This window comes from Corynebacterium vitaeruminis (genome assembly GCF_001054325.1).
GTDB lineage: Bacteria > Actinomycetota > Actinomycetes > Mycobacteriales > Mycobacteriaceae > Corynebacterium > Corynebacterium vitaeruminis_A.
Map to the genome: position 1 here is coordinate 1 of NZ_JVVM01000015.1, position 56,737 is coordinate 56,737.

Annotated in this window: 49 protein-coding genes, 2 tRNA genes, 1 other RNA gene and 1 riboswitch; of the genes, 41 read left to right on the forward strand and 11 right to left on the reverse strand. The window is 60.4% G+C overall.

The genetic code is table 11. From position 1 onward, the window contains the following. Both ADA16_RS11275 and ADA16_RS03305 read left to right on the forward strand, forming a co-directional pair. The coding region (locus ADA16_RS11275; protein ID WP_048759173.1) for a hypothetical protein at positions 1-186 on the forward strand (186 nt) is incomplete at its 5' end. A gap of 341 nt (positions 187-527) precedes the next feature. After that, positions 528-1,517 carry an LLM class flavin-dependent oxidoreductase gene (locus tag ADA16_RS03305; RefSeq protein WP_048759174.1) on the forward strand — a complete coding sequence of 330 codons (990 nt, stop codon included), beginning with the start codon at positions 528-530 and terminating at the stop codon, positions 1,515-1,517. A 49-nt stretch (positions 1,518-1,566) separates the two neighbouring features. On the opposite strand, the gene ADA16_RS03310 is transcribed toward ADA16_RS03305, so the two are convergent. After that, positions 1,567-2,415, reverse strand: a complete 849-nt coding sequence (locus ADA16_RS03310) for a CoA transferase (protein WP_048759175.1) — start codon at positions 2,413-2,415, stop codon at positions 1,567-1,569. A gap of 9 nt (positions 2,416-2,424) precedes the next feature. Further along, positions 2,425-3,450 (reverse strand): prephenate dehydrogenase, encoded by a 1,026-nt coding sequence (locus tag ADA16_RS03315; protein ID WP_048759176.1) that lies wholly within the window; start codon positions 3,448-3,450, stop codon positions 2,425-2,427. 38 nt (positions 3,451-3,488) lie between these two features. Here ADA16_RS03315 and ADA16_RS03320 point away from each other — a divergent pair, with 38 nt between their 5' ends. The 3 genes from ADA16_RS03320 (at position 3,489) to ADA16_RS03330 (ending at position 4,928) form a co-directional block, all read left to right on the forward strand. After that, positions 3,489-4,046, forward strand: a complete 558-nt coding sequence (locus tag ADA16_RS03320) for a tRNA adenosine deaminase-associated protein (protein WP_048759177.1) — start codon at positions 3,489-3,491, stop codon at positions 4,044-4,046. Further along, positions 3,988-4,602: a tRNA adenosine(34) deaminase TadA gene (tadA, locus tag ADA16_RS03325; protein ID WP_275042179.1), complete on the forward strand. Its 615-nt coding sequence runs from the start codon at positions 3,988-3,990 to the stop codon at positions 4,600-4,602. The genes ADA16_RS03320 and tadA overlap by 59 nt, the downstream gene beginning before the upstream one ends. A 137-nt stretch (positions 4,603-4,739) precedes the next feature. After that, a complete protein-coding gene (locus tag ADA16_RS03330; protein WP_048759178.1) occupies positions 4,740-4,928 on the forward strand; it encodes a CsbD family protein in 189 nt (62 codons plus the stop codon). Positions 4,929-5,036: 108 nt separating this feature from the next. Here ADA16_RS03330 and ADA16_RS03335 read toward each other — a convergent pair whose 3' ends face one another. Next, positions 5,037-6,017 carry a diaminopimelate dehydrogenase gene (locus ADA16_RS03335; protein ID WP_048759179.1) on the reverse strand — a complete coding sequence of 327 codons (981 nt, stop codon included), beginning with the start codon at positions 6,015-6,017 and terminating at the stop codon, positions 5,037-5,039. Between the two features lie 275 nt (positions 6,018-6,292). Here ADA16_RS03335 and ADA16_RS03340 point away from each other — a divergent pair. From ADA16_RS03340 to ADA16_RS03360, 5 genes are all read left to right on the forward strand, one after another. Continuing rightward, a tRNA-Ser gene (locus ADA16_RS03340) sits at positions 6,293-6,383 on the forward strand. Positions 6,384-6,809: 426 nt separating this feature from the next. Then, complete coding sequence (locus ADA16_RS03345; protein ID WP_048759180.1) at positions 6,810-9,818, forward strand: MMPL family transporter; 3,009 nt, start codon at positions 6,810-6,812, stop codon at positions 9,816-9,818. Between the two features lie 61 nt (positions 9,819-9,879). Next, entirely contained in the window at positions 9,880-11,181 is a 1,302-nt protein-coding gene (gene tgt / locus ADA16_RS03350) for a tRNA guanosine(34) transglycosylase Tgt (protein ID WP_048759184.1), read from the forward strand. Between the two features lie 179 nt (positions 11,182-11,360). After that, positions 11,361-12,323 carry an ABC transporter ATP-binding protein gene (locus ADA16_RS03355; protein WP_193387481.1) on the forward strand — a complete coding sequence of 321 codons (963 nt, stop codon included), beginning with the start codon at positions 11,361-11,363 and terminating at the stop codon, positions 12,321-12,323. Between the two features lie 13 nt (positions 12,324-12,336). Further along, positions 12,337-13,116 carry an ABc transport system integral membrane protein gene (locus ADA16_RS03360; RefSeq protein WP_048759185.1) on the forward strand — a complete coding sequence of 260 codons (780 nt, stop codon included), beginning with the start codon at positions 12,337-12,339 and terminating at the stop codon, positions 13,114-13,116. A 61-nt stretch (positions 13,117-13,177) separates the two neighbouring features. On the opposite strand, the gene ADA16_RS03365 is transcribed toward ADA16_RS03360, so the two are convergent. Then, complete coding sequence (locus tag ADA16_RS03365) at positions 13,178-13,954, reverse strand: queuosine precursor transporter (protein WP_048759186.1); 777 nt, start codon at positions 13,952-13,954, stop codon at positions 13,178-13,180. Positions 13,955-13,976: 22 nt separating this feature from the next. Beyond that, the gene (locus ADA16_RS03370) at positions 13,977-14,669 is read right to left on the reverse strand and encodes an ArsR/SmtB family transcription factor (protein WP_048759188.1); all 693 of its coding nucleotides are present in this window, start codon (positions 14,667-14,669) and stop codon (positions 13,977-13,979) included. Between the two features lie 211 nt (positions 14,670-14,880). Between ADA16_RS03370 and ADA16_RS10910 the strand changes: the two genes are divergently transcribed. The 23 genes from ADA16_RS10910 to recR all read left to right on the forward strand — a co-directional run bounded on the left by ADA16_RS10910 (position 14,881) and on the right by recR (position 39,084). Continuing rightward, complete coding sequence (locus tag ADA16_RS10910; protein WP_048759190.1) at positions 14,881-16,173, forward strand: MFS transporter; 1,293 nt, start codon at positions 14,881-14,883, stop codon at positions 16,171-16,173. 31 nt (positions 16,174-16,204) lie between these two features. Beyond that, complete coding sequence (locus ADA16_RS11325; protein ID WP_239659324.1) at positions 16,205-16,324, forward strand: glutamate--tRNA ligase family protein; 120 nt, start codon at positions 16,205-16,207, stop codon at positions 16,322-16,324. 561 nt (positions 16,325-16,885) lie between these two features. After that, on the forward strand, positions 16,886-17,830 hold the full coding sequence (gene gluQRS / locus ADA16_RS03385; protein WP_048759192.1) for a tRNA glutamyl-Q(34) synthetase GluQRS: 945 nt from the start codon (positions 16,886-16,888) through the stop codon (positions 17,828-17,830). A gap of 24 nt (positions 17,831-17,854) precedes the next feature. After that, complete coding sequence (locus tag ADA16_RS03390; RefSeq protein WP_048759193.1) at positions 17,855-18,307, forward strand: flavodoxin family protein; 453 nt, start codon at positions 17,855-17,857, stop codon at positions 18,305-18,307. A gap of 68 nt (positions 18,308-18,375) precedes the next feature. Continuing rightward, positions 18,376-19,614, forward strand: a complete 1,239-nt coding sequence (locus tag ADA16_RS03395) for an Nramp family divalent metal transporter (protein WP_048759196.1) — start codon at positions 18,376-18,378, stop codon at positions 19,612-19,614. Between the two features lie 115 nt (positions 19,615-19,729). Then, a riboswitch (SAM riboswitch) is annotated at positions 19,730-19,850 on the forward strand. 10 nt (positions 19,851-19,860) lie between these two features. After that, positions 19,861-20,214, forward strand: a complete 354-nt coding sequence (locus tag ADA16_RS10830; protein ID WP_065421323.1) for a hypothetical protein — start codon at positions 19,861-19,863, stop codon at positions 20,212-20,214. Between the two features lie 107 nt (positions 20,215-20,321). Continuing rightward, a complete protein-coding gene (locus ADA16_RS03405; protein ID WP_048759199.1) occupies positions 20,322-21,842 on the forward strand; it encodes an AMP nucleosidase in 1,521 nt (506 codons plus the stop codon). Between the two features lie 121 nt (positions 21,843-21,963). Then, on the forward strand, positions 21,964-23,142 hold the full coding sequence (locus tag ADA16_RS03410; RefSeq protein WP_048759202.1) for an HNH endonuclease signature motif containing protein: 1,179 nt from the start codon (positions 21,964-21,966) through the stop codon (positions 23,140-23,142). Positions 23,143-23,179: 37 nt separating this feature from the next. Then, positions 23,180-23,389, forward strand: a complete 210-nt coding sequence (locus tag ADA16_RS03415) for a heavy-metal-associated domain-containing protein (protein ID WP_048759204.1) — start codon at positions 23,180-23,182, stop codon at positions 23,387-23,389. Positions 23,390-23,411: 22 nt separating this feature from the next. Next, positions 23,412-25,610 (forward strand): heavy metal translocating P-type ATPase, encoded by a 2,199-nt coding sequence (locus ADA16_RS03420; protein ID WP_048759206.1) that lies wholly within the window; start codon positions 23,412-23,414, stop codon positions 25,608-25,610. 3 nt (positions 25,611-25,613) lie between these two features. After that, positions 25,614-25,961 (forward strand): metal-sensitive transcriptional regulator, encoded by a 348-nt coding sequence (locus ADA16_RS03425; protein WP_048759208.1) that lies wholly within the window; start codon positions 25,614-25,616, stop codon positions 25,959-25,961. Between the two features lie 205 nt (positions 25,962-26,166). Continuing rightward, positions 26,167-26,252: transfer RNA gene (locus ADA16_RS03430), tRNA-Ser, on the forward strand. Between the two features lie 213 nt (positions 26,253-26,465). After that, complete coding sequence (locus tag ADA16_RS03435; protein WP_239659325.1) at positions 26,466-27,806, forward strand: extracellular solute-binding protein; 1,341 nt, start codon at positions 26,466-26,468, stop codon at positions 27,804-27,806. After that, complete coding sequence (locus tag ADA16_RS03440) at positions 27,807-28,724, forward strand: carbohydrate ABC transporter permease (protein WP_048759210.1); 918 nt, start codon at positions 27,807-27,809, stop codon at positions 28,722-28,724. It abuts the gene before it with no gap. A gap of 12 nt (positions 28,725-28,736) precedes the next feature. Continuing rightward, positions 28,737-29,576, forward strand: a complete 840-nt coding sequence (locus ADA16_RS03445; RefSeq protein WP_193387482.1) for a carbohydrate ABC transporter permease — start codon at positions 28,737-28,739, stop codon at positions 29,574-29,576. An 18-nt stretch (positions 29,577-29,594) separates the two neighbouring features. Continuing rightward, entirely contained in the window at positions 29,595-30,746 is a 1,152-nt protein-coding gene (locus tag ADA16_RS03450; RefSeq protein ID WP_048759214.1) for an ABC transporter ATP-binding protein, read from the forward strand. Between the two features lie 88 nt (positions 30,747-30,834). Beyond that, positions 30,835-30,929: signal recognition particle sRNA small type (gene ffs, locus ADA16_RS10835), an RNA gene on the forward strand. 329 nt (positions 30,930-31,258) lie between these two features. Next, positions 31,259-32,728 (forward strand): SulP family inorganic anion transporter, encoded by a 1,470-nt coding sequence (locus ADA16_RS03455; protein ID WP_048759217.1) that lies wholly within the window; start codon positions 31,259-31,261, stop codon positions 32,726-32,728. Positions 32,729-32,852: 124 nt separating this feature from the next. Further along, positions 32,853-34,124, forward strand: a complete 1,272-nt coding sequence (locus tag ADA16_RS03460) for an aminotransferase class I/II-fold pyridoxal phosphate-dependent enzyme (RefSeq protein WP_193387483.1) — start codon at positions 32,853-32,855, stop codon at positions 34,122-34,124. Positions 34,125-34,158: 34 nt separating this feature from the next. After that, complete coding sequence (locus ADA16_RS03465) at positions 34,159-34,884, forward strand: suppressor of fused domain protein (protein ID WP_048759220.1); 726 nt, start codon at positions 34,159-34,161, stop codon at positions 34,882-34,884. 30 nt (positions 34,885-34,914) lie between these two features. Further along, positions 34,915-37,983 carry a DNA polymerase III subunit gamma and tau gene (locus tag ADA16_RS03470; RefSeq protein ID WP_048759221.1) on the forward strand — a complete coding sequence of 1,023 codons (3,069 nt, stop codon included), beginning with the start codon at positions 34,915-34,917 and terminating at the stop codon, positions 37,981-37,983. Positions 37,984-38,096: 113 nt separating this feature from the next. Continuing rightward, positions 38,097-38,420, forward strand: coding sequence for a YbaB/EbfC family nucleoid-associated protein (locus tag ADA16_RS03475; RefSeq protein ID WP_048759222.1), 324 nt, complete (start codon positions 38,097-38,099; stop codon positions 38,418-38,420). Positions 38,421-38,457: 37 nt separating this feature from the next. After that, the gene (gene recR, locus ADA16_RS03480) at positions 38,458-39,084 is read left to right on the forward strand and encodes a recombination mediator RecR (RefSeq protein ID WP_048759224.1); all 627 of its coding nucleotides are present in this window, start codon (positions 38,458-38,460) and stop codon (positions 39,082-39,084) included. Between the two features lie 56 nt (positions 39,085-39,140). Here the strand turns inward: recR and ADA16_RS03485 are convergent, their stop codons facing one another. Both ADA16_RS03485 and ADA16_RS03490 read right to left on the reverse strand, forming a co-directional pair. Further along, complete coding sequence (locus ADA16_RS03485) at positions 39,141-39,953, reverse strand: type 1 glutamine amidotransferase (protein WP_048759226.1); 813 nt, start codon at positions 39,951-39,953, stop codon at positions 39,141-39,143. Then, on the reverse strand, positions 39,954-41,363 hold the full coding sequence (locus tag ADA16_RS03490) for a MurT ligase domain-containing protein (protein ID WP_239659326.1): 1,410 nt from the start codon (positions 41,361-41,363) through the stop codon (positions 39,954-39,956). It abuts the gene before it with no gap. 298 nt (positions 41,364-41,661) lie between these two features. On the opposite strand from ADA16_RS03490, the gene ADA16_RS03495 reads away from it, so the two are divergent. The 4 genes from ADA16_RS03495 to ADA16_RS03510 are packed head-to-tail and all read left to right on the forward strand — an operon-like array spanning position 41,662 to position 43,949. After that, positions 41,662-42,000 (forward strand): helix-turn-helix domain-containing protein, encoded by a 339-nt coding sequence (locus ADA16_RS03495; protein WP_048759228.1) that lies wholly within the window; start codon positions 41,662-41,664, stop codon positions 41,998-42,000. Positions 42,001-42,012: 12 nt separating this feature from the next. Beyond that, on the forward strand, positions 42,013-42,912 hold the full coding sequence (locus ADA16_RS03500; RefSeq protein ID WP_048759229.1) for an ImmA/IrrE family metallo-endopeptidase: 900 nt from the start codon (positions 42,013-42,015) through the stop codon (positions 42,910-42,912). 51 nt (positions 42,913-42,963) lie between these two features. Next, positions 42,964-43,515, forward strand: coding sequence for a hypothetical protein (locus tag ADA16_RS03505; protein ID WP_161797582.1), 552 nt, complete (start codon positions 42,964-42,966; stop codon positions 43,513-43,515). Then, positions 43,512-43,949 carry a DCC1-like thiol-disulfide oxidoreductase family protein gene (locus tag ADA16_RS03510; RefSeq protein ID WP_048759234.1) on the forward strand — a complete coding sequence of 146 codons (438 nt, stop codon included), beginning with the start codon at positions 43,512-43,514 and terminating at the stop codon, positions 43,947-43,949. The genes ADA16_RS03505 and ADA16_RS03510 overlap by 4 nt, the downstream gene beginning before the upstream one ends. Positions 43,950-44,008: 59 nt before the next feature. On the opposite strand, the gene ADA16_RS03515 is transcribed toward ADA16_RS03510, so the two are convergent. Continuing rightward, a complete protein-coding gene (locus ADA16_RS03515; RefSeq protein WP_053084290.1) occupies positions 44,009-45,181 on the reverse strand; it encodes an exonuclease domain-containing protein in 1,173 nt (390 codons plus the stop codon). On the opposite strand from ADA16_RS03515, the gene ADA16_RS03520 reads away from it, so the two are divergent. Together ADA16_RS03520 and ADA16_RS03525 are read left to right on the forward strand one after the other, a co-directional pair. Then, positions 45,180-45,371, forward strand: coding sequence for a hypothetical protein (locus tag ADA16_RS03520; RefSeq protein ID WP_048759235.1), 192 nt, complete (start codon positions 45,180-45,182; stop codon positions 45,369-45,371). The genes ADA16_RS03515 and ADA16_RS03520 overlap by 2 nt on opposite strands. A 432-nt stretch (positions 45,372-45,803) precedes the next feature. Then, on the forward strand, positions 45,804-46,844 hold the full coding sequence (locus ADA16_RS03525; RefSeq protein WP_048759237.1) for a hypothetical protein: 1,041 nt from the start codon (positions 45,804-45,806) through the stop codon (positions 46,842-46,844). A 134-nt stretch (positions 46,845-46,978) separates the two neighbouring features. Here the strand turns inward: ADA16_RS03525 and leuA are convergent, their stop codons facing one another. Further along, a complete protein-coding gene (gene leuA, locus ADA16_RS03530) occupies positions 46,979-48,796 on the reverse strand; it encodes a 2-isopropylmalate synthase (protein ID WP_048759239.1) in 1,818 nt (605 codons plus the stop codon). 400 nt (positions 48,797-49,196) lie between these two features. Between leuA and ADA16_RS03535 the strand changes: the two genes are divergently transcribed. Then, positions 49,197-51,830, forward strand: a complete 2,634-nt coding sequence (locus ADA16_RS03535) for a YhgE/Pip domain-containing protein (RefSeq protein ID WP_048759240.1) — start codon at positions 49,197-49,199, stop codon at positions 51,828-51,830. Then, positions 51,830-54,172 (forward strand): YhgE/Pip family protein, encoded by a 2,343-nt coding sequence (locus tag ADA16_RS03540; RefSeq protein ID WP_048759242.1) that lies wholly within the window; start codon positions 51,830-51,832, stop codon positions 54,170-54,172. Before ADA16_RS03535 ends, ADA16_RS03540 begins: the two co-directional genes overlap by 1 nt. 5 nt (positions 54,173-54,177) lie before the next feature. Here the strand turns inward: ADA16_RS03540 and ADA16_RS03545 are convergent, their stop codons facing one another. Continuing rightward, entirely contained in the window at positions 54,178-55,209 is a 1,032-nt protein-coding gene (locus ADA16_RS03545; RefSeq protein ID WP_048759245.1) for a class C sortase, read from the reverse strand. A 202-nt stretch (positions 55,210-55,411) separates the two neighbouring features. Then, positions 55,412-56,461: a DMT family transporter gene (locus ADA16_RS03550; protein ID WP_239659327.1), complete on the reverse strand. Its 1,050-nt coding sequence runs from the start codon at positions 56,459-56,461 to the stop codon at positions 55,412-55,414. Between the last annotated feature and the right edge of the window lie 276 nt (positions 56,462-56,737).

Below are 56,737 nucleotides of genomic sequence, written 5' to 3' on the forward strand. Positions count from 1 at the left end.
CATCTGACTACGGATCAGAAGGTTAGGGGTTCGAATCCCTTCGGGCGCACAAAGCAGACCCGCACCGATAAGGTGCGGGTCTTTTTGTCTGCCCGACTTGTCGATGGTTCTCCGGCACTTATGCGCGCGGTATTGGCTCTGCCTGCGCTCATATCGATGAGCTATTCACTTGTGGCCAGGCTATAGCTCATCGATGTGTGAATACCTCATCGACAGGTGAGGGTCGGAGCGGAGAATCAAGCAGGGAACTAGATTATTCGTGCCTTTTCGTACGCGAAGCCGACGCGAAGTCCGCCTTTCCGCCTACCCGCACCCGCAAACCGCACCCGCACCCGCAAACCGCATCCGCAAACCGCCACCGCCACCGGCATCGGCATCGGCACCGGCATTCGCACCCATGAGCCCGTCCACCCGCGAGCCACCCACGAGCCACCCACGAGCCACCCCAAAACCCCAAACCCCAGCGCCTCAGTATTCGAAACATCTCAAACTCGCAATATCCGCATAACGGTCTACACTGTGGAACCATGATTCGTACTGAGTCCATTCTTGACCTAGCGACCGTAGCCTCGGGGCAGTCCCATGCCGATGCCCTGCAAGGCTCCATCGATTTGGCGCAGACTGCGGAAAAGGTTGGTTATCAGCGTATTTGGTACGCAGAGCACCACAACATGAACGCCATCGCCTCCTCGGCGCCGGCCGTTCTTATCGCAGCCGTGGCTGCAAAAACTGAGAGCATCACCCTCGGCTCTGGTGGCGTCATGCTGCCAAATCACGCACCGCTGACGGTCGCGGAGCAGTTCGGCACTCTCGCGAACCTGTACTCGGGCCGCATTGAGCTTGGGCTCGGTCGCGCGCCGGGCACTGACCAGGCCACTATGCGTGCGCTGCGCCGTGACCCGCGCTCTTCCGATTCCTTCCCACAGGACGTGCAGGAGCTGCGCGGTTACCTCTCCGACGAGTCGCTAATCAAGGGCATCAACGCGATCCCAGGCCGCGGCACCCATGTGCCGCTGTACATTCTCGGCTCCTCGCTCTTTGGTGCTCAGCTCGCAGCGGCGCTCGGCTTGCCGTACGCATTTGCTTCACACTTCGCGCCGGACGCGCTTCTCGACGCCATCGCGGTCTACCGCGAGCAGTTCCAGCCCTCAGAACAGCTGGATAAGCCATACGCATTTGCGGCTATGAACGTGATTGCGTCGGAAAGCGAAGAGGACGCGCAGCAGCAGTACTTCGCTACCCGCAGGAACATGGTCAGGCGGTTCCTCAGCCGCGGTGGGCATCACCTCACCGACGATGAGGCGGAGATTCTGATGGATACCCCGCAGGGCCGTCAGGTGCAGAATATGTTCCGTCACACGGCAGTTGGCACGGTGGCACAGGTGCGTGAGCAGATTGCGCAGTTCGGTGAGTACTCGACGGCGGATGAGCTGATTGTGGCTCACCACTCGCTGAAGGTTCCTGACCGCCTGCGTTCGGTGGAGCTTACCGCGGAGGCCGTGGGGCTGAGCGCGTAAGAGGCCAGGCCCATGAGTACGTCGAGGCACGCGGCCTTAAGCCGCCCTCTTACTCCACCGCAGCCAGCGGCAGCGCCTTTTCGCTGGCCAGCTGCATGATTTCGGCGTTGGAGCGCTTGCCGAGGAAGGCTGCAAGTTCCTCGCGGCTACCTGCACCCGTGGCCTCGGTCAGGGCGGTGGCAAAGTGCGGCTCCAGCGCAGCCACGGCCACATAACCGTCGGCGCTGGGGTAGAGGCCATACGTCCACAGTCCGCCACCGAGCAGCCCGCCGGGTGCCGTCATGCCGTACTTCAGCGGCGCAGCACCGGCCTCTCCGGCCTGCTTTAGGCCGATGCGGCAATGTAGGCCAGCCTGCTTTACGACGTCCGCCCCAGCACCCGCTCGCTTAATCAACCCGGCAAGGGCAGCGGTGACCGCGAAGTGGGCGCCCAGGATGTCGCCCAACAGGACTGACGGCATGGCCGGGGGAGTGAGCGTTCCGGCCTCTGCCTGGTAGGTCAGGTCGTGGCCGGGGGTTTCTGGGGCTTCGGTATCACCGACGATGTCGATGTGCACCGGCCCATTTGGGCGTTCGTGGAGACCCGCCAACCCCATGCGCTCCAGCGCGGAGGGGCGAACCGAAGTGATGACCACATCGGCCTCGTCGATCAGTGAGCTCAGCTGTGCGCGGCCTTCATCGCTCTTTAGGTCTGCTTGGATAATCTCGTGACCTGCGGACATAGCTTCGTACCAGGGCCTACCGAAGGCAGCGAGCGGGTCGCCTGTTGGTGGCTCGACCTTAATCACTCGGGCACCTAGCTGCCCCAAGTACTGTGCGGCCAGTGGCCCTGGCACGTTAATAGCGAAGTTGACGACAGTGATGCCTGCGAGGCTGGTGTGCAGCTCGGTGAAAAACATAGTTCTACACTAGAACATATCTACCTGGCCGCCGACGTTTTCGGCCAACTTCAACTGATTAATCCAGTCGCCCTCGCCAACGCGCAGTCGGAAAATGGGGCGATGAGAAGGGCGGGCCTCATAGCGGGCACGGGCAATTTGGCCGACTTTGGCCAGGTCCATTGCGGTTCCCTCGGTGGCCAACTGATTGCGCGCGGCGGTGAGACGCTCGATGACGTCGTCAAGCGCGGCGAGCACGGGTTCGGTGTTGTTCTCACACCAGGACATGACCATGCTGGGAGCGGCGGCGGCGACGCGGGTGCAGTCGCGGAAAGAACCTGCCGCCAGCGAGATGGCCAAGGGGCCTCCGGCTTCACCAGCGGCGGCAATGGCGTAGGCCGCCAGGTGTGGCATGTGGGAGATGCGCGCGACGCTGGCATCGTGGTGGTCACTCAGGGCTGGAATGAGCTGGCTGCCAAGCGCTGCACCCAAGCTGGCGACCTGAGAAAAGACCTCGATCCAGCGCTCCGGGACGGGCTCGCCCGCAGCGTCGGCAGCAGCAGCCAGGTCGTAGGTGATGACCCAGGGGGCGCCGTCGAAAAGCCCTTCGAGCGTGGCGGACCAGCCCGCCTGCGCCGAACCCGCCATGGGGTGCGCGCCGACGAAGCGGTCCTCCATCCCGCGTGCAGCGACCTCGGCGGCGACGGCAGCCTTCACGGAGACCACATCTGTGATGCCACAGCTGGGGGCGTGCTCGTTGATGGCGTCGAGCATCGCGCCGACTGCAGTCATGGGGGTGCCGATCACGATGAGTGCGCGGCTGGCCTCAGCGCGTTCGAGAGTGGCCTGAAGATCTGTGCTGGCGTCGAATCCCTCCTTCGTGGCTTCCTCGACCGTTGCGGACGAGCGATTCCAACCGAAGCATTCGACGTTATGGGCCCGCAGGTCGCGCATCATGGAGCCGCCGATGAGGCCCAAACCGAGGATGCATACCGCAGGTAGTTGTGCAGCTGACAGGGAGGACGAAGCAGGGGAGGGGGACTCGAAATTGCTCACCTGACAAGCATGACATACAGCGACTAGCGTTGTGGGTTATGAGCACGACCTTTTCCGGGGGATACCCCTCCGATGACGACCGTTCCTTCGCGGTTGCCGTAACTATGGGGGAGCGTGGTTGGTGCGTCGTCGACCTTGGGGACGACGCCACCGATACGCTCGCTGACGCTGCACAGGCGCTGCGCAATCTGCGTTCGGAACGCGCCGCTGTCGGAATGCTCAACATCGACGACGACTACTTCATTCTCGTGCGCCAGGGCGTTGGGTCTCTGCGCGTAGTGCTTTCCGACGCCACCGCCGCCGTCACCGACGACATTGCGGCAGATGTGTTCGACGAGCTGGATCTGGACATCCCGGACATTGATGAAGACGAGCTTGACGATGTCGATGCCTGGGCCGAAGGAGACATGGATATCCTCGCTGACCTGGGCTGTTCGGAGGAAGCCCTGGAGTCCATCTGCGACGATCAGTCGCTGTGGGCGTCTGAGCAGATCTTGGCCATCGCCGAGGAACTGGGGTGTGCCGAGGAGCTCGCCGATGTCGCCGACCTGGATTATGACGGCGATGACGACGACTACGACCCCTATGACGACTAACTCTGAGAAAGGTCATCTGACCGAGCGACCAACCGACCTTGCGGCCGACCAACCAGCTGGTCGGCCAAGTGCTCTTCCCCGCCGCGAACAGGACATTCTCGACGAGGTGTGGATGCGCCTGGCTATCGCTGAAGCTGCTCACACGGCACCCGGGGATGTACCTGTGGGAGCAGTGGTCGTGGATGCCGAGGGCAGGGTTGTGGGTCGGGGCTCGAACCGTCGGGAAGCGGATGGTGACCCGCTTGCCCACGCCGAAGTCATCGCACTGCGCGAGGCCACCCGTGCCGTCGGTGACGGCTGGCGTCTGGAGCAGTGCACGTTGGTCGTCACGCTCGAGCCGTGCGTGATGTGTGCCGGCGCGTGCGTCATGGGGCGCGTGGGGCGTGTGGTCTTCGGCGCGTGGTCGCCCAAAACCGGCGCGTGCGGCTCTATCGCCGATGTCATCCGCGATCCCGCCCACGCATTCACGCCACAGGTGCGCGGGGGTGTGCTTGCCGACGAATGCTCCGTTTACCTGCGGGAATTCTTCGAAAGGCAACGGCAGTTGGATGAGTGAACGGAATCACAGTTAGGTCACAATTCCCGCTGTGGCCGTGCCGGACCTTCATTTTCACGTACTGTCGAAACCAGTGGAGCTGCTAGACGGTGGCTCTATAGAAATAGATTAAGTCGTTTACATAGGAGGCTTACATTATGAGCGAGCTGCAGAACAAGGCCGACGAGTTGGGCGGCAAGGTTAAGGAAGCTGCTGGCGACGCCGTTGGCAACGAGGACCTGGAGAACCAGGGCAAGGGCGAGCAGACTGCGTCGAAGGTCAAGCAGGGTGCTGAGGACCTGAAGGACAAGGCTACTGAGGCCCTGGGCAAGCTGACCGACAAGTAAAGCTTTTAGCTCTCGGGAAGAGACAACCCCAACCATTTCCGCTTCTGATATGCGGAGATGGTTGGGGTTCTTTGTGTTTCGATGGTTGGTTGTCAGCGTTGGGGCTGGCTACAGCTTCTGAGCTACCAGGTCATCCAGTGGTTCGGCGGACAGAAGGCACGGAGCAATCTCGAAGACGGTGCGGGCACCAGTCTCGCCAGCTTGCTTCAGGCGGTAGGCAGCGCGACCGTAGGCAACCTGGACGGCTGCGGTGAAGTCGGGGTTGCGCTCCAGTTCGAGACCGAACTCGATGACGTGACCGGAGGTACCGGCCTGGCCGCGGGTAATGACCTGGCCGCCGTGCGGCATGCCCTGGTGGTCGCGGTCGAACTCCTCTTCAGAGATGAAGTCCACGATGGTCTCGTATGGGGCAAAGTAATCCGGCATGGTCACGATAGTTTCGCGAATCTGCTCCTTGAGCTTGGCATCCTCGTCGGCGTCGCCGGTTTCCTCAGCGACGACGAAGCAGTGGCGCAGGTGGCACTCGTTACCCTTCAGGTCTGCGCCCTCGCCCTTCTTTACGGCCTCGATGGCTTCCGGGTTTGGCTTGGTGTACTGGACACCCTTTTTCACTCCCGGCACGCGACGCACGGCGTCGGAGTGGCCCTGTGACAGGCCCGGTCCCCAGAAGGTCATCTGGTCTGCTCCCGGCAGGATGGCAGCGCCCAGGACGCGGTTCAGGGAGAACAGGCCCGGGTCCCAACCAGTCGAAATCATCGCGATGTTGTCACCTTCGCGCGCGGCGGCGTCCATGGCCGCACGGTGCTTCGGAATCTCGTGGTGGTTGTCGTAAGTGTCGACCGTCGTAAAGCTCTTTGCCAGCTCAGGGGCCTGCTCCGGGACATCGGTGGCCGAGCCGAGGCACACGAACAGGACATCTACCTCGTCCTTGTACTTTTCGACATCCGCCGCCGGGAGTACGCGGGCCTCCGTGTCCAGCGAATCGCGGCGGGAGAAGACACCGACGAGCTCCATGTCCGGCTGATCAGCGATAACCTTTTCGACGCTACGGCCCAAGTTGCCGTAGCCGATGATGGCGGAACGAATCATGAGGGAGAACCCTTTCTGTGAGGCTGTACTTGTGTATTCAGTTTCTAGATTTCAAGCTACAGACTATTCCTTCATATCTCAGCCGGCTTTGGCTGCCCCGAATAGCGCGGTGATTTAAGTGGATAGTGCAGTAGATGGAGTGATTTGGGGTGGCGGGGGTTGTGGTTCTGTGTGAACGGCTTGGCGAAGGACCGGCGGTGTCGACTGTGCGGACAGCTGAGCCTTTTGACCTGGGGATTTGGTAGATAAAGGGGCTACCTGTAACGTTTTCTAGCGGTGACGTGTCCGAGCGGCCGAAGGTGAAGCACTCGAAATGCTTTGTGCGGTAACCCCGTACCGAGGGTTCAAATCCCTCCGTCACCGCCAATGAGACCCCCGGTGGTTCCTTTAAGTAGGAGCCCCGGGGGTTTTGCATTTAATCGGCCCAGATTGCCTGGGTGTGGCGGGGGTGCAGGAGGTGTCCGTCGTAAAGCGGTAAATGGCGAGGCGTCTGACCTGGAGCGCCGAAATCACAAAAATAACATCAGTAACACGCACCCCATTGTTCACGTTTATCCGGGAAGTCCGCTACTCTTAGCAAAAGTATTTCCGGTTTTTATGTCGTGCCCGCCCCCAGTGACTACGCCAGCGCCAGAGTTGACGTCGGTCAATCCGGGGTGGTCGCTAGCATCGGAGTAGCGAAGAGGCTTCGAACTGCAGGTGAAGTCCGAGGGAGTGCTTGGTTAGCGCGAACTCGGGGGAAGCGGCAGTTGGGGCGGTCCAGGCGAATATTAGACGTAAGGGAAACTTGACATGGCAAAGGCCTTGTTCAAACTCGGCAGGTTCTCCTACCTGCATAAATGGACTGTGATCATCGCGTGGTTGCTGATTTTGGCGGGGCTGGGCGGTGCAGTTGCCGCATTCCAGAAGGGGTTCATCGACCAGTTCTCGATTCCCGGCATGCCGTCGGCAACGGCTTCTCACGTGATTGAGGAAAAGTTCCCCGATGTTCCGAACCCAATTCGAGAGCAGCGTGTCTATGTCGCCTTCGAGGCTCCCGAGGGGCAGAGGCTCGATGACCCACAAAATAAAGAAGCTGTTGACCAGGTCATTAATGGCATTCGCGACAATGTCGGCCAAATCTCCGATGATTTGCAACTCCACAACCCGGTAGACCTCAATCCGAAGATGCAGGCGATGGTCAAGGAACAGGGCATGGCTGCCGGCCTGCCCAAGGATGTTGCCGAGGCCGACGCCAATGCCCTGCGTACCGTGTCCGAGGACGGTCGCTACGGCATTTCCACCTTCGTTTTCGACGCCAAGATGCCGCAGGACATCGAACCGGGGAATATGCAGGCGCTTCTCGACGCCATGCAGGCCGGTCGTGACGCCGGTATTAAGGTCGAGGCCTCTGGCCCGGGCATGCAGCCCCCGATTGAAGTAGCCCCGACCTCAGAGATCATCGGTGTGACCGTGGCGTTTATCGTGCTGGTTGTCACCTTCGGTTCTTTGGTGGCTTCGTTCCTGCCCATTGTGACGGCGGTAGTGGGCATCATCATCGGTGTCTTCAGCGTGACGCTGATGACCGCATTCACTGACGTCAACTCGATTACCCCGGTGCTGGCCGTGATGTTCGGACTGGCAGTCGGTATTGACTACGCGCTGTTCATCCTCTCTCGCTACAGAGCCGAAAGAGCCCGAGGGATGACCAACGAAGATGCCATCGGCATGGCTACCGGTACGGCGGGCTCCGCCGTGGTTTTCGCTGGCCTCACCGTGATTGTCGCGTTGGCAGCGCTGACGGTTGCCAAGGTGCCGTTCATGTCCCTTATGGGTATCTCGGCGGCAATCACGGTGGCCTTCACAGTGCTGGTCTCTCTGACCCTGCTGCCGGCGGTTATGTCTCTGCTGGGGGACAGGGTCTTCGCTGGTCGCGTGCCCGGTGTTGCTGGCAACCCCTCGCGTAATCCTCGCAAGGAACGCCGCTCTTCCTTCTTCGGTGAGATGACGATGGGGCGACGTTGGGTCACTTTCGTGCACAAGGCCCCAGGGTTGTTCTTGATCGGCTGTATCGTCCTGTTGTTGGCATTGGCCTACCCGGCCATGCACTTGAAGCTGGCGCTGCCGTCCGACTCTACTGCGGCTAAGGACAGCACGAACCGCAAGGCCATCACCATGATTGAAGAGGGCTTCGGTGCGGGACGTAATTCTCAGCTCATCATTATTGCCAAGTCGGACGATGTGAAGCCCGATGCACCGGTGCTCAAACCACTTATCGAGTCCCTGAGGCAGACCAACCCGGAACTCTCTGACATCGAGGCCGCCCGCAAGGCTTCCTATAGCTACGCTGTCGACCAGTTCAAGTCCAACATCGGTGTCGAGCACATCCAGATGATTGGCATGAATCACGACGGCACTGCGGTCAAGATGATTATGACCCCGAAGTCGGGTCCGCTCGATCCCGCGACCAAGCAGCTGATGAACGCGGTGCGCGATCAACAGAAGCAGATTGAGCAAACCACCGGCCTATACACCGGTGTCACTGGCCTGGTTCCTATTGAAATTGACATCACCGACCGACTCCAGGGCGCAATGCCTTTGTACCTGAGTGTTGTCGTCGGCCTCGCCGTGATTCTGCTGCTGATGATTTTCCGTTCCCTGATGGTGCCGGTAACTGCCGGTATGGGCTTCTTGCTCTCTGTCGCTGCAGCATTCGGTGTCACCGTGACATTTTTCCAGGACGGCCTCTGGGGTGTGATTAGCACGCCGGGTCCGCTGGTCAGCTTCGTGCCGATCTTCCTCATCGGCGTGACATTCGGCCTGGCCATGGACTATCAGGTCTTCCTAGTCTCTCGAATGCGCGAGCACTACACCCACAACAAGGGTGAATCCTCACCAGAGTCGAAGTACAACGCGGTCGAAGAATCGGTCGTTGAGGGCTTTACTCTCGGCGCTCGTGTGGTCACTGCCGCTGCGATTATTATGATTTCCGTCTTCGCAGCTTTCGCCGGGCAGCCCCTGGCGATTATTAAGGTATTCGGCTTCGCGCTGGGTGCCGCAGTGCTTTTCGACGCCTTCGTTATTCGCATGACGTTCATCCCGGCATCCATGTTCCTGCTTGGCCGCGCTACTTGGTACATGCCGAAGTGGCTGGACAAGGTGTTGCCTTCTGTGGATGTCGAAGGTTCTGCCCTGGAAGAGATTTCCGAGGAGCTGGTGGAGAAGGGCCGCCGCGAGCGTATGGCTCGAGGTGAGTCCCTGTTGCCCGAAAGCGAAGGCGCCGGGCGTGGCTTTGGCGACACGGACGCGGACGAGGACGAAGCAGACAGTGCCGATGGTGAAGCCGGTGCTGGTACAGAGGGCGCAGCCGCTGCAGCGGGTGCGGCGGCTGCGGCGGGTGCAGCAGGTGGTACCGCTGTGGCGGTTGCGACCAAGAAGCGTAACCGCTGGATTCCGAGGCGGAAGAAGGCAAAGCTGGAAGAGCTCGAATCCGCTGACCAGGCTGAGCAGCCGAGTGACCAGCCCGCTGACCAGGTTGAGCAGGCCGAACAGCCGGAGCCGACACAGCCGGAGCAGGCAGAGCCGACCGCACAGCGCATGCAGGCAGCGCCAGCTGAACCAACCGACGCCCAGCCGAACCCGGAAAACGCCAAGGACATCGAGGTCCGCCCGTACTTCAGCCCGGCTCGCAAGCGGAAGAAGATTACGGTTGCGGAACTGATGAAGCGCGAAGGACTCGAAGAGGAAGCGCCACGTCGTAGCCGCGCCGTGTGGGACCCGGAAAACGCTGCCCAACCCGAGGAAAACGACAGCGCTGAGTAACTCCACCTGCCACCACAGGTAACCTCAATGCATTAGCACTGGAACACAACCAAGGAGCTTCATGTCGCAGTCGAGGACGACGGGCTTTGACGTCGTAAAGCAAATCGAAGGCGCGCGCGGACGTGCTGGCACCATCCACACCCCGCATGGCGATATTGCTACGCCGGCGTTCATTCCGGTCGGCACGAAGGCGACCGTGAAGACGCTCACGCCCGAGCAGGTGCGATCCACCGGCGCGCAGGCGATGCTGTCGAACGCGTACCACCTGTACCTGCAGCCCGGCGAGGAAATCGTCGACCAGGCCGGCGGATTGGCAAAGTTCTCCAACTGGAACGGTCCGACGTTCACCGACTCCGGCGGATTCCAGGTGCTCAGCCTCGGCGCGGGCTTTAAAAAGACCCTCGCGATGGACGTCACCGGCATGCAGAAAGACGACATCGTCGCCGAGGGCAAAGAGCGCAACGCGTTCGTCGATGAGGACGGCGTGACTTTCCGCTCGCACATCGATGGCTCCGAGCATCGCTTCACGCCGGAAGTTTCCATGCGTATTCAGCACGCGCTGGGCGCAGACATCATGATGGCATTTGACGAGCTCACCACGCTCATGAACACCCGCGGCTACCAGGAGGCATCCGTCGAGCGCACGCACCGCTGGGCGCGCCGTTGCCTGGAGGCTCACAACGAGCTGACAGTTTCGCGCGGTCAGGTCGACGGGCACGTCCATTCGCTTGACGACGACCAGTTGCCCATCCAGCAGTTATTCGGCGTCGTGCAGGGTGCGCAGTACGAAGACCTGCGCCGCAAGGCCGCTCGTGGGCTAGTCGAGCTCTCCCGCGAGTTCGAGGACGCGGGCCAGCTCGGTTTCCACGGCTATGGCATTGGTGGGGCGATTGAGAAGCAGAATCTGGGCCTGATCTGTGGTTGGGTCAATGACGAGCTTCCCGACGACCGCGCCCGCCACCTACTGGGAATCTCCGAGCCGGACGATATTTTCGCCGCTGTCGAGGCTGGTGCCGACACCTTTGACTGTGTGGCTCCGACCAGGCTTGCCCGCCGAGGTGGTGTGTACACGCTCGATGGCCGGATGACCTTGACCAATGCCCGCTTCAAGAACGACTTCCGCCCCGTGGACGCGGAGGTGCCCTCCTACACTTCGCTGAATTACTCCCGGGCCTACCTGCATCATTTGTTGAAGGCCAAGGAGTATCTGGCCGGCACGCTGTGCACGATTCACAACCTGTTTTTCATGGTCAAGCTGGTGGAGAACATCCGAGAGGCGATCCTGGAGGACCGGTTCTTCGAGTATCGCGATGAGTTTATGGGCCGCTACTACGCCAACGGTGGTCGTGCGGTGGGGAATTAGCGGCTGAGGACTGGGGTGGGGCTAGGCTTCTACCTTTTCGCACTTCACGACAGCCATGTCACCTCGTGCCAGCTATGGAGGTGGCATGAGGTGACACCCGTGGCGTCAAGTGGAACTTGGGCCCGGGGACCTCAAAACTAGACCTAGCTCTACTGCGCGAGGCAGTCTCAACCGGCATCATGGAGGGCATGATCACGGTTGAGCGACTCAGCAAGAAGTACGGCTCGAAATTAGCCGTCGATGACCTGTCCTTCACCGTTCCCGACGGTGTAGTGACAGGTTTTCTCGGCCCAAACGGCTCCGGCAAGTCCACCACCATGCGCTGCATGCTGGGCCTCGATGCCCCGACCACGGGCCAGGCCTTGTTCACCGGGACGGATTCGCAGGGCAACTCCTACAGCAACCAGCCCTTTTCCACGCTGAAGAATAAGCCCAGCGTCGCGGGCGCGATTCTGGATGCGACGTGGCACAACAAGGCTCGTTCGGGCCGCGCTCATCTGCGGGCCCTCGCCCGCGGCGCCGGCATCCCCGACACCCGTGTGGAGGAGTGCCTCGAGCAGGTCGGCATGACCGAGGCCGCGAAGGACAAGGTCGGTGGCTATTCGCTGGGCATGAAGCAGCGTCTGGGAGTGGCGGCGGCTTTGCTCGGCAAGCCGCAGCATTTAATCCTGGATGAGCCGGTCAACGGCCTCGACCCCGAAGGTGTCTCATGGATGCGCCACACCATCAAGGCGCTGGCCGCACAGGGCTGCGCGGTCCTCGTGTCGTCGCACCTCCTTTCCGAGATGCAGCTCACGGCCGACCGTATCGTCGTCATCGGCCGCGGCCGCATGATCGGCGAGTACAGCATGGATGAATTCCTCGCCGACGGCACGGTCGTCGAAGTTGAGGTCGATGACCCGGCTCGGCTGCTGCAGGCGTTGGGGCCGGTGGCGCGTGGGGTTGACGTCGATAAGCAATTGCGCATTCCGCTTAACGACGGCATCAGCGAGCAGCAACTCCGCCGCGACATTGCGGCCGCTGCCCTGCGCGAGGGGCTGTTGGTGACGCGGTTGAACACGAAGCGCGACAACCTGGAGGAGAAGTTCCTGGCTGCGACCCAGGACTCGCAGGAGTACCGCGCGCAGGCGATTGGGCAGTAGGGGAGTGACTGAGATGAGTTTTGGAAACGCTTTGCGGTCGGAATGGACGAAGCTGGCCAGCCTGCGCGGTACGTGGGTCTATGTGGTGCTGTTGGTCGGTTCGATAGCTGGGCCGATGTTGGCTTTCAGTATGGCGGCGGACGGTGGTGCGACAGCTGATTGGGAATTGCTGCTGTTGGGGACGGTGATCTTCAACATGATCGTGATTGCCTTTGGCGGCTCCACCCTGGCTGGTGAGTACAACGATCAGATGAATGCGCATGCGTTCTTGACACAGGACCGAAGGAGCCTGTGGCTGTCCGCGCGGATGACGCTGACGCTTGTGTTGATTGCTGCCTGCTGGGTCATCGGTGTGGCTCTCGCTTGGTTGTCGGTGACGGTTTCGCCGCGCGTGGAGTTCGAGAGCGGCAACGCGGCCCCAGACATGCTCGCTGGAGTGTTTGGCTTTGTTGTGTTTGGGCTGATCGCGATGTCGCTGGGAGTGTTGACTCGCTCGCGCGTGGCCGCTGTCGCCATCCCGCTGGTGTGGATCCTCGTGGTGGAAAGCATGCTGGAGTTCGCGGCGCTGGCGTATGCGATTTTCCGGCCACTGTGGCTGGTCACGCCGGGGGCGCGCATTCAGCAGGTGTCAACGCAGCTGGGCAATGTGATAGCAAATCCGGAGAATCCACGTACCGGCTTTGAAGCCGGGATGACGCAGCCGATGTGGTTCAACATCGTGGTGCTGGTGGCCTGGATCGTTGTGGCTGTTGGCGTTGCTCATTGGGCCAATGCCAAGCGGGACGTGAAGTAGAAAAACAAAAAGTGCCGCGACTACTCGCATCTCAGGCGAGGTCGCGGCACTTTTTTCGTCGTTAAGCGGGAACGTGCGTGTCGTAGTAGCCTTCGCGGCGCTTGACCCACGCGATGACGGCGTAGGTAATTGGCATGACTACGATCTCGACGGCGGTCTTCCAGATGAAGCCGACGATGACGTAGTTGACGAAGGTGCCCCAGGTGTCGATGCCGATGGCGGTGGCGGCGATGGAGCAGAAGATAAGCGTATCGACGAACTCACCAACCACAGTCGAGCCCATCAGGCGCGCCCAGAGAGCCTTTTCCCCAGTGCGCTTCTTAATTGCGTTGAGCGACCAGGCGTTGAGCAGCTGACCGACGACATAACCGGCCAGACCTGCGAGAACAAGCTGCGGGACGGTGCCCAGTACAGTTGCGAATGCTTCCTGATTTTCGTACCACGGCGCCGCCGGGAGCTTGATGGCGGCAAAGAAGCAGAGCATTGCGCCGGCGAGGATGGCGAACCCGGTCCACACGGTGCGGCGGGTGGCTTTGTAGCCGTAGCACTCGGAAAGCACGTCGCCGATGACGTAGCTCAAGGGGAAGAGGAAGAAGGCACCGTCGGTGGCCAGGCCGAAGATTTCCACGCCCTTGGTGGCGGTGATGTTGGAGACAATCAGCACGCCAATGAAAATGGCCGTGAACATCGGGTACAGCGATTTCGGTACCGGGATGTGGCGTGGCGTAGTTGCTGCGGATTCGGACTTAGTTGCGTTCTCGGGCGCGTGCGAGGTGCTCACAGCGGCAGCCTCGGCGTTGCCCGGCCCAGACTTGGGCAGGTTTTCGTTATTTGTCACGGGAGGGAATGTTACCTGCCGCTTAGGGCTCCAAGCGAGTGCCGATGAAGTCTTCGAGGCCGACTTTGCCTTCTGCCGTGAGTTCGAGTCCGCGGGAATTGGGGATTGGGGTCAACCAACCCTTTGAAATGAGGCCACGCAGGAGCGCGGCGCCGAGCGATCCGGCCAGGTGAGAGTCGGAGTGTGTCCAGTCCTTGCAGAGGAATGCTGTCTTCCTGCTTGCATCGAGGCTGGATAGGCCTGTGCCGAGGTAGGCGAAGCATTTCTCGGCGTTGGAGCCAAAGGTGATTTCACCGGCGTCGGTGATGAGTGCTTCTTTGGTGAACAGAGCCCGCGTGAGTTGTACTCCGAGGGATCCTGCCAGATGGTCGTAGCAAGACCGGGCGAAGGTAATTGCTGGTTGGTGCTCGGGGATGGGCGCGGCAGTGTCGGCGCCGGCAGCCTGGAAAAGATTGGCAATTACCTGGCGTATTGAAGGGTTAGCGATGGAATAGGTCGCGCTTTTCCCCTGTCGTTCGACATCGACGATTTCGGCTTCGCGGAGGCGTCGGAGATTGTTGGACAGCGTCGATTCGGCGATGTTGGTGGACTCGGCGAGGCTGCGCACGCGAGTGGGACCATTTTTGAGAAGGTACTCCAGGATTGCCAGGCGCACGGGAGACGAGCATTCCGCAGCGATTGCGGCTGCCTGCTCGAAGTACGTGGGCTGTTTCATGGTGTTAGCGAATCACTTTGTGATGTTCGAAGCAAGTGGCGGCGCGCGAAATGGTGGGCTGAACTGGTTTTTTAGGGTTTGTTTGGGCGTGTCGACGTAAGGTGCTGCGGGGTTAGTTCTGTCGAAAGTCTAGTCATCCAAACCATTTTGTGAAAACATACTTTCCATAATCAGAAAGTATGAATTGGCTGGAGGGGTGGAGATGGCAGGAATGGCAGGTAAGGCAGGTGGCGCTGACGCGAAGGCTGCAACGGCTGCGAGTACGGCAGATGCTGCTGATACTCGAGCGAACGCTATGAAGGCTGCGGGCGCTACAAAAACCGCCAACGTCCGAGATGGAGCAGCGCTAGCGCTTGGGCTGGTCATCGTAGTGATTGGTAGCACGATGCCTTCCGGACTATATGCCATCTACCAGCGCGACTGGGGGCTGAGCACGGATAAAACAGTGGTGGTTTTCGCCTGTTACGCAGTAGGAGTCATCGTTACGCTGACCTACGGCCACTTGTCGGATTCGCTCGGGCGAAAACCCATTGCGCTTACCAGCATGGGGCTGTCCTTGGCCTCAACGCTGATGTTCTTGGCGGCGGCGCTGGTCGATTCACATGAGGCCGTCTTATATCTCGCGCGAATTGTGTCGGGCTTTTCCGTAGGGTTAGCAACCGGCTCTTTTACTGCCTTGTTGCAGGAGAAATTGCTCACGCATATCGGCGCGCTCACAAGTACGGTGGCGGTCTCCGGGGCATTGGCTTTGGGGCCGTTGGCCTCGGCTGTGGTGGCACAGTTTTCATCGTCGCCACTGCAGATGCCGTACTGGATTTACGCAGCATTGACTGTGGTTTCGATGGTTGGTGTCGCCCGCGTGCGGGAGCGTAGCTTCGAGAGAAATTCGGTGAGCTGGCGGCCGCAGTTTGGTGTGGCTCGGGATGTGATTCGAGTTTTCATTCCGGGAGCGTTAGCGATTGGTTGTGCGTATGGAGTCAACGGTCTCTTCCAGTCCGTAGTCCCGCTGGCTGCGAAGGATATGGGCTTCGATACGCAGCTAAAGATTGCGTCGATTACAGCTTTGATGCTCGGGGTGTCGGCAGTGACTCAGGTGATGCTCGGGCGGAGGGTTCAGCGGGTATCGTATCCGGTGGGCTTGGTGATTCTCGCGCTCGGGTTGGGTGGCGCAACAGTGAGTTTGCTTAGCTCAAATGCTGTTTTGCTGATTATCGCAACCGTTATCTGTGGTGTTGGCCAAGGGATCTCTTTCAAGTATTCGCTACTGCGGGTTTCGGAAGCGGCACGTGGAAAGGACCTTGCTGCGACTGTTTCCAGCTACTACATCGTGGGCTATGTGGGAACGGCAGTTGGCCCGCTCGCGGCGGGGCTGAGTGGCGGAAGTAGCGCGGTGGTTGGAATTGTGTGTATCGCATTCGCAGCGCTATCCGTTGCGGTCGCAGTCGTGGGTAGTCGGCAAGCTGCGAAAGCCACGACAGCTACGGAAACTACGGCAGCAACGTAGAGCGCGCGCAACATTAACTACCGTTGTAACCATGTCGACTAATTCAATCACCGGCCGCTACGCTCCCTCGCCGACCGGTCGGCTGCACCTGGGAAACCTGCGCACCGCATGGCGCGCCACGTCAGTACTCCGTCACGTGCCGTTTGCTTGACGGTGAGCGCCTCTCCGCGAAGACAATCGAATTTGCCTTCCTCTGTGAGCTCGAGTCAGCGGGAGTTAGAGGATGAGCGGATTTTAATTATTTGTTTTCTTGGCTCCACGCTTACTGCGAATCCTGTTAACAATAAATGTAAAACAGCTCACAATCATGCTGGCAAGAGCAATTAGGCAGTAGAGCAGCGCGCGATCTGTCTTAGCTGTAATAGTTGCTGTACTCATAACGGCAGTCTGGTTGGCCAGTTTGCTCAATGTGTACATCCCATTTGCGATGCCCAGCAGACAGAGGAGACTCACGACTAGTCCGATAATGGAAATCGATGCTATCCAATTTACGCGCAAACGTGATGACATTGTTCTCCTCTAAAAGATCCGCTTACAAAAAGTCACGCATACATTAGACCCTTGATTTTATTGAGAGGGTATGAATGCCTTTCGAGTAATAGATGAATTTCCTCCAAGATGATTTGAATTATTCAACCGGAAATCTTTCCCCAAGATTTCAACTATCATCTTGGGGTCTCGCTAACATATCCCTGTGACCTGTTCCCAACGGTTGACTAATTCCATTTTACCCACCGGCCGCTACGCCCCTTCGCCGACCGGTCGGCTGCACCTGGGAAACCTGCGCACCGCAGTGCTGGCCTGGGCGCACGCCCGCGCGCAGGGCGGCCGCTTCATCGTGCGTATCGAGGACATCGACCGCCAGCGCTCCCGCCCCGAGTATGAGGCGCAGCAGCTTGCCGATCTCGAGGCCATCGGTATCGACTGGGATGGCACGCCGGTCCGCCAGTCCGAACGCTCTGAGCTGTATGAATCCGCGCTCGCCGACCTCACGCAACGCGGCCTGACTTATCCCTGCTTCTGCACGCGCCGCGAAATCCTCGCCGCCTCCTCCGCGCCGCACGGCGTGCCAGGTCAGTATCCCGGCACGTGTCGTTCGCTTGACGACGAGCACCTCGCCGCGAAGAAGGCCGAATTTGCGGCGGCGGGGAGAAGGCCGTCGATACGCCTGAAATCTCAGGTGAGTGAGGGGACTGCGACCGATGAGCTGCATGGCGAGATTACCGCCCCGATCGATGACTTTGTCCTCCAGCGTGCCGATGGCATGTGGGCCTACAACCTTGCGGTCGTCGTCGATGATGCCGAGCAGGGTGTCACTGAAGTCGTGCGTGGTGATGACCTGATGTCCTCCGCCCCGCGCCAGGCGTACCTGGCTGGTCTTTTGGGGTATGCGACGCCTTCGTTCGTGCACGTGCCGCTGGTGGTGAACTCTGAAGGACGGCGACTGTCCAAGCGTGATGGAGACGTGACTCTCGGCGAGGTGCCCGCGGATGCAGTGCAGCGGTGGATTCTGGATTCGCTCGGTGGCGGTGTTGGTAGCGATGGTGGCAATGGTAGCGACGGTGGCGATAGTGGCGCAGAACTTGACTCCATTGCCGACCTCCCTGAAGCCCTGCGTGCGGGTCTGGAAATTCCTCGCGGGCAGGTGATTTTCTAGGGTCCGCTTCGTTACCCTCGGGGCATGCCTACTCTTCTTGTCGTCCACCATTCCCCGACCCCGCTTCTGCAGGAAGTCTTAAGCCACGTGCTCGAGGGTGCCAACGACCCCGCGCTAGAGGGCGTGGATGTCAAGGTCGTCGAGGCTCTCGATGCCACCATCGACGACCTGACCAGTGCTGACGCCATTCTGCTCGGCACCTCCGCCAACTTCGGCTATATCTCCGGCGCGCTGAAGCACTTCTTCGACACCACCTTCCGGGAGGCGCAGGAAGCCACCAAGGGGCTGCCATTTTCCTACTGGATCCGTGGCGGCTTCGACACCACCGGCGCGGAAAATGCCATGAAAGCCATCACGACCGGCTACAAGTGGGAGCTTGCGGCCGAACCCGTCGTGTTTGTCGGTTCGCTTGACGACGACATCTCCGACCGCCTGGTAAATCTTGGTGGCACCATGGCTGCCCAAATTTTGGGCTGATTGAAGATTTTGTGTCGAGGCTGTGAAATAATGGCCGGGTGAAAGATTCAGGGGTGCAAGGGGCACAAGTGACGTCGTCAAGCGAGAAAAACCGCAAGCCCATGATGAGTCTGCTGGGGCCTGCGTTTGTGGCGGCGATTGCCTACGTGGACCCCGGAAATGTGGCTGCGAACCTGTCCGCGGGGGCGAGCTATGGGTATCTGCTGCTGTGGGTGCTGGTGGTGTCCAACCTCATGGCGATGGTTGTGCAGTACCTGTCGGCGAAGTATGGCCTGGTGACGGGGCGGTCGCTGACCGCAGGCGTTGCCGACCGCTTTGGTTCGAACCGGCCGGGGCGACTGGCGTACTGGGTGCAGGCCGAGATTGTGGCGGCAGCGACGGATGTGGCGGAAATTATTGGTGGTGCCACGGCGCTGTATCTGCTTTTCGGAACGCCGATGCTGCTTGGCGGCGTCATTGTCGGCGTGGTCTCGCTGGGGCTGTTGCTGCTGCAGGGTGGGCGTTCGCAACGCACTTTTGAAGGCGTGATTGTGGCGTTCCTGCTGGTCATTACGGTGGGGTTCCTGGCCGGGCTGTTTGTCACGGGCTTGAGTCTCGGGGAGATGGCCAGCGGAATTCTGCCACGCTTCCAGGGTGCGCACACCGTGGTACTGGCGGCGTCCATGTTGGGTGCGACCGTGATGCCGCATGCGGTCTACCTGCACTCCGGGCTGGTGCGCGACCGCGAGTACAAGGTGGAAGATGATGCCTCGCTGCGCCAACACCTGCGTGCCACGCGTATCGATGTATTCGGTGCGCTCGTGCTGGCTGGGTCGGTGAATATTGGCATGCTGTGTCTCGCAGCCGAAGCACTTCCGGGAGTGGAGGGGACCGACTCCATCGAAGGTGCCCACGCCGCCGTGACCAGCGCGCTCGGCCCTGTAGTGGGCGTGCTTTTTGCGGTTGGGTTGTTGGCCTCCGGGCTGGCGTCGTCCTCCGTCGGTTGCTACGCCGGCGACCTGATTATGCGCGATCTGCTGAAGGTGCACGTGCCGATGCTGGTGCGCCGCGTAGTCACCATCATTCCGGCGCTGCTCATTATCGCCAGCGGTGTGGAGCCGACGTGGGCGCTGGTGCTCAGCCAGGTGGTGCTGTCGATTGGTATCCCGTTTGCGCTGGTTCCGCTGGTGCGCATGACCTCCTCGCATGCCGAGATGGGTATCTGGGCCAACACCCCGCTACTGCGCCGGGTCGCGTGGGTTATCTGCGGACTCATCATCGCGCTCAACGTGGCGCTGGTGGTTCTGGTGCTGATGGGGAAGGGGTAGTCAGCGGGCGAGGTGGAAGGCGGTAGCTTTCGGGAGTGGAAGGTGGGGGCTTCGTCGTAAAGCGTGCGGGAGATGGTAGACAAAGCTGTCTAGTTGGTGTTAGGGTGGGCGACACGATCACAAGATATCGACGAGAAATGGCCTTTGACAGCGTCGATAGGCAACCGCCCGATTCGCGGACCCGGTGCCCCAAAGGAAGATCAGCCCCACAGACCGCCTGCGGGGAAGAGCGAATAGGAGCGCAAAATGCACACCACAATAAGCGACGTCCACATCATCCACCTCAGCCGTCACACCGCTGACCTCATCGTCGACGGCCGACCCGTCGCCATCCGGCTGCAAGAAGCCGACATCGACCCCCACTCCCGGAATCTCGTCCAACTCCCCGTCGACCCCGCCTTCTACGCCACCCTCCGCGGCCAACAACGCGCCGACTACCTCAGCGCCCACGTCCGCGACGGCGTGCGCTACGGTCGCATCCTCTGGCACGAGCTTGACGACGGCCGACACTTCCTCACCATCCCCACCGTCGGCGGCTACCACGTGCACCAGGTCTTTGAAGTCCGCCGCAGCCGCGAAGGAGTGTGGAGCCGACACTGAGCGTGGTTTCGTGAGCGTGCCCGGCTCTGGCGTGATGAGCGTGGTGCGTCTGGTGGGATGAGCGCGGCGCGGATGCGAGCGGGTAACTCTCCGCCTAGCCTTGGGATATGCAGGTACGAGACTCCGCAACACCCCCGTTCTGGCCCACCGAAGGCGAAGGTGACTTCTACACCGACGCCGCCGCAGCCGTCGACCGGCTCACCGAAATCCACCGGACGGGAATGGCCTACCTAGTCGAGCAGTACACCGCCGCCACCGAAGGAAATTCCGGGAGTGGGCCAGTGCGCGCCTACTACCCCGAACTACGCTTCACCGTCCCGGCCGGCAGCGCCGTCGAGGACGTCGACCCCTCCCTCTCACACGGCTTCGTCGACCGCCCGGGAGTGTACGCCACCACCATCACCCGCCCGGTGATGTTCCGCACCTACCTCATCGAGCAAATCACCGACCTACTCGCCAACCACGGCGGCGAAGTCGAGGTGCGCGTCTCCGACCAGCCCATCCCACTCCGGATGTGCCGCGGCTTCGATGCGGCCGCCGAGGAAGCGGCGGGGAGGGAAGGGGCGTCGGCAAGCACGTTGGCGGCAGTGGAGAAAACGTTCACCCCCATCGACTCCGCCTGCATCGACGACACCATCGCCGACGGCGAAGCTGACTACCTGGGCCTTCCCATCAAACCTTTGAGCCTCTTTACCGCCCAGCGCATCGACCTCGCCCTCCAGCGCCTCGAGCACTACACCGGCTCGCACGCCGCAAACATCCAGCGTTTCGTACTGTTCACCAACTACCAGTTGCACACCGACGTGTTCCTCGAATACGCCGCCACCCTCACTCCCGGAAATCCCCATGGGTACACGGCGCTGGCGTGCCCGGGTGGGAAGCAGTACGACGTCGGCGCCATCCCCACTCCCGGAATTTGCCGTCAGCACGCGCACGCCTCGCAGATGCCGGCGTACCACCTGCTTCGCGACGACCAATGCGGCATCACCATCATCGACATCGGCGTCGGCCCCTCCAACGCCAAGACCATCACCGACTGTCTCGCCGTCACGCGTCCGCACTGCTGGATGATGGTTGGACACTGCGCTGGCCTCGACGGCCGCATGCGCATCGGCGACATGATTCTCGCCAACGGCTACGACCGCGCCGACGGAGTCCTCGATAACTACGTGCCCCTGGAAAAACCCATCCCGCCCATCGCAGAGATTCAGCTCGCCGTCACCAACGCGCTCGCCCGCGTCTCCGGGCTCACCGGCGACGAACTGAAAAAGCGCCTACGCACCGGCACCGTACTGTCGACCTCCGACCGCAACTGGGAGTGGCGTTCCCAGGCCGACCTCTACCGGGAGCTGCAGAAATCCACCGCCATCGGCGTCGAAATGGAATCCGCCACCATCGCCGCCAACGGCTACCGCTTCCGCGTGCCCTACGGCGCGCTGCTCAGTGTCTCCGACATGCCACTGCACGACAAACCCAAACTCCCGAAATCCGCCCGCGAGTTCTACCAATCCTCCAAGGAAGAACACCTCATGGCCGCAGTGCGCGCGTGCGAGGACATGGCCGCCGCTCCCGACACCCTCCACTCCCGGAAGTTGCGCCGGCCGGTGGGAGAGGTCGCGTTCCGATAGGGCACTTTCGGGAGTGCGTCGTCAAGCCCGTTTGTGCAGATTGTGCATGCTTTACGACGGGCTGTGGATAACGCCAAAAAGCGATTGAAGCCACCCACTCCCGGAAACTAGCCTTAGCCCCATGACGACATTGGGACTGCTCAGCGCGCTGGCGACACGGGGTATTGACGTGCTCGCCGACCTGCGCGCCGCACTCCCGGAAAAATCCACCGGGCACCGGGAGTTGGCAGCCAGCATCGGCTTCGACCCCTTCCGGCTCAAGCGCCTGCTGCGCTGCGCCGAGCGGCTGTTCGGCGCCGTCGAGGGTGATGTGGACGTCGAATCCCGCGACAAGGCCGTCGCAATCGCCCGGGAGCTGAAGCTGTCGCTGGACACGGTCATGCAGATTGACAAGCGCTCCGGGCAGCTCAACAACGTCGAAATCCGGGAGTACTACCGCCTGGACTTCACCCGCGCCGCCGCGGCCTATGACTTCGAGGGCCTCGACACCTACATGCGGACCAAAGTCAAGGAGCTCAACCGCACCGACGAGCCGCCGCAGCATCTGCGGGCCCACGTCTCCCGGAATCCTGACATCCGCGGGATGAAGCACCTGCAGGTCACCGGTCCGGCGAACATGATTGACGACCTGGTCGCGCCGCTGACCGTGCGCGCAGCCGAAATCGCCAAAGCGCACGAGGACTACACCCGGGATCGGTGCGTCGGTCAAGCGCTGGCAGAGCGCCTGGCGCACGGGTCGGAGGGGCCGCTTGACGACGTCGATAAGCTCCGATACCAGCCCGCGCTCATCGTAACCGCGCAGGACATCGTGGAGTACAGCCCGAGGTTTGCGGCGACCTCCAACGGGTCCGTCCTCACTCCCGGACAATTCGTCGAGGCGCTGCTCGCGGACACCGGCTGGGTGCTGGTCTACGACGAGCACAACACCCCGACCGACCTACTCCCGATGCACAACCCGCGCCTGGCGACGGAGGAGCAGCGCATTGCGATGATCCTCGACAACCCCATCTGTGCCTGGCCCGGGTGTCCGCGCCCCGCCCACGCCGGACAGGCCCATCACCTGGTCGCCAGGAAAAACGGAGGCGCCACGACCATGGAAAACATGGTCATGACCTGCAAAGAACACAACGCCGCCAACGATGACGACAGGCAAGGCCTCAACGGGCACCTCGAGCGTGACGACGGCTCCGGCGCGGTCTACCGTCACCCGCCGTCTCCGCACGCGCCGCCCGAATTCAACCTTGCCTTCCCGACAGCTCTCGCGGGGCGGGCCTACTCGGGCTACCGTCAGCGCGAATAGCTTTACATATATACCCATAGGGGGTATATGTCGGGGTATGGCTAATCAAACTTTTACTGTTACTGGCATGACATGCGGACACTGCGAGGCATCGGTGCGGGAGGAAGTCTCTGAACTCCCGGGAATCACGGATGTCCAGGTTGACCGCTCCCGGAATTTCCTCTCCGTGACTTCGGAGGCAGACGTCGACACCGCTGCCGTAATCGCAGCAGTGGATGAAGCTGGCTACAAGGCGGTCGCAAACTAACCCCCAAAAAAGAGGAAAGTAGATGTCCGAGCAGCAACTTCTCACTCTTGATATCCCCGTCGGCGGGATGACGTGTGCGTCGTGCGCAAACCGTATTCAACGCAAGCTGAACAAACTTGATGGAGTTAACGCGAGCGTGAACTATGCGACCGAGAAGGCGCATGTGGAGGCGCCGGCGGACATCAACCCGCAGCAACTCATCGACACGATCGTGGCGGCGGGTTACACCGCTGAGCTTCCGAGGGAAGAGACCGCAGAGGAACCGGGAGCTGCTCCCGAAGAAAAAGACCGGGAGCTGCAGGACCTGCGCAATCGCGTCGTCGGCGCTGTCATCCTCACGGTTCCCGTCATCGCGATGTCGATGATTCCTGCCCTCCAATTCACTAATTGGCAGTGGCTGTGCCTCACGCTCTCGGCGCCGGTCTTTGTGTGGGCCGGCTGGCCGTTCCATCGCGCGACGCTGAAGAACCTGCGTCATGGTGAAGTCACCATGGACACGCTGATCACCATGGGTACGACCGCCTCGTTCCTCTGGAGTGTCTGGGCGTTGTTCTTCGGGCGCGCCGGGCTGCCGGGGCTTAAGCACGAGTTCCACTTAACGGTCACTCCCGGCGATGCTGATATGAACATCTACCTCGAGGCGATGGCCGGCATCATCATGTTTGTGCTGCTCGGTCGTTATTTCGAGAAGCGTTCCAAGCGCAATGCCGGTCAGGCGCTCCGGGAGTTGATGAAGCTCGGCGCCAAGGAGGTCTCCGTTCTCGAAAGTTCGGGAGTGGAGAAGAGGCTGCCCGTGGAGCAGCTCCGCCCGGGAGTGGTGTTCGTCGTTAGGCCTGGTGAGAAGATCGCGACGGACGGCGTTGTCGTGGAGGGTGCGTCGGCGGTGGATGCGTCGATGCTGACCGGCGAGCCGATGCCTGTCGAGGTCGGCCCTGGCGATGAGGTGACTGGGGCGACGATCAATACGTCTGGACGGTTGCTCGTGCGGGCGACGCGCGTGGGCTCGGAGACGCAATTGGCGCAGATGGCAGCGATGGTCGAGGCGGCGCAGACAGGCAAGGCACCGGTGCAGCGGCTAGCGGACCGGGTTTCGGGAGTGTTCGTGCCCGCCGTCATCGCAATCGCCGCGGTCACACTCGGTGCGTGGTTGCTCACGGGGCACGGCGCGAGTGAGGCGGTCACGGCCGCGGTCGCCGTGCTCATCATCGCGTGCCCGTGTGCGCTTGGCTTAGCGACGCCCACAGCGCTCCTGGTCGGCACGAGTGAAGGTGCCAAGGCGGGTGTGTTGCTGCGCGGCCCGGAGGTGCTGGAGTCGGCGCGGAAGGTCGACACGGTTGTGCTGGATAAGACCGGCACGGTGACTACCGGTGTGATGGAGGTGACGGAGGTCCTTCCCACTCCCGAAAATCTGCTGCCACTTGCCGCTTCGGTGGAGGCGGCGTCGCACCACCCGATTGCGCAGGCAATTGTGCGTGCGGCAGATCCGGATTCCCTACTCCCGGTTTCTGATTTCCGGGATATTCCGGGAGTGGGGGTTGAGGGCACCGTAGACGGCCACCGCATCGAGGTCGGCCGCTCCGGGGAAAATTCCGGGAGTGGGGGGACGGTGGTTGCGGTGCGCCGCGACGGCGAGCTCCTGGGCACGTTGGAGGTGTCGGATTCGGTGAAGCCGACGTCGGCGGCTGCGGTCGCGAAATTCCGGGAGTGGGGGGTGCGGCCGATTTTGCTGACCGGCGACGCCGCCGGCCCTGCGTTTCGGGTTGCGGATGAGGTCGGTATTGCTCGCGAGGATGTGATTTCGGGAGTGATGCCGGAGGATAAGGTCGCGACGATTGAGAAGTTGCAGGCGAGCGGCGCGTCCGTGGCGATGGTCGGCGATGGCATTAATGATGCTGCGGCTCTGGCGCAGGCGGATTTGGGCATGGCGATGGGCACGGGCACCGATGTGGCGATGGAGGCCGCGGATATCACGCTGGTGCGTGGTGATTTGTTGGCGGCTGCGGATGCGCTGCGGTTGTCTCGCCAGACGCTCCGCACAATCCGTTCGAATCTTTTTTGGGCGTTTTTCTATAACGTTTTGGCAATTCCTGTCGCCGCGCTGGGGTTGTTGAATCCGATGTTGGCTGGCGCTGCGATGGCGTTTTCGTCGGTTTTTGTGGTCGGCAACAGTCTGCGTCTGCGCGGTTTTTCTCCGAGTCAACTAGATAACCAAAAGGAGTAACTCATGAGTGAGTCTTGTTGTTCGTCTCAATCGCATTCGCTTGACGACGATTCTTGCTGCCATAACACCAGTGATCCCGGTTATCTCGCGGAGAAACGGCGCTATGAGTCCCGTATTCGTCGCATTGAGGGGCAGGTTCGTGGCATTGGTCGGATGATTGAGAACGAAGAGTACTGTATCGATGTTTTGACCCAGATTTCGGCGGTGAATTCGGCGTTGAAGTCGTTGGCGTTGACTCTTTTGGATGCTCATCTTCATCACTGTGTGGTACATGCGGCTGAGGGCGGCCAGGAAGAGTTGGATGCCAAGTTGGAGGAGGCATCGGCGGCAATCGCTCGGCTGGCTAAGTAACTCCCGGAAAAATTCCGGGAGTGGGGTGGCCGTCGTGAAGCGAAACGGCGGTCAGCGGTCAGCGGTCAGCAGTCGGGTGCCGGCTTTTGCTTCCGGTTGTTGGTTGCACTGGTGGTGTCGATAGTGCCACTTGAATCCTACGTTTCCCCTGTTCGTCGGCGTGTTTTGGGAAAATCGGATTTGTTGGGTAGTCTTTAACGACGTTGGAGGATTCGACTAGCGGCCTATGTCACACGCCTGGAACGCGTGCGGGAGTCACATCCCTCGTGGGTTCAAATCCCACATCCTCCGCAGATTGAAAACCCCCGGTTATCGCCGGGGGTTTTCTTATGTTTTCAGCCATATACGCCACTCCTGGAGTACAGTTAGTTTTGTACGTCGAAGCACGGAGTGGTCATTATGTTTAATAAGCGCCCGAGAATCCGAAGAGCTGGTCGAGACCGTACCGGTGCTCGTTTCGGCTCTTTAGGTTCTGGCCGGAAATTACGAGCTGTCATCGCGACGGTGTCGGCTGTATCGCTCGCCACGCTGGTGGCGGGTTGTGGTTCGGAGGCTCAGCAGGATTCGGCGCCGGTACTGCGGATTATGGGTCCGGCGGATGGTTCGGATCAGTATACGCAGGCGGCGCAGAAGTGCTCGGATGCGTCGGGCGGAAAGTATCGCCTGGAGTATGACATTTCGGCGAAGCAGACGGATGATCAGCGTCTTCAGTTGGCTCGTCGCATTGTGGGCGGGGATTCCTCGTTCGACATTATGGGCCTTGATGTGACGTGGACTCCGGAGTTCGCGGAGGCGGGCTGGGCGCTCCCACTCCCGGAAGATATGGCCGAGCGCGTTACGGAGGGTACCCTATCGGGTCCGTTGGACACTGCGACGTGGCAGGATCAGCTCTACGGGGCGCCGTTGAATACGAATACGCAGCTCCTGTGGTATCGAAAGTCGCTGGTAGATGGCCCGCCGAAGACGTGGGATGACTTAATCGCGACGGGGGAGAGGCTCGCCGATGAGGGCAAGCCGTCGATGATTGGCGTCCAGGCTGCCCAGTTTGAGGGCTCGGTGGTGTGGCTCAATTCGATGACAGCGTCGGCGGGCGGTCAGCTGGTCGCGCCGGATGGGCAGTCGGTCACAATTGCGGATAACGATGCCGCGGAGCGCGCCTTGAGCACCATGCATCGCGTGGCCACGGCGAAGGGGCATGACCCGTCGATTTCGCAGTCGGATGAGAACCAGGCTCGTCTGGCATTCGACCGCGGCGATGCATTTGCGCAGGTGAATTACCCATTTGTTTATGCCGGTGCGAAGGAGAAGGCGGAGTCGGGAAATCAGGTGGCCAAGGAGGTCTTCGAGGACATGGCCTGGACCACCTACCCTGCGATGGATGAGGGCACACCGGCGCAGGTCACGATTGGTGGCCTTAACCTTGCGGTGCCGTCGACGTCGAAGCACCCGGAGCTCGCTTTCGAGGCCATCGACTGTCTGCGCAATGAGCAAAACCAGCTCAACAACGCGTTGAAGGGTGGTCTGCCGCCGACGTTGACGAAGCTTTACACGCAGGCCACGGATGAATTCAAGGAGGAATACCCGTTCTACCGCGAGATCTACGAGCAGTTGAACACGTTGGAGGAAGCCGATTCGGCTGAGCTGTCGCAGGAGGAGCGGGCGCTGTTGCCGTCGCCACGCACGGCAGGTGTGGTGACGCGCCCGAAGTCCCCTGCGTACCAGTCGTTGTCGATTTTGATGGCGTCGCGCATTAGTCCACCGGAGGATGTTGATGCGAAGTCGCTGGTCGGCACGCTTGATGAGGAACTTCAGGCGGCCGTGAACTCGGAAGGCCTGGTGCCGTAAATGTCTGATAAATCTACGAAAACTAAGTCCACGCTTTCCGACGGGCGTCGCGCCGAGCGTCGCCTCGGTCTGCTGTTGGTGGCTCCTGCGCTGATTTTGATGCTGGCGGTGACGGCGTACCCCATCGGGTACGCGATTTGGCTGTCGCTGCAGCGCTATGACCTGCGTTTCCCCGAGGACCGCGAGTTTATCGGCCTGCAGAACTACGCATCTGTGTTGACCAGTAGTTATTGGTGGGAAGCGCTGGGTGTGACGGCCTTTATCACGCTGGTTTCGGTAGCGGTTGAACTGGTGCTTGGCATGGCTATCGCGATGGTGATGTACCGCGCGATTTTCGGCCGCGGCCTGATCCGCACGGTGGTGTTGATTCCGTACGGCATCGTCACGGTGGCGGCGGCGTACTCGTGGAATTACGCGTGGACGCCGGGGACGGGCTATCTCGCTAATTTGCTTCCCGACGGCACCGCGCCGCTGACGGAGCAATGGCCGTCGATATTTATCATCATCGGCGCTGAAATTTGGAAGACGACTCCATTCATGGCGCTGCTGCTTCTTGCGGGTCTGGCGCTGGTGCCTGACGACGCGCTGAAGGCGGCCGAGTTGGATGGCGCGGGCTTCTGGCAGCGCTTTTTCAAGATCACGTTGCCGCTGATGAAGCCATCGATTGTGGTGGCTCTGCTGTTCCGCACTCTGGATGCTTTCCGAGTATTCGACAACATCTACATTCTGACCAAGGGCAATAATGGCACTGGTTCGGTGTCGATTCTGGGTTACAACAACCTGTTTAAGGCGTTCAACCTGGGTATTGGTTCAGCAATTTCGGTGTTGATCTTCGTGTGCGTGGCGCTGATTGCAATTGTGTTCGTCAAGGGCTTCGGGGCCTCGTCGCCGAGCGCGGCCGCGGGCAAGAATAATTAGGAGGCGATTGCAGTGCACAATACGGATAAGACACCGAAGCAACGCGTCGCATGGACAATCGGCATCGCTTTGGTGGTCATTTACGCGCTGGTGCCGGTGCTGTGGATTGCCAGCTTGTCGTTCAAGCCGACAACCGATCTGCACGATGGCCACTTCATCCCGCGCAATTGGACGTTGGATAACTACCGCGGCATCTTCCAGACCAGTGAATTTACCCGCGCGCTGATCAACTCGATTGGTATTGGGCTGATCACAACGCTGCTGGCAGTAATTGTCGGCACGATGGCGGCCTACGCAATCGCTCGCCTGGAGTTTCCGGGCAAGTCGGTGATTTTGGGAGTCTCGCTGCTAATCGCCATGTTCCCGCAGGTCTCCCTGGTCAGCCCGCTGTTCGACATCGAGCGCAAGCTCGGCCTGTTCGACACCTGGCCAGGCCTGATTCTGCCGTACATCACTTTCGCACTTCCGATGGCGATCTTCATTCTGTCCTCCTTCTTCCGGGAGATTCCCTGGGAGCTGGAGAAGGCAGCGCAAATGGATGGCGCGACCCCGTTCCAGGCATTCCGCCTGGTGGTGGCGCCGCTGGCGATTCCGGGAATCGTCACCGCTGCAATTCTGGTATTCATCTTCGCGTGGAATGACTTCCTGCTGGCGGTGTCGTTGACCTCGACGGAGGCGTCACGTACGGCACCGGCGGCGATGGCGAACTTCACCGGCTCGTCGCAGTTTGATGAGCCGACCGGTTCCATCGCGGCGGCCGCGATTGTCATCACCATTCCGATTGTCATCTTTGTGGTTATTTTCCAACGTCGAATTGTCGCTGGTCTTACCTCCGGCGCAGTCAAGGGCTAAAGAAGGTTAGAGCTAAAAATGGCTGAAATTGAACTAAAGCACGTGTACAAGCGCTTTCCTGATGGTCACATCGGTGTGGAAGACGCGAATCTCAAAATCGACGACGGCGAGTTCATCATCCTCGTCGGCCCCTCCGGCTGCGGTAAGTCGACGATGCTGAACATGATTGCAGGGCTGGAGGACATCTCCGATGGTGACCTGCTCATCGGTGGCGAGCGCATGAATGATGTCGCTCCGAAGGACCGCGATATCGCCATGGTGTTTCAGTCCTACGCGCTGTACCCGCACATGAACGTCCGCGAGAACATCGCTTTCCCGCTCAAGCTGGCAAAACTGCCGAAGAAGGAGATTGAGAAGAAGGTCAACGAGGCCGCCGAAATTCTCGATCTGACGGAGTTCCTCGACCGCAAGCCCGCGCATCTCTCGGGTGGTCAGCGTCAGCGCGTGGCAATGGGCCGCGCCATCGTCCGCCGCCCCAAGGTCTTCCTCATGGACGAGCCTCTTTCCAACCTGGATGCCAAGCTCCGCGTCCAGATGCGCACCGAAATTGCCCAGCTGCAGGAACGTCTCAGCACCACCACTGTCTACGTCACACACGATCAAACTGAGGCCATGACGTTGGGCGACCGCGTCGTTGTGCTGAAAAAGGGCGTTATCCAGCAAATTGGCGCTCCGCAAGAGCTCTACCACCGACCGGTCAACGTCTTCGTCGCCGGCTTCATCGGCTCACCCGCCATGAACTTCCTGCCTGCTACTGTGCTTGACGACGGCCACAGCGTCGACACCGCCCTGGGCCACCTGCCACTCCCGGAAAAATTTGCCCCGGGTCGGAAGGTAATCGTCGGCTTGCGACCAGAGGCTTTCGAAGACGCCGCCCTGACCGACGACAATTGCGATGCACCAACGGTCGAGGTCGAGGTGTCCGTCCTGGAGGCGATGGGCTCCGAGCAGTTCATTCACTTCCCACTCCCGGAAATTGATTTGAAGGGTCATGCCGCAGCTGAGGAGGCTGGCCTGGCGGATAACCCGCATGCCATGTTGGTGGCTCGAGTCGATGCGGAGTCGAATGTGCGTCGAGGTCAGAAGATTACGTTGGCCATCAACACGGACAAGTTGAATGTCTTTGATTCTGAGTCGGGTGAGAACTTGGCGTTGAAGGCTAAGAACTAAGACTAAGAATCAAGGCTAAGAATCAAGGCTAAAACTGTCGGCCAGACAGCGGCGTGACTTTTTGTACGCAGCTGTAGTAGGCTGTCTTCACGGATCCCATGTGGCGTCCATCTCGTGAACTCCCCCAGGGCAGGAATGCAGCAAGGGTCAGCGAGCTCTGACGGGTGCGTGGGGTCCCCTTTTTTTATCCCCAGCGTTCTTCTGGCACTTGTGGCAAGGTTTCGGGCACTTGTCGACGGTTTCCTGTGACCTATCGATGTTTTTCGGCACTTATCCCCGCGATATTGGCCAGGCCATTTCACCTATCGATGAGCTATTCACTTATGGCCACGCTGCAGCTCATCGATAGGTGAATACCTTGGCCACAAGTGGTCGTGTTTCGCGTTCGCTGGTCTGGAAGAATACTGTGCATGAGCGATGCCAACGACATGCGAGTGCCACCACAGGCAACACGAGAACCGCTAGAAACTCCAGAACCACAACAGCCACAGGCCCGAGAAGTCCCAGCCCCGATGGGCGTGTGGGACTCCTTCCGGTTCGCAGTTTCTTCACCGAAGCGCCTGCGCACCGAGCTGCTGGCCGGCGCAGCGGTGTCGTTCGCGCTGATTCCCGAGGTCATTTCGTTTTCCATCTTGGCGGGCGTGGACCCGGCGGTGGGGCTGTTTAGCTCGGTGATTATGGCCATCGTGATCGCCTTCACGGGTGGTCGCCCGGCCATGATTACCGCTGCCGCCGGTTCGGTTGCGCTCGTCGTGGCGCCACTGTCGCGGACGTATGGGATGGATTACCTAATCCCGACGGTGTTGCTCGCGGGCGTGTTGCAGATTGCTTTTGCGGCGTTGGGGATCGCTAAGCTGCAGCGTTTCATTCCGCGCGCGGTCATGATTGGATTTGTCAACGCGCTGGGCATCCTCATTTTCACCGCGCAGCTGGAGCATCTCATCGATGTGCCGTGGCTGGTGTATCCGCTGGTCGCTCTGGGTATTGCAATTATGGTGTTCCTGCCCCGTGTGTTCACCGCGATTCCGGCTCCGCTGGTGACTGTGCTCGTCGTCACGCTTGTTGCGGTGGTGGCGGATTGGCGCGTGCCGAACGTGAGCGATATGGGTGAGCTCCCGGAATCCCTCCCGCAGCTGCTGATCCCGAATGTGCCGCTGACCTGGGAGACTCTGCAGCTGATTGCGCCGTATTCGGTTGGCGTGGCGATCGTCGGCATTATGGAATCGTTGATGACGGCGAAACTCGTCGACGACATCACGGACACACATTCGGACAAGACTCGCGAGACGTGGGGGCTCGGTGTCGCGAACATTGCGGGCGGTTTCTTCGGCGGTATCGCTGGCTGCGCGATGATTGGTCAGACGATGGTGGGTGTGAAGGAATCGTCGGGACGCACTCGCTTGACGACGCTCTTTTCCGGCGTCTTCCTGCTCATTCTGGTCCTTCTGCTCAGTTCTGCAGTCGGTGCGATTCCGATGGCTGCGCTCGTTGCGGTGATGGTCGTGGTGTCGGTGGACACTGTCGATTGGCGCTCGATTTCCCCGCGGACATTGCGCCTGATGCCGCGTTCGGAGACGGCGGTGATGCTGGTGACGGTCATCGCCACGCTGGCGACGGATAACCTTGCCATCGGTGTGATTTCGGGCGTGGTCGTGGCGTCGCTGATGTTCGCGCGCCGTGTCGCTCACCTGGTCAGGATCGAAGTGCTTGACGACGACCCCAGCGCCCACTCCCGGACGTACAAGGTGCGGGGTCAGCTGTTCTTCGCCTCCAGTAACGACCTGGTGTACCAGTTCGACTACACCGACCCTGCGCAGCGGATTGTCATCGATATGTCGGAGGCCGAAATTTGGGATGCTTCCACGGTGGCGGCATTGGATTCGGTGCGGGGTAAGTTTGCTGACCGGGGCAAAGAGGTAGAAATTATCGGTTTGGAGGGGCCGAGTAAGCAGCGTCTGGATGCTCTGTCGGGGAAGTTGTAGAAATCCCAATCCGGGGTATGCCTTACACTTAGTTGCAAAGCCGGATGCGGCGCGGGAAAAGTTTTTCCGTGCCAGGTTTGTCAGGTTTTAACTTATGTCCGATACCTGGGAGGGTGCGTACACCATGGCCGTGGATTCCTTTGATGTTCAGCAGTTGGCGGCACACAAGGATGAGTTTGCGAAGGCATATGAGGAACTGAAGTCCCGTAACCTCGCGTTGAATTTGACTCGTGGTAAGCCGTCGTCGGAGCAGCTTGATTTCGCAAACGCTCTGCTGGGTCTCCCGGCGCCGGATTACATTTCGGCTTCTGGGGAAGACGTCCGCAATTACGGCAACGCCAAGGGTATTACTGATATCCGCGCTATCTGGGCGGAACTGATGGATCTGCCGGTGGAAAACGTCCTGGCACAGGATGCTTCCAGCCTGAACATCCAGTTTGACCTGATTTCCTGGGCCATGCAGTTCGGCAACGTCGACTCGGAGCGCCCGTGGAACGAGGAGCCGGTGCTTAAGTGGCTGTGCCCGGTTCCGGGGTATGACCGCCACTTTGCCATTACGCAGCACTTCGGCATTGAGATGATCCAGGTGCCGTTGAACGAAGACGGTCCGGATATGGATGTCGTGGAGAAGCTGGTTGCCTCCGATCCGCAGATTAAGGGCATGTGGAATGTCCCGATGTTCTCGAACCCGACGGGCGTGATTTACAGCGCTGAGGTCTGCCGTCGTCTGGTTGAAATGGAAACCGCCGCTCCGGATTTCCGTCTGATGTGGGATAACGCCTACATGGTTCACACGCTGACGGATGAGTTCCCGGAGATTCACAACGTCATTAAGTGGGCGGAAGAGGCCGGTAATCCGAACCGCGTGTGGGCTTTCGGCTCGACCTCGAAGATCACCTTCGCTGGCGCTGGCGTTGCTTTCTACGCTTCTTCGGATGCCAACTTGGAGGATTACCTCAAGCACGCTGGTATCCGCGGCATTGGCCCGAACAAGGTCAACCAGCTGGCTCACGCCAAGTTCTTCGGTGACGCGGAGGGTGTGCGTGAGCAGATGCGCCGTCATGCAGGTTCGCTGGCTCCGAAGTTTGAGAAGGTGCTGCAGATTCTGGATGAGCGCCTGACGGAGTACGGTGTGGCAGAGTGGTCGAAGCCAACCGGCGGTTACTTCATCAACCTCGACGTGGTTGATGGCACCGCTCGTCGCGTGGTGGAGTTGGCTAAGGAGGCCGGTATTGCGCTAACCGGTTCTGGTTCTTCCTTCCCGCTGAAGCAGGATCCGAATGACCGCAACATCCGTCTGGCACCGTCGCTGCCTCCGATGGAGGAGCTCGAGGTCGCTATGGACGGCGTCGCTACTTGTGTGCTGCTCGCCGCTGCTGAGAAGGCGACTGCGTAGGCCAGGTAGGTCGAGTGGGTCGGGATAGGACTGTATGAACTTCGAAGAGACGAAGTTTTGGATCTCCGGACTTTTCCCCGGAGAACCCCAGGTCGGTGAGTATGTGACGGAGCTGCCGGCCAGTGGTCGGCACGGGCAGGAACACGATTCGGATCCGCTTCGGGTCGCTGAGTTCTCGCTTTACGACGAGCCGGACGGCCAAGCGAACGAGCGTCGTCCGGAAACGGCAGCCGCCACGGTGGAGTTGGGCCGCAACTACTGTGGCCTGACCGGCGCAGCGGAGACCGATATCCGGGTGGAGCTTTTCGCCGTCGCTTACGCTGATTTTCCCGTGGCCACCATGGTCGCGGCCGCGGGAGCGCTGGTGGAGGAAGAGCCGGAGTTCCTGTCGCCAATTCCGGGCCGTGTCATCCCGAATGCGATTCGGTTAGCGGCCGATCAGGCGGCTGGGGTAGGGGAGTCGTCGTCAAGCACGGCCTTTAGCGTGGCACACGTGCTGTGCACGGTGCCGTACGTGTGGAGCGACGGGGTGCCGAATGTGTCCGAGATGCCGGGCAAGATCAGCCTGCATGAGGGTGATGTGGAGTCCCCGCAGGGACGCATGACCACGATGACGCAGCTGGTGCCGATCACGGATGCGGAGCTGGAGTTTTATGAGCAGCAGGGGCCGCAGGCGCTGATGCAGAAGTTGGCCGAAGTGGATGCTGACCTGCGGGATTGGTGCCGTGAGTCGGTTGTTTCCCAGGAGGGTTCGAACTAGCCGATCCGGGGTGGAAGGTAGGCTGAGCACGTGGCTCTGTATAGGAAGTATCGTCCGGCATCGTTCGCCGAAGTGGTGGGGCAGCGGCACGTAACTGACCCGCTGTCGGCGGCGTTGGAATCTCGGGATGCGCAGGGGCGTCCCAACCGCATTAACCATGCGTATTTGTTCTCCGGGCCGCGTGGTTGTGGCAAGACCTCGTCGGCGCGCATTATGGCGCGCAGTTTGAACTGCGCGGAGGGGCCGACGGCCACACCGTGTGGCCAGTGTGCGTCGTGTCGTGCGTTGGCGCCGGGTGGTCCGGGCAATTTGGACGTTATTGAGCTGGACGCGGCTTCGCACAATGGTGTGGAAGATATGCGTGAGCTGCGGGAAAAGGCTATCTTCCAGCCGGCGGAGTCGCGCTATCGCATCTTCATTATTGACGAGGCGCATATGATTACCGCTTCGGGTTTCAATGCGCTTTTGAAGATTGTGGAGGAGCCGCCGGAGCACCTCATCTTCATTTTTGCGACCACGGAGCCGGAGCGTGTGCTGCCGACTATTCGTTCGCGTACGCATCACTACCCGTTCCGGTTGTTGACTCCGCCGGATATGCGCGGGCTGCTTGAGCGTGTAGTCACGGCCGAGGGCGTGCGGGTAGAGCCGGACGTGTATCCGCTGGTCATCCAGGCCGGTGGCGGTTCGCCACGTGACTCGCTGTCGGTTATGGATCAGCTCATTGCCGGTTCCGGCACGGATGGCGTGGATTATGAAACGTCTGCGGCCATTCTCGGTGTCACTGACAGCGTGATCATCACGGATGCGATTGAGGCGCTGGCAGCGGGCGATCGTGCGGCCATGTTTAGCGTGGTCGGGCGTGTGATTATGTCGGGTCAGGATCCGGCGCGGTTTGCCTCGGATCTGCTTGGCCGGGTGCGTGATTTGCTGGTGCTGTCCGCAGTGCCGAATGCGCTGGAGCAGGGTTTGGTAGAGATTCCGGAGAGCCAAATCGACGGTGTCCTGGAGCAGGCCGGAACAATTCCCCCGGCGACGCTGACGCGTTTCACGCAGGTGCTCTCTGATGGTCTGCGGCACTTCCGCGGCGTGACGTCGCCGCGTTTGCTGCTCGAAGTTCTCTGTGCGCGCATGCTCCTGCCCGCCACCGAAGACTCCGTGGAGTCGCTGCTGCAGCGCGTAGAAGCGTTGGAGCACGGCAGGCCCGCGCTTGCCGACGGCTCGGGGGCCGCAACCCCCGCAGCGGCACCGGTGTCTTCCGATGCGGGTGCGGCTGAAGCGTCGCCGATGCAGTCTGGCCAGTCGGCTCGGGAGGCGTGGCGCCAGCGGAATGCCCAGCGTAAGAAGGGGGCACAGTCGGCTTCGGTCACTCAGCGCGGACGTACTGAGCAGGCAGCGCCAGCGCAGGCACCGTCGCAACCTCAGCCCCAGTCGGAACCGCAGCCTAAGGTTCAGTCGGAACCCGTTAAGCAGCAATCGGCGTCAGCGGCAGCGGTGTCGCAGGAGTCGGCACCTGAGCCGAAGCCTGCACCAGAAGCACCTACTGCGCCCGCTGAGCAGCCTGAACAGCCTGAACAGCCTACGCAGGCTACGCCGGCCGAATCAGTTGAGCAGCCTCAGCAGGCCGAACAACCGCAGCAGCCTGAATCGGCTGAGCAGCCGTTGTCCGAGGAAGAGGCTCAGGCAGAGAAGATTCGTGAGTTCCGTCGGAAGATGGCGGAGCATGCCCGGATTAGCGAGCAGCAGACTCGGGCGCAGCTTGCACAGGAGCGTGAGCAGCAGACTCGTGAGCGTGAGGGTGAAGGCGGCTCGATGTCGATTGTCGAGGAGGAGCCAGTTGTCTCTTCCTCGCCAACACACTCTGAACAGCCAACCCAGCCGACTCAGGCCGCACAGTCTGAACAGCCAACCCAGCCCGAGCAATCAGCCGAGCCGGCACGGCCAACTCAGGTCGCCCAGCCCGAGCAGCCTGAACAGCCAACGCAGACTACTCAGTCACCAGAATCGCAGCCGGAACCGCAGGTTCAGCAAGCACCAAAGCCAGCACCGCAACCGGAACCAGCACCACAGCCGGAGCCCGAACCAGAGTCAACACCAGAACCCGCTGGTATCGAGCAGATTCGCCAGCACTGGCAGGACATCCTTTCAGCCGTTGACGGCCCGCACGCGTTCCCAATTCGCGTGTTGGCCGAGCAAGCGGTACCTCTCGATGTTGATAACGACAAGCTCGTCATCGGGCACAGTACAGGTGCGCTCGCTACCAGGCTCAATACGCCTGATTATGCTCAGGCATTGTCTGCTGCCGTGAAGCAGGTGACGGGTTTCAACGGCCAGGTGCACTGTGTCGTCGGTACGCGCCCGCGCGCACCGCGTTCAACAGCTACTGGTGGTGTTGCTGGGGAGGATGATTCGTCGTCAAGAGGTTCGTCCTCGCCGAACGACACCGCCCCTGCACCGACACCAGTAGCACCAGCACAACCAGAGCCATCTAAGCAGCAGGTACAGCAGGAACAGCAGACGCAGCCAGAGTCAGCACCGCGTCCTCAGCGGTCGTCGGCCTACGCATCTGTTGCTGAGCGCCGCGCAAAAATCGAGGCTGCCAAGCGTGCTGCGATGGGTCAGCAGGCAGGTCACGACCAGCCAGCGCAGCCACATCAGCAAAGCCAGCCAAATCAGCCAGCTCAGCCGGCCCAGCCGACTCAGCCGAACCCGAACCCGGTCCATCAACAGCCGCGACAGCAGCCAAACCAGCCGCAGCCGCAGTCGTTCCTGCGCGCGGCGCAGGCCAACGCCCAGGCAAATGCCCAAGCTCAGGCCAATCAGGACTCGGGCTTCGGCGGCGTCCCGCTGCCCCCAGAGCCCATGGAGGAGTTCGCTCCACCAGAGGGCGCAGATGGCTACGGTTCGCACACCCCGTCCAACTACAACTCCACCTACAACCCGGTTTCCCAAAACCCGCAGGACAACAACTACGAAGAGGACACCTCCGAGTATTTCGAGGCCGCGAACGAGGTCGGGTCGCTCGATCACCGTTCGTTAAAGGACGTGGTCATGGAGATGCTGGAAAAGGAGCTGGGAGCCAAACCGCTCAATGACCGTTAGAGCCGTTAGAATGGGGCGGCGACGCGCGTCGTAAAGCAAGGGCGATGAGCCTTTAAGCGTGCGCGTAACTACAAATCAGCACGTAAAAAGCACAATAGTTAGGAACTTTAGTTATGACTCAGCCAGATATGAACGCAATTCTTCAGCAGGCACAGCAGATGCAGGCGCAGCTGCAGGCAGCGCAGCAGGAAATCGTCGCCTCCACCATCGTCGGTGAGGCTGGCGGTGGCCTGGTCAAGGTGACAATGCAGGGCTCGGGTGAGGTCACGGACATCGCCATTGACCCGAAGGTCGTTGACCCGGAGGACGTGGACGGTCTGCAGGACCTGGTCCTCGGCGCTTTCCAGGATGCCACCGCTAAGGTGCAGTCGCTGGCGGAGCAGAAGATGGGTCCGCTGTCTCAGGGCTTCGACGGTCTCGGCGGCCTCGGTTTCTAAATTAGCTGTTCAGGCCAGTATTTGTAGGTAATTATCATTGTTCGAAGGACCACTCCAAGATCTCATTGATGAGTTCTCGCGCCTGCCGGGCATCGGCCCGAAGTCAGCTCAGCGTATCGCTTTCTACCTGATGAAGGCGGAGCCGGAGGACATTGGTCGGCTCCAATCCGCGCTGGGTCGGGTGCGCGAGGGTGTGCAATTCTGCCGGGTCTGCGGCAACATATCGGAAAACGACGTGTGCCAGTACTGCTCGGACACACGTCGCGACCGAGGGCTGGTGTGCGTCGTCGAAGAGGCGCGCGATATCCAGGCCATCGAGCGCACGGGCGAGTACAACGGTCGCTACCACGTGCTCGGCGGGGCGCTCGATCCGCTCGGCGGCATCGGTCCGAACGAGCTCAACATCCGCACGCTGCTGCAGCGCATCGCAGGCGTGCTTGACGACGTCGACGAGACCCAACCCCCCGAAATCCACGAGGTCATCATCGCGACTGACCCCAACACCGAGGGCGAAGCCACCGCGACCTATTTGGCCCGGCTGCTGCGGGACTTCCCGGATCTCGAGGTCACCCGGTTGGCCTCCGGCATGCCGCTGGGCGGCGACTTGGAGTTCGTCGATGAACTCACCTTGTCCCGCGCGCTGACGGGCCGGCTGAAGGTTTAGGCCCGCCAACCGGCCGCTGACCAGTCCGCCCGGCCGGTCGCGCGAAACCACAAAAACTAGCGCTCGCTCTTCGGGCGCGGCTTGGACAAAATGCGCTCTTCGCGCAGCTTGTCCACAACCTCGATGTCGAGCGGAGCCAGGCTCGACAGGTCCTGACCAGTCGCACGAGCCAGCAGCAGATCAGCAAGCTGCGGATTGCGAGCCAACACAGGTCCGTGCAGGTAGGTGCAGATAATCGAGCCCTGCACCGCGCCCTCGGCGCCCCCGGTCGGCGTAAGTGCAGCAACATCCACTCCCGGAGCAATCCCAGAGTCCGCCTGCTCCACTTCGGGGCCGGAGTTGCCCACGCCACGGACAACACGACCAAGTGGCTTCGCATCGGCCCCCAGGGTCGTGCGACCCATGTGGTTTTCGAAGCCAGTCAGCGGGCTGGCGTCGACGTCGTCAAGCAAACTGTTCGTGGGATCGACGAGAGTGCAGATTTCGCCGATTGCGCGCGTGGGCAGCGAATCGGTGGTGCAGTCGACAAGGCCGAGACCTGCGACGTCGCGTCCGCCCGCGCGGAAGGAATTGCCGAAGATCTGGAAGCCCGCGCAAATCGCGAGAATCTGCTTGCCGGCATCGGCTGCTTTTTTGATGCCGCCGTCGTTAATCAAGTGTTCCACCGCGATGGTCTGCGCGACGTCCTCGCCGCCACCGACGGTGTAAATATCCAGGTTGGTGGGTACGGAATCGCCCAGCTTAATCGGGGCAATCTCGGCGTCAATCCCGCGCATCCGCGCGCGTTGCCGCAGCACCAGCGCATTTCCATCGTCGCCGTAGGTGCCCAGCACGTCCGGGAGGATTAGGCCGATAGACAGCTCGCTCATTTACTTTTCCTCCTGTGCTCGTTCGATGTCGCGCTTCAAATCGCGGAAGGCGGTGTAGTTCGCCAGCACCTCAACTCGGGTGACGCTTGACGACGACCCCCGCGCCTCACACGACCGGATCGCCTGCAGCGGATTTGCGACCAACCTCGCATCGATGCCCGCATACAGCAACCGCACCGCGAGGTCGGTTCCGCGTTCGCCTGCGGACAACACATCCATGCCGTCGAAGTCTTCGAAGCGGACATCCCACAGCCAGGACAGATCCTCGCCGTCGGCGACGTGGCCGTTGACTGCGATGACCACTGCATCCGCAGTGCGGTCGACCATGGACAGCGCTTCCTGCCAGCCGGCCGGGTTCTTGGCCAGCAGCATGCGGACGTGCTTCTCGCCGCCCTTGTCGTCCCGCACAATCATGGTGGAGTAGCGGCCCGCGACGTTGTCGACGGTCTCGGTGGCGCGGAGGGATTTCTCCAGTTCCACGCCCATATCGACCGCGCCTGCGATTGCCATGGTGGCGTTGCCGCGGTTGGCGTTGCCCGGCAGTGTGAGATTCATCGGCAGGGTGTCGCCAGCAGGCGTGATGACGCCCTCGGAAGTGATTCGGTAGTCCGGTTCTGGGCGCTTGAACTCCGAGCCGTCCGGGAGTGGCTTCACGGCATACCAGTTGTGGCCGTCCTGGATGATGGGGCCGCCGGTGCGCGGGGAAGAGGTGGCATCGTTGGTCCAGCCACCGCCCGCGGAGACCCAAATAACCTTCTTGGCATCCCACGCAGCCGACGCGATGAGTGGGTCGTCGCAGTTGGCGATGACCGTCGCCTGCGGGTTCGCATCTACCGCAGCGCGGAGTGTGGCCTCAATCTTGTTGATCTCGCCGACGCGGTCGAGCTGGTCCCGAGAGAGGTTCAGCAGCACCAGGACCTGCGGTTTCAGATCCGCTGCGATGTGCGGGACGTGCAGCTCATCGACTTCCAGGACCAGGCTGTCCGCATCGGGAGTGGCCAGCAGCGCGGAGATAATGCCTGCGTCCATGTTGTCGCCACCCTCGTTGGTGGCCACGTTGTGGCCAGCGGCGCGCATGGCGGCCGCGAACATGCGGGTGGTAGTGGACTTGCCGTTGGTGCCAGTGATGATCGCGGCCGGGCGTCCCTTGCCGAGGGAAGCCAGAATGCGCGGGTCAATCTTTTGCGCAATCAAGCCACCGATCATGCCGCCCGCGCCACGACCGGACTTCCGGGAAGCCCAGGTGGCGGCGTGAGCGACGGATGTGGCGAACCGTGCGCGCAGGCGGGCGCCGGTGCCGCGCAGGCCACGAGAACTATTCGAGTCGCGGGAGCCACTCGACGCAGTACCGTGCGGGCTGGCATCCGCGCTATCAGCGGAATGCGATTGCGGAGAGGTGCCATTTGTCATGTGTGTAAATATTACGCGCACGAAAGGGCTAGGCCTAAGAAGCAGGCCTGCGAGGTCTGATGGGATTTGTGAGCTATCTCCCTGCGAGGTCCGTGAATTCTGAATTGTGAGGTGATTGCGAGCAGGTTGGTTTTCGGGAGGTAGGCGGTCATGCGGCGGAAGAAAGGCAGGAAGGAAAGAGATTATCGAAGTGAGAAAGCGTATTTGCGGAAACACCTGCAAGCCCTGAATCAAAAAGGAGTTGTTCTGATTCAGTCGTTGCCATATACTCTCCACTAGGAGACAAGGGGGAAGAAGAATGGCTAGCACAGAAAGCAACTTCTTCGGTGCGCGCTTGCATCAGATGCGCACAGATCGTGGCATGACCACACGTGATTTGGCTGACGCCACTGATGGTGTGGTGTCGCAATCTGCAGTTAGTCGCCTGGAAAATGGCAAGGCGGCTTACTCGCTTGAGCAGGTTATGGCGCTTTCATGGGCTCTTGGTGTGCCTCTGGATGAACTTGTGGAGGAAAACCCGGTCAGCCAGCGTGTGCAGGCGGTGGCTCGCACTTCACAGGATGACGCGAGTGTTAAGGAAGCGCAGAAGATGCTTTTGCCCTACCTGCAGCTTCGAGTGCTGCTAACTCAAAATTAAGGAGGGCTCCCCATGTGCAGTGCGAGCAAGGAGGGGCTCGACCTTGCTAAAGGGTTCCGCAAGAAGCACGGCCTAGGAAATGATCCAATCGCTGACATCACTGACTTTATGCAGTTGGTTGATGCAGATTTTATGATTCTGGATTTGCCAGCCAATGTTGATGCACTTGCTTTGCGTGACCCTGTGACGAGAGCGACGGTCATTGGAATTGCGCAGTCATCCGTTCCTTATCGTCAGCGGTTTACCGTTGCGCATGAAATTGGGCATTTTATTTCCGATGATTTCGAGTCGTCGAGAATAGTTGCAGATGATGAGCGCCCTGAGCCTGGAATATACGTCTGCGGCAAGCGTGATCATCAGGAAGTTCGTGCTGATACTTTTGCTCGTAATGTGCTCTGCCCAACTGATGGACTGAAAAAGGACCAAAAACTCGGTGAGCTTATCGGTGGCGGTGACGTCCTTGCTGCGTTGTCCCATGTCGTTCGCAAGTATCAAATTTCGCCAGGGGTGGCACTTATTCAGATGAGGCACGCTGACCTCATTAGCGAAACGCAGTCAGACGAACTCAAAGGAGTATCAGCCCCCACTCTGGCTGCCCGGTATGGCTGGAAAGCTGACTACGACCGTGCGGTAAAGGTCTCCGCACTGGCGCAGCCATCGGCGCGGTTGGTGAAAGACGTCTATCGCGCTTACGAACAGGGGATAGTCGACCTTCCGAGCATTGCTTTTGCTGAAATGAGCAGTGTCGACGAGGTGAAAGAACAGATAAGTGCATCGCAGTCACAGTTACAGCCATTGATGCATGATGTGAATGCACAGGGTCAGGACGTGGCTGACACGGAAGCAGATCCCTTCGCGGAACTGGACGCTTTCTTCGGCGATGGTCCCGATAGTTCAGAAAGCCTCCAATAAACGATGGCCGGTCACCTCTTAGTAGCTGATACAAGCGTACTTCTTAATTTCGTGTGTTCGAAGAATCACCAGTATTTGCTCGACTTCGCAGGCAATAAAACCATCAGCATTCCGGGCGCAGTCAAAAATGAAGTCGAACGCAAGTTGGCTAAACAGCTCTTTGCCTGCGGCAAGGGACACTGGGATTGGTTTCTGGGGCAACCGAATGTCGAAGTGCTCGACGATGACTACAAAAAGCTTTATCCATATGTTCGTCTTTATTCCGGTCCTGGCTATAAATCTAAAGGGGGCAAAGCTAAACACCTGGGGGAGTACATCGCTATCGCCCATTGCCTTCATGCGAAAGACCAGGATAAGGGTGTAGTCACTGCGCTTATCATGGATGACGGTGATGCCTGTGAGCTAGCGCGGAAGCAAAAAGCCGGATACGTATTCAATACCGAGCACGTGCTATTGCAATGTGTGAAGTTGGGATCTATCGGTTCGCGTGGGCAAGCCAAGAAAATTTGGAAAAATCTCCAGAAATTTGATGTCCTAGTCAATTTTGAGCACACCAAACTGAATGGTAAGAGCCTGTATAAAAAGGACGCCGAAAAAAGATGAATCCTGACATCACTCTCCACCCTGACATCACCTTCTACTACGACCGCGATTGTGGGTTCTGCGAGGCAAGTGTGACCCTTCTAGCCAAACTCAGTCGTGTCCGCATGATTGGTGCCAGCCCCGATGACCAGTCCTTGCCAGCGGAAGTTCGGCGACACATCTCAGCTGAGGCGGTCGCCATGATCCCAGCCGAAGCGGCAGTCGTCGAACCTGGTGTTAAAAGTGGCCGCAAATTTCGGTATGGCTACGAGGCGATAGGCATCGCCCTGCGTGAGGGTGGCACCAAGACACTATTCCGATGTGCGGGTACACTTCTGCTTTTCCCGCCACTAACAAAACTGTGGAGCTTTATCTATAAGGTTGTCGCTTCCAACCGTCACAAAATCAGTGCGGTCCTGGGGCTTAACGCCTGCAAACTAGACTCCGCGAGGTGACCATCCGGCAGGACCGTTGCCCCAGTGCCACTGCAATTACGCAATGAGTAGTCACCGAGTCAGTCGTTAGTCTCATCCTTCACGGCGTCCGGCGACATCTCTCCAACCAGCCGCAAAAATGCCTCATCGGAAACGATCGGAATGTCCTTCCGGTGGGCATGCATGGCTTTGCCCGTCAGTTGGTCCGGCGTCACATCCGCCGGTCGGTTGCACACCAGCACCGACGACTCCCGAGTGACCTTCTCCGAGTACGCCAGCCCGGCCCGCACACCCGCCGCGATCAGCTCATCCGGGTCCAGCGACACTTCTGGTGCCACGACGAACTCCATGCCCGTCGCGAGCTTCCGCCCCGGCGTATAGCGGCCGGGGTTCTCCACGGGCCGCGGGGCTTCCATCGCGTCGACACGCACTGCTGAGCGCTGCAGGCCCACAATGTCCTCGCGCAGCTGGTCAGGCGTGTACATGTTCAGGATTGTGCCCTCGTCGAGCCCGCCCTGTGCGCGGAACAGCGCAAGCGTGGTGGTGACGTCATCCAATGTCCGCACCCGCTCCGGCACCGAGATGCCGGCAATCGACGCCTCGGGCGAAGGCACATCGAGGCCGTAGGCGCGCGCGACGGCGCGCAGGCGGGCGTCGTCAAGCCGTTTTCCCTGGCGACGCGCTGTTTCCAACGTATCGGCAATCCGTGCGGGCGCCGGAATCCGCGCGACACGAGTGCGCGTGCGACGACGCCCCCGCTTATTCCGCGCGGACCGCTCACGATTCGCTTGACGACGGGCCCTCTTTGCCTCGGCAACTATAAAACCCCAGACCAGCGGCGCATTATGAGCAACCAACGTGCGCCCATCGAGCGCGTGCGCGAGCTTGGCCTGGATAACCCCGAACTTCGGAGCCCCCTCGAAGTCCGCGGGCTCGAGGCCGTGGAGGTGTGTCGGGCCGGGGTCTTCGGTGGGATCGATGACGACATGCCAGGTGTCCACGATGTTGCCGTGCGCGTCGGCTGTGGACACTCCCAGACTGACCAGCCGAGATGTCTTGGGATGGATGCCCGTGGCCTGGATGGACACGATTGCGTAAGGAGCTTCCTCCGCTGACGAGAACTGTTTGTGCTCGTCAGCGGCCTTTGTCGCGGCGGTTTCGGTTGGGGGTGGGGCAGCTGTACTTGCACCGGTTGCAGCCGCGTTGGTCGTAGCCGTGTCGGTGGTGGCTGCGGACGGTGCGGTTGTAGTCATGTCCGTTGTGGCTGCGTCGGTTGGGGCCGTGTCGGTGGTGGTTGCGGACGGTGCGGTTGTAGCCGTGTCCGTTGTGGCTGCGTCGGTTGGGGCCGTGTCGGTGGTGGTTGCGGTCGGCGTGGCTGCGTCCGTTGTAGTGGAAGCCGGTGCAGTTGGTGGCGTTTTCGCGCCCGCTCCCGACGCGCGTTGAGAACGGCGACGATTCCGCCGCCGCCTCTTCGTTTTAGAAGAGGCCCCAGTCGCATTGCACTCCTCGCGCGCCGATTCAGTCATGCCTCAAGACTAGCGGGTGCGCTCACCCGCGGAGAAAGTGACCAGCTTTATAGCACCTTAAGCAAAATTTTTGCGACGAAACTGCTATAAACCTGGTCAGTAACTTGGGTGCCCAATCGGAAGGGCCGTGGGCCCGACCACATGGGTCCCATAAACCACGCAAACCACGCACTCCCCAAAGTTTCTCTCTCCCCCCCCAGCAGGGTACCCAGTCGAAAAGGAATGGAACCGAGAGGACGATTTCTGCGCCTTATTAAATAAGGATCCCACTAAATAGGGCCACGAACCAAGGCCACGAACAGGGGCCGAAATTACTACGGCAGGGCAATAACCACAGGGCGGGGGAGAAGTGAGAAACAGGAAACGTAAGCAGCTGGTGGCGGATCAGTATGGAATCATTAGGCCGGACAACCAGCCGGGGGACGGATACCGCGAGGTCGCAAAGCAAACGCGGGCCGGTTATCTGGAGCGACTTTGCCGAGGCCACTATGTAGCCGCGCAAGCCTGGGAAGGGCTCCACCGCGAGGAACGCCTGGCTATTACTGCTTTGGCGGTGGTCTCCGAGACGTCGTCAGGCGTTATATCGGGAGCTGCAGCGCTGGCCTTGCACGGTTCGTGGGTGCTGGTGCGCGACGCGAAGATCGTGGTCGTGGGCGGGAGTCAGAAGTTCCACGGCATCGACTATTGCATGCGCCTGCGCTCGGAGATCCATCTGGATCACACACAGGGGCTCGCGGACCGGCGGGTCGCGGTGCTCGCGCGTGCGGCGTTCGATGAGTGTCGCGTCCGGTTCAGGCAGAAGGGGTCGGAGTCCGTGTCGTGGCGGGCGGCGGTGTTGGCCGTCGAAGGTGCGCTGCGACATGGCGCCACGCGCGATCAGCTTGAGGAGATGCCAGCGCATTATCCCAGCGTGCGGGGCCAGGAGCTGTTTCACCGTGCGCTTGCGGTCTGTCATGGTCGCTGCGAAACGCCCGGTGAGGCCCTGACCAAAGCTGCGCTTCTCGAGCTCGGCCTGAAGTTCCACGAGCAAGCCGAAATTTGGACTCGCGGCACCAGCCACAATCCGCCGCATTTTCTCGCCCGCGTGGATTTTTATATCCCCGACCTGCTGCTTGTCGTGGAGTTCGATGGCCACATCAAGTATTCGGCGAGCGAGGTCGCGCCGACGCCTGCGGCCCAGTCCGAGCTGCTCACGCGGGAGACTTACCGCGAGCGTTCGCTGCGCACAACGGGGCTCGATGTCGCGCGGGTGGTGTGGAAAGAAGTGGAATCGCACGCCATTCGCTTATCGACGCTCCGTTCAATCCTCATCGAGCGCGAACGCGTCGTAGCCGCAGGTGGGGTGACTTTTCGTGCGGATGTGCGCAATGCCGGTCCGTTGATTGGGTAGCGGGGCCAAGGGGCTGTTGGATAATTGGGCCGCTGGATAGTTTGCCCCAAAAAGAAACTGACCCGGTCTATAGCAGATTCGGCCTCAAATTCGGGCCGGAAGCGCAATAAACCTAGTCAGTAACTCTGTGGAGTTTAAGCCAGCGCGCGGTTGACCGCGCTGGTGACCGCCTTCAGCGATGCGTAGGTGATGGAACCAGCGATGCCGGAGCCCCAGACCTTGGTGCCGTTGACATCTGCGAGGACGTAGGCCGCAGCCTCGGCGTCGTCACCTGCGGTACGAGCGTGCTGGACGTACTCCTGGACCTCGACGTTGACACCGAGCTTCTCCAGAGCGTTAGCGTAAGCGGCCAGCGGGCCGTTGCCGACCCCCTCGACGGTCTGCTCCTTGCCCTCGTAGACGATGTGAGCCTTGATCTTGGTGGCGTCCGACTCGTTCTGAGCTGCATCGACAGTCAGGGCGATCTGCTCCAGCGGAGCCTCGCGGTCCAGGTACTCACCTGCGAAGATGTCCCAGATGGCCTTGGAGTTGACCTCGCCGCCCTCGGCGTCGGTGACCGCCTGCACGACGGAGGAGAACTCGACCTGCATGGAGCGCGGCAGGTTCATGCCATGGTCCGTCTTCATGATGTAGGCCACGCCGCCCTTACCGGACTGGGAGTTCACGCGGATAACGGCCTCGTAAGAACGACCGACGTCCTTCGGGTCGATGGGCAGGTAAGGAACCTCCCAGGTCACCGCGCGCAGGTCCTCGTCGGAAAGCTCCTTGACGGCGGCGCCCGGGCGAACCTTGTCCGCCATTGCATCGAGACCCTTGTTCACTGCGTCCTGGTGCGAGCCGGAGAAGGCGGTGAAGACCAGGTCGCCGCCGTACGGGTGGCGCTCCGGAACCCGCAGCTGGTTGCAGTACTCGACGGTGCGGCGGATCAGGTCGATGTCGGAGAAGTCAATCTGTGGGTCGACGCCCTGGGTCAGCATGTTCAGCCCCAGGGTGACCAGGCAGACGTTACCGGTGCGCTCGCCGTTGCCGAAGAGGCAGCCCTCGATGCGGTCGGCGCCGGCCATGTAGCCCAGCTCGGCGGTGGCGATGCCGGTGCCGCGGTCGTTGTGCGGGTGCAGCGACAGAATGATGGAGTCGCGGCGGTTGAGGTTGCGGTGCATCCACTCGATGGAGTCTGCGTAGACGTTCGGAGTGATCATCTCCACGGTCGACGGCAGGTTGATGATGATTGGGTTCTCCGGCGTCGGGTCGATGACATCCACCACGGCGTCGACAACTTCCTTGGCGTACTCAACCTCGGTGCCGGTGTAGGACTCCGGCGAGTACTCCCAGCGCCAGTTGGTGTCCGGGTAGTCCTTCGCGATGGTCTTAATCAGCTCCGCCGCGTCGGTGGCAATCTTCTTGATTGCGTCCTTGTCCTTACGGAACACAACATCGCGCTGCAGGATCGAGGTGGAGTTGTAGAAGTGAACGATGACGTTCTTTGCGCCGGCGCACGCCTCGAAGGTGCGGCGAATCAGGTGCTCGCGAGCCTGGACCAGAACCTGGATGGTGACGTCGTCCGGGATCATATTCTTCTCAATGATCTCGCGCACGAAGTTGTAATCGGTCTGGGAAGCGGACGGGAAGCCGACCTCAATTTCCTTGTAGCCCATCTGGACCAGCAGCTCGAACATGCGGCGCTTGCGCTCCGGGCTCATCGGATCGATCAGCGCCTGGTTGCCATCGCGCAGGTCGACGGCACACCAAACCGGTGCCTTCGTAATGCGCTTGTCCGGCCAGGTGCGATCCTTCAGCTGAAAGTCCTGAACTTCCTGGTCGTAAGGCAGGTAGCGGTTGGTTGCCATCTGGGAATTGCGCTGCTTATTCCAAGCAGGCTGCCCTTCCGGAATCTCGCCAGCAGGAGTGGAAATTACAGAGGGAGCGGAAATAAAAGCGTCGGAGGGAGTCATGTTGTGGGCCTTTCTAATTCGGACTTTTCTTTTAGGCCGGCACAACTAACCCCGCGACGGGGAGCCGGCCTTAAATCCAAGCCCCGCCGCGGCATAGAAGCAGTAGTCCGCGTTGCATGTGATGTACCTTACCCCGTTGGTTATATGAATTTCATCATTCGGGGGTTTTAGTGGGGGAAATGTGTTCAAGTTCTGTGCCTCGGGGTTCCGCGCTGCGAAAGGCATTGCCGACGGCCCTCGCCCGCGCACCTCAGCCACCCACCCCACCAACAGCCACGCACCTCAGCCACTCACGCCACCAACAGCCACCCGTGTCACTCACCTCAGCCACCCGCCCCGCCAATAGTTCTAAAACTAGTACCAATGTATTTAGCGGGGTAAAGATGATAGCGTCCTAAAGGTGCAAACTAGCTGGTCTATTCTTAAGCGAGACTTGCGCCGTCTCCGCAATAGCCCAAGAGTGTGGGTCATCGTCATCGGCGTGATGATTACCCCTGCCTTGTATTCCTGGTTCAACATCCCGGGCTTCTGGGATCCGTATGAGCACACCGAGAACATCGGCGTGGCAATTGTGAATGAGGACAAGGGCGCGAGTTCCACGGTTACTGGAAGCCTCAATATCGGTAACCAGGTGGTCAAACAACTAAAAGAAAATCATGAACTGGGCTGGCAGTTCCCCGATGCCGAGAAGGCAGACCGAGATCTAAAGCGCGGCGAGGTCTACGCCTCAATCACCATTCCGCCGAATTTCTCGCAGGAAATGGTCGATCTGATCCAAGGGCAGGGGCATCCAGCAAAACTGACCTACCGCGCTAACCAGAAGATCAACGCAATCTCGCCGCACATCACGGCGCAGGGCGCATCCGGTATGGATGGTCAAATTTCCGCGGCCTTTAATAAGGAGATTGCGAAGGCGGTCACCGAGCAGGTCAAGGAAGCCGGCGGCCTGATGCAGGGCCGATTCGACGCTGCCCGCCTCAATTCCGCCGACGCTTTCCAGGATGTCGCTGATGCGGTGGCTAGTAGTCGTGATGAAGTCGGCGCTATCCAGGAGCAGATTGGCGATCTGCAGCCGACGATTGCGCAGATCAAGAAGACTCTTGGCAGCGTAGATACGGCTCTCGACGATGCCCAAGATGCGTTGACGCAGGTGCAGGCGATTACTGGTGAGCTCAACAACGAGGTCCTGAATTTCTCCGCGGATCTCAACGACGCCTACCTGCAGGGCAGTACCGCCCTGGTAGAGGGCACCGGTAACGCCAATGTCGCGATTGGCGCGATGACCGGCAATCTGCAAGGCGCAATTTCCCGTTCGGATTCCGCGACGGCTGCGGCGGAGGACATCGTCAAGCAGGCGGATCAGGTCATTGGCGGTCTGAATTCCCTGTTGGATGCCAGCCCGCTAAACGGTCCGGATAAACAGGCAATCCAGCGCACCATCGATGCGCTCGACGAGAGCAACGCCACCAATAAAGAGCTGGTGGAGGGCCTGAAGAACGTCTCCGGCTCGGCGCAGGGAACTCTCGACTCCCTCAACGCCACCAGCGAGGCATTGGCGCAGGCCACCAAGGATGGCAAGGCCGCCTCGGATCAGATCCGCGAGGCGTCCCAGGACGCGCTCCCGCAGTTGAGCAGGGCGCTTAATCAGCTCAACGCGCGCGTGGGCTCGTACGCGGCGGCGCTCGGCGCGCAAAAGGACACCGTCAAGGAAACGTCCGCGCTTCTCGACGCTACGAGTGGGCAGCTTTCCGCCGCGAATCAGGTCCTCGATAGCTTCAAGGCTGACCTCGACGGGGTGCGCGATGGCCTGGAAACCGCGCGTCTCGATGTTCTTACCCTGGGTACTACCGAAGAGCGCGAAGCCATGAACATGGTCAATGACCTCGACCCCGAGGGAATTTCGCAGTTCCTGAGCGATCCGGCCGAGATCCAGACTGAGGCCGTGTTCCCGGTGGATCACTACGGCTCGGGTATGGCGGCGCTGTTTACCAACCTGTCGTTGTGGATTGGTGCGTTCATCCTGATTGTGATTTTCCGCGTGGAAGTTGATGCGGAAGGTTTCAAGGAAATCACGGTCGGCCAGGCGTACATGGGCCGCACCTTGCTGCTGGGCATCATCGCTATTTTCCAGGCGCTGATTGTCTCCATCGGTGACATTGTCATTGGTGTACAGAATGTCAGCGCGGTTGCGTTCGTCCTCACCTGTGTCGTGGTGGAGCTATGTTATCTCGCCATTATCTACAGTTTGGTGGCGGCATTTGGCCACGTGGGACGCGGTATCGCCGTGGTGCTCGCGTTTATTCAAATCCCTGGTGCCGCCGGTCTCTATCCAATTGAGATGACTCCGGACTTCTTCCAGGCAGTGAATCCGTTCTTGCCGTTGACCTACGGTATTGATGCTCTCCGCGAGACAATTGGTGGTTTCTACTCCAATTACTACCTGAAGAACATGCTCACCTTGATGGTCATGGCAGTGGTCGCCTACGTGGTCGGCTACTGGCTGCGCCGCAGTCTGTCTTCGGTCAACATTCTGGTTAACCACCAGCTTGAAGAGGGCGGTCTGGTCAACAACGAAGAAGTCCACCTGGTCGGTAGTGGGTACAAGCTCAGTGACCTGGTCTTCGCGCTGCGCAACCGCGAGGAGTACCAGACGCGAGTCGATGAGCGGATGGAGAACCTGCGTGGCAGCTACACGCTGTTCATGCGCATTGCCATTGGTGTCGCAGTGGTCGCCCTGGTGGTACTGGGTATTCTGGCTCGCAACTACCCGGATCAGAAGGCCCTCTTCTTCGGTCTAGCCTGCCTGTTCGTGCTGCTCTGCCTCGCTTACATCGCGGTGCGCGAGTACGTCAAGCAGTCTGTGATTCACGCCCAGGAGCTCAGCGAGCTGTCGGAGGAAGAGCTGCGTGCCTACATGGAGCACCAGACTTCCCATCCGCATGCGTACTCGTTGGAAAATGCTGGCGATACGTTTGAGCCGCAGACGAAGGTGTCGTCGGCAAGCGTGAAGACTTCCCCAGAAGGTGAAGCCTAATGAGAAACGTTCTTGAAATTGTGCGGAACGACTTTCGGGTGATCCGCCAAAACACGATGACCGGAATCATGGTTTTCGGTCTGGTGCTGATCCCGCTGCTGTTCACCTGCTTTAACGTGCTGGCCAGCTGGGAGCCGTTTGAGAACACCGAGAAGCTGAAGATTGCGGTCGCCAGTAATGACCGTGGCCATCGCACGGATATTGGTGCGATTGACCTCAACTTGGGCAATGAGGTGCTGTCGAAGCTGAGCCGTAATCACGACATTGACTGGCGGATTACGGATTCCGATGACGCCATCGATGGCACCAAGTCCGGTGACTACTACGCGGCAATCGTGCTTCCGGAGAACTTCAGTACCGAACTGATGACCTTCTACGTCCGCGGTACCAAGGCGCCGAAGCTGACGCTCTATACGAATGAGAAGAAGAACGCGCTGTCGTCGATCATTACGGGCAAGGGCGCGAGTGGCGTTATTCAGGAGATTGATAAGAACTTCACGCAGGTCGTCGCCAGCGTTGGTTTGGGCGCAATCACCTCGCTGGATGAGTACCTGGACACCTCCGACTCCAAGCAGGCACTGACGCGCGTGCAAAACCGCGTTGATGACACCGCCGCGCGACTGCGCACCGGTGCGCAGACTGCTCGTTCGCTGTCCACGCTGGTGGAGACCACCGTGCCACTGGTGGAGACCGCGGATTCCATTTTGGAAAACGCTGGCGCACGGATGGACATTCTGCGCAACGGTTCCGGTGACGGCAACGTCGCTGGCGATTTGGAAGACGCGGTCGGCAATGTTCGCGGCTCGGTTAGCACGGCGCTCGACGCAACGCAGGCGAGCTACGAAGGCGTACGCGACCGGGTCAACGAGCTTGTCGACGGCAGCCAGGCCACCAGCGGCGCTGCCGCGGATACCTTTGATGCGATGGCGGCCAAGTTCGGCCAGCAGGCCGATGGTCTGACTGCGATGCGCGACCACCTGGAAGACACCGTTGGGGCAGTGGTTCCGGGTGTCGCTAAGCCGGGCTATGATCGCGCAATCTCCGACTTGAACACCTCAATCGCTCGCACCCGCGGCCTGCAGGAGAGTTTCTCCGCCGTGGCGGCGGATTTGCGTGGTGGTCGGGATACGGGATCGTCGATAAGCCAGGCGAAGGACGCTTTCACGGCTGCGATTGCCGCTGTGGAAAATGCCAAGAACTCCTACGAGCAGAACCTGCGCCCGCAGATCGACGCGCTGTCGGAGCCGGTGTCGCGACTGAGCAATGACATCGAGGTCATTGGCGAGGACATTCGTGGTATCCGCGGTACGCTTTCTGGTTCGCCGGTGGATACGCTGCGTAAGACCAGCGCTGCCACGATGGGCTTGAGCAACCGCTTTGATGATCTGGCCGCTCGCTTCGACGAGATCCACAACGCGCTGGAAGAGGCGAAGGACACCGGTGACCTCTCTCGGATTGCTGACGCCATCGGTGATGATCCAAGTGCCATGGCCGCGCAGCTGGCCGCGCCGGTGCAGGTCGAGGAAGACCCCGTCTTCCCAGTCCAGAGCTTCGGTGCGGGCATGACGCCGTTCTATGCGACGCTCGCACTGTGGATCGGTGCGCTGCTGTCGTCGGTGCTGATTCGCACCACGGTGCGTAGCCGCGGTGCTCAGAAGGTCGGTGATGAGGTCGGTGCTGATGAGGTTGAGGCCGCGGTCGATGAGGCGCAGAGCGATGAGGCGGTCGATGAGGCGCAGAGCGATGCAGCCGCTGAGGTCGGCGATGATGCTGACGCTGAGGCCGACGAGTCCAGCGACCAGCAAATCAACGCTGCCCAGACCGATGACTACACCCGCGCCGAGAAGTACTTCGGCCGGTTCGCCACCTTCGCCACCGTTGGCCTGGTTCAGGCCACGCTGATGGTGTTGGGACTCCAGGTGTACGTGGGCATCGATCCCGCACACCGATTCCTGATGCTGCTGGCCGGCTGGATGATCTCGCTGGTGTTCATGATGATCGTCTTCTCGTTCGTCTTCACCTTCGACAACGCCGGCAAGGCCATCTGTGTGCTGTTGCTGGTGATGCAGGTCTCGGCCGCAGGTGGCGCGTATCCGCTGCCTCTGGTGCCGCAGTGGGTCCAGAACATTAGCCCGTGGCTGCCGGGTACCTACGCGATTGACATGTTCCGCAGCTCCATCGCCGGTATTTACGAGGCCGACTACTGGAAGCTGATGTTCATGTTGGCACTGTTCATCATCCCGTCGCTGATCCTGGCGCTGGGCCTCCAGCGCATCTTTGAAAAGGGAATCAACGACATCAAGGACGCAATCGAGGATACGAAGGTGATGGCCACCTCGTAAGTGGCCTAATCCTCCGCCTCCGGCACTGCGTCCGCCTCATCGCTGTCACGCTCGGCCTCCGGTTCGTCCTTGCCGTCGCGCGAGAGCTTCCGCAGCCACCAAATCAGCAGCGCAATAATCACCGCCGCTGCCGCCAGGATGGCCCACATCCACCACTGCCACTGCGAACCGCTGCCGTCGAACACGGATTCCTCGTCAGGATCCATCGGCACCTGGTGCCCCGTCACCAGCAGGCGGTGCGTGTTAATGCCGTAAGGCGTGCACGTAATCAACGTGATCAGGTCTTCTCCGGGGACACGTCGTAAAGCATCGGTTTCATCCGGCTTTACGACGGCTACGTCGTGGACCTCATACTTCAACTTGTGCCCCGCGACTGCGATGTAAAACGCGTCGCCCTTCTTGACCTTGTCGAGGTTGTCCCACAGCGTCGCATTCTGCAGACCCGTATGCGCCGACAGCGACGCGTGACGACCTTCACCGTCGCCCACGCCGCCGACCGGGAAGTCGGTGCCGTAGAGGTGTCCGACACCCCGTTGCAGCGCCTTTTCCGACGTGCCGTGGAAAATAGGCAGGTCAGAGTTGATGGACGGGATGACGATGCGGCCGAGTGCGTCGGTCTCGGCAAGCACGTCGAGGTAGTGGCGGTAGCGCTGGTACTCCGGGGAGGACTCGTCATCGGAGGTGGTCCAGGCGTCGCCGGGATTGACCTCGCCGAGACTGGCGTTGTACTCGTGGGCCTCGTTCCAGGCGGTGTCCAAGACTTCGGGAGGGACGGATTTCTCCAGCTTGGAGTACTCATCTGCGGCGCGGGCCTGCAGGAAGTTGTTCCACTGCGTTGCGACAACCGGGTACAACAGCACTCCCAAACCACCAATGATTAGCAGCAGAGCGATGATGGTGTTCGAGTTGAGCTTTTTGCCTTTTTGCGGCTTTGCTTTGGTTTTGGTTGTGGCGCTGGCGTCGGTATCGTTTGCGCGTTCGGACTTCCGCTTAGATGTCGGTTTAGATGCCCGCTTGGAATGGGAATGACGCCCCATCGAGTCCTACCTTTGGTGACCTTGTGCATAGCGGCCACGGAGTCTTTCTCACCGGGAATAGTTCCCGGGCAGGGGATAGCCAGGCCGACAAATCGCTAACGACTAAATAAGTGCAAATACCAATGTAGGTGATGCGGCCCGGGAGGGCTGAACTCTACTCACCGCGCGGCGTTCTGTGCGGTGTTATTCCATGTGATTCCATTCAGTGCGCGGCGGTATCGGTGGTGTTTGCGGCGTTGGTGTCACCGGTGTTATCGGTGTTTGCGGTAGTGGCGGCGGTGGAGGTGGCTTCTGCCGGGCGAGCTGCCAGAGCAATAGTGGCGGAAATCATGGTCACCAGTGCGATAAAAAGCGCCACCCACTGAACGCCGACCGCTTGGAAGCGCTCACCAAGAACGATGTATCCCAAGCTGAAGGCAACAATCGGCTCCACGACGGTCATAGCTGGCAGCGAAGCCTGCAACGGTCCCGCGTTAAAAGCAGCCTGCTGCAGGCCGACACCAATAACCGCCAGTGCCACCAGCAGCCAGAGTTCCCAGGCCAGTAGGAGTTGGACGAGTCCATCGTTGACATAGATATCGACCACCGACTTGGACAACAGCGCGACGAAGCCGTACAGCCAACCGGTCGCAGTGCCGAGCAGCAGAGCCTTCGGGTTCTGTCGCAGCACTCCGTGCTGTTTGGTGTCTGAGGTACTGCCTGTGCTGTTGTCGGTGCTGGAGCGGTCTGCGATGGCTGAGCTGTCACCTGTGCTGGAGCCGCCACCAGCGCCGGTGTTGGGCCACTGAACTGCGGCAGCGTAAAGCCCGCAGGTGACCACGCCACCGGCGGCAAGAGCCCATCCCCACAGGTAGGTGGGGATATCGGTGGAGCCGGCAGTTGGCTTGCCGAGCAACACCAACGTCGCCACCGCAAAAGTAAGCGCTATCGACCAGAACATCTCTGACCGCGAAATCCGCCGACCATTCACCTTCGCTGCCAGCGGGAGCGTGAGCATCAGCTTCATAACCAACAACGGCTGTACCAGGAGCAACGTGCCGAATGCCAACGCTGCGACCTGAAATACATACCCGGCAATCGCCAAAGTCGAGCCTAGCCACCAGCGTGGCAGCTTCAGGGTCTTCGCCACTCCGCGAAGTGTGCTGGTGCCCTCTTCCAGTGTTCCGGAGAGGTTGTGGCGGATGACGGTTCCCCACGCGATGCTGAGTGCCGACAGCAGAGCCAGTATCGCAGCGAGAAGGTCATTGTTCACGTAGGAAATGCTAGGCATGCAACACTTGTCATGTCCACTTCGCAGGGGTTAGCGGGGCAGTGCTTGGTGTCTTCAGCGCCTCGGGAGTTAGCTGGCGGATTAGCTGGCTCGGCCATGATGCTGACTGAGCCCGGGAGTTCGGGAGTGAAACTGACTGAGTCCGGAGTTCCTGGCACAGTACCGAGAGTTACTGACCTAGTTTATGTCAGTTTTGACAAGTTTCAGAGCCGGTAGGGTCAGGCGGTCATTGCATCATGGATAACACCAGAGATTACC

Excerpts from the sequence above, each read along its gene's own strand:
- ADA16_RS11325 (WP_239659324.1), top strand. The coding sequence starts at position 16,205 with ATGTCGACTAATTCAATCACCGGCCGCTACGCTCCCTCGCCGACCGGT.
- ADA16_RS03460 (WP_193387483.1), top strand. The coding sequence starts at position 32,853 with ATGGCCGTGGATTCCTTTGATGTTCAGCAGTTGGCGGCACACAAGGAT.
- ADA16_RS03490 (WP_239659326.1), bottom strand. The coding sequence starts at position 41,363 with ATGACAAATGGCACCTCTCCGCAATCGCATTCCGCTGATAGCGCGGAT.
- ADA16_RS03520 (WP_048759235.1), top strand. The coding sequence starts at position 45,180 with ATGTCCGTTGTGGCTGCGTCGGTTGGGGCCGTGTCGGTGGTGGTTGCG.
- ADA16_RS03465 (WP_048759220.1), top strand. The coding sequence starts at position 34,159 with ATGAACTTCGAAGAGACGAAGTTTTGGATCTCCGGACTTTTCCCCGGA.
- ADA16_RS03455 (WP_048759217.1), top strand. The coding sequence starts at position 31,259 with ATGGGCGTGTGGGACTCCTTCCGGTTCGCAGTTTCTTCACCGAAGCGC.
- ADA16_RS03515 (WP_053084290.1), bottom strand. The coding sequence starts at position 45,181 with ATGACTACAACCGCACCGTCCGCAGCCACCACCGACACGGCTACGACC.
- ADA16_RS03390 (WP_048759193.1), top strand. The coding sequence starts at position 17,855 with ATGCCTACTCTTCTTGTCGTCCACCATTCCCCGACCCCGCTTCTGCAG.
- ADA16_RS03425 (WP_048759208.1), top strand. The coding sequence starts at position 25,614 with ATGAGTGAGTCTTGTTGTTCGTCTCAATCGCATTCGCTTGACGACGAT.
- ADA16_RS03360 (WP_048759185.1), top strand. The coding sequence starts at position 12,337 with ATGAGTTTTGGAAACGCTTTGCGGTCGGAATGGACGAAGCTGGCCAGC.
- ADA16_RS03510 (WP_048759234.1), top strand. The coding sequence starts at position 43,512 with ATGAATCCTGACATCACTCTCCACCCTGACATCACCTTCTACTACGAC.
- ADA16_RS03440 (WP_048759210.1), top strand. The coding sequence starts at position 27,807 with ATGTCTGATAAATCTACGAAAACTAAGTCCACGCTTTCCGACGGGCGT.
- ADA16_RS03415 (WP_048759204.1), top strand. The coding sequence starts at position 23,180 with ATGGCTAATCAAACTTTTACTGTTACTGGCATGACATGCGGACACTGC.
- leuA (WP_048759239.1), bottom strand. The coding sequence starts at position 48,796 with ATGACTCCCTCCGACGCTTTTATTTCCGCTCCCTCTGTAATTTCCACT.
- ADA16_RS03355 (WP_193387481.1), top strand. The coding sequence starts at position 11,361 with ATGGAGGGCATGATCACGGTTGAGCGACTCAGCAAGAAGTACGGCTCG.
- ADA16_RS03370 (WP_048759188.1), bottom strand. The coding sequence starts at position 14,669 with ATGAAACAGCCCACGTACTTCGAGCAGGCAGCCGCAATCGCTGCGGAA.
- tgt (WP_048759184.1), top strand. The coding sequence starts at position 9,880 with ATGTCGCAGTCGAGGACGACGGGCTTTGACGTCGTAAAGCAAATCGAA.
- ADA16_RS03305 (WP_048759174.1), top strand. The coding sequence starts at position 528 with ATGATTCGTACTGAGTCCATTCTTGACCTAGCGACCGTAGCCTCGGGG.
- ADA16_RS03450 (WP_048759214.1), top strand. The coding sequence starts at position 29,595 with ATGGCTGAAATTGAACTAAAGCACGTGTACAAGCGCTTTCCTGATGGT.
- tadA (WP_275042179.1), top strand. The coding sequence starts at position 3,988 with ATGTCGCCGACCTGGATTATGACGGCGATGACGACGACTACGACCCCT.
- ADA16_RS03500 (WP_048759229.1), top strand. The coding sequence starts at position 42,013 with ATGTGCAGTGCGAGCAAGGAGGGGCTCGACCTTGCTAAAGGGTTCCGC.
- ADA16_RS03475 (WP_048759222.1), top strand. The coding sequence starts at position 38,097 with ATGACTCAGCCAGATATGAACGCAATTCTTCAGCAGGCACAGCAGATG.
- ADA16_RS03545 (WP_048759245.1), bottom strand. The coding sequence starts at position 55,209 with ATGGGGCGTCATTCCCATTCCAAGCGGGCATCTAAACCGACATCTAAG.
- ADA16_RS03320 (WP_048759177.1), top strand. The coding sequence starts at position 3,489 with ATGAGCACGACCTTTTCCGGGGGATACCCCTCCGATGACGACCGTTCC.
- ADA16_RS03330 (WP_048759178.1), top strand. The coding sequence starts at position 4,740 with ATGAGCGAGCTGCAGAACAAGGCCGACGAGTTGGGCGGCAAGGTTAAG.
- ADA16_RS03420 (WP_048759206.1), top strand. The coding sequence starts at position 23,412 with ATGTCCGAGCAGCAACTTCTCACTCTTGATATCCCCGTCGGCGGGATG.
- ADA16_RS03410 (WP_048759202.1), top strand. The coding sequence starts at position 21,964 with ATGACGACATTGGGACTGCTCAGCGCGCTGGCGACACGGGGTATTGAC.
- ADA16_RS03335 (WP_048759179.1), bottom strand. The coding sequence starts at position 6,017 with ATGATTCGTTCCGCCATCATCGGCTACGGCAACTTGGGCCGTAGCGTC.
- ADA16_RS03310 (WP_048759175.1), bottom strand. The coding sequence starts at position 2,415 with ATGTTTTTCACCGAGCTGCACACCAGCCTCGCAGGCATCACTGTCGTC.
- ADA16_RS10830 (WP_065421323.1), top strand. The coding sequence starts at position 19,861 with ATGCACACCACAATAAGCGACGTCCACATCATCCACCTCAGCCGTCAC.
- ADA16_RS03485 (WP_048759226.1), bottom strand. The coding sequence starts at position 39,953 with ATGAGCGAGCTGTCTATCGGCCTAATCCTCCCGGACGTGCTGGGCACC.
- ADA16_RS03405 (WP_048759199.1), top strand. The coding sequence starts at position 20,322 with ATGCAGGTACGAGACTCCGCAACACCCCCGTTCTGGCCCACCGAAGGC.
- ADA16_RS03495 (WP_048759228.1), top strand. The coding sequence starts at position 41,662 with ATGGCTAGCACAGAAAGCAACTTCTTCGGTGCGCGCTTGCATCAGATG.
- ADA16_RS03345 (WP_048759180.1), top strand. The coding sequence starts at position 6,810 with ATGGCAAAGGCCTTGTTCAAACTCGGCAGGTTCTCCTACCTGCATAAA.
- ADA16_RS03540 (WP_048759242.1), top strand. The coding sequence starts at position 51,830 with ATGAGAAACGTTCTTGAAATTGTGCGGAACGACTTTCGGGTGATCCGC.
- ADA16_RS10910 (WP_048759190.1), top strand. The coding sequence starts at position 14,881 with ATGGCAGGTAAGGCAGGTGGCGCTGACGCGAAGGCTGCAACGGCTGCG.